Annotated in this window: 46 protein-coding genes (2 of these 46 running past the window's edge); 13 read left to right on the forward strand and 33 right to left on the reverse strand. The window is 34.5% G+C overall.

Annotated features, from left to right (window positions below; genetic code table 11):
* The 8 genes from O7776_RS15765 to O7776_RS15800 all read right to left on the reverse strand — a co-directional run.
* Positions 1-1244, reverse strand: the 5' portion of a protein-coding gene (locus tag O7776_RS15765) for an APC family permease (protein WP_274307913.1). 91 nt of this gene lie to the left of the window's left edge; 1244 of the gene's 1335 nt are visible here — the first part of the coding sequence; its start codon is at positions 1242-1244; its stop codon lies beyond the left edge, outside the window.
* 204 nt (positions 1245-1448) lie between these two features.
* Complete coding sequence (locus tag O7776_RS15770) at positions 1449-2018, reverse strand: TetR/AcrR family transcriptional regulator (RefSeq protein WP_241370109.1); 570 nt, start codon at positions 2016-2018, stop codon at positions 1449-1451.
* Between the two features lie 124 nt (positions 2019-2142).
* Positions 2143-2457, reverse strand: coding sequence for a DMT family transporter (locus tag O7776_RS15775; protein WP_241370108.1), 315 nt, complete (start codon positions 2455-2457; stop codon positions 2143-2145).
* Entirely contained in the window at positions 2458-2805 is a 348-nt protein-coding gene (locus tag O7776_RS15780; RefSeq protein ID WP_274307914.1) for a DMT family transporter, read from the reverse strand.
* 240 nt (positions 2806-3045) lie between these two features.
* Positions 3046-3348, reverse strand: coding sequence for an excinuclease (locus tag O7776_RS15785; RefSeq protein ID WP_274307915.1), 303 nt, complete (start codon positions 3346-3348; stop codon positions 3046-3048).
* Positions 3349-3611: 263 nt separating this feature from the next.
* Complete coding sequence (locus O7776_RS15790) at positions 3612-5054, reverse strand: M20 family metallopeptidase (RefSeq protein ID WP_274307916.1); 1443 nt, start codon at positions 5052-5054, stop codon at positions 3612-3614.
* Positions 5055-5059: 5 nt separating this feature from the next.
* Positions 5060-6364 carry an amidohydrolase gene (locus O7776_RS15795; RefSeq protein WP_420802127.1) on the reverse strand — a complete coding sequence of 435 codons (1305 nt, stop codon included), beginning with the start codon at positions 6362-6364 and terminating at the stop codon, positions 5060-5062.
* Positions 6365-6368: 4 nt separating this feature from the next.
* The gene (locus tag O7776_RS15800; protein ID WP_274307918.1) at positions 6369-7901 is read right to left on the reverse strand and encodes an AbgT family transporter; all 1533 of its coding nucleotides are present in this window, start codon (positions 7899-7901) and stop codon (positions 6369-6371) included.
* 101 nt (positions 7902-8002) lie between these two features.
* Between O7776_RS15800 and O7776_RS15805 the strand changes: the two genes are divergently transcribed.
* From O7776_RS15805 to O7776_RS15815, 3 genes are all read left to right on the forward strand, one after another.
* Positions 8003-9325 carry a helix-turn-helix domain-containing protein gene (locus tag O7776_RS15805; protein WP_274307919.1) on the forward strand — a complete coding sequence of 441 codons (1323 nt, stop codon included), beginning with the start codon at positions 8003-8005 and terminating at the stop codon, positions 9323-9325.
* Positions 9326-9676: 351 nt separating this feature from the next.
* Positions 9677-11758 carry a DUF2339 domain-containing protein gene (locus O7776_RS15810; protein WP_274307920.1) on the forward strand — a complete coding sequence of 694 codons (2082 nt, stop codon included), beginning with the start codon at positions 9677-9679 and terminating at the stop codon, positions 11756-11758.
* A gap of 188 nt (positions 11759-11946) precedes the next feature.
* Positions 11947-12741 carry a DUF2935 domain-containing protein gene (locus tag O7776_RS15815; RefSeq protein ID WP_274310526.1) on the forward strand — a complete coding sequence of 265 codons (795 nt, stop codon included), beginning with the start codon at positions 11947-11949 and terminating at the stop codon, positions 12739-12741.
* Positions 12742-12944: 203 nt separating this feature from the next.
* On the opposite strand, the gene O7776_RS15820 is transcribed toward O7776_RS15815, so the two are convergent.
* Together O7776_RS15820 and O7776_RS15825 are read right to left on the reverse strand one after the other, a co-directional pair.
* A complete protein-coding gene (locus O7776_RS15820; protein ID WP_274307921.1) occupies positions 12945-13217 on the reverse strand; it encodes a YqhV family protein in 273 nt (90 codons plus the stop codon).
* Positions 13218-13338: 121 nt separating this feature from the next.
* The gene (locus O7776_RS15825) at positions 13339-15930 is read right to left on the reverse strand and encodes a cation-translocating P-type ATPase (protein WP_274307922.1); all 2592 of its coding nucleotides are present in this window, start codon (positions 15928-15930) and stop codon (positions 13339-13341) included.
* 303 nt (positions 15931-16233) lie between these two features.
* On the opposite strand from O7776_RS15825, the gene O7776_RS15830 reads away from it, so the two are divergent.
* The 3 genes from O7776_RS15830 to O7776_RS15840 all read left to right on the forward strand — a co-directional run bounded on the left by O7776_RS15830 (position 16234) and on the right by O7776_RS15840 (position 19924).
* Positions 16234-18552 carry an ABC transporter permease gene (locus O7776_RS15830; RefSeq protein WP_274307923.1) on the forward strand — a complete coding sequence of 773 codons (2319 nt, stop codon included), beginning with the start codon at positions 16234-16236 and terminating at the stop codon, positions 18550-18552.
* Between the two features lie 4 nt (positions 18553-18556).
* Positions 18557-19315 (forward strand): ABC transporter ATP-binding protein, encoded by a 759-nt coding sequence (locus O7776_RS15835; protein ID WP_274307924.1) that lies wholly within the window; start codon positions 18557-18559, stop codon positions 19313-19315.
* Between the two features lie 81 nt (positions 19316-19396).
* Entirely contained in the window at positions 19397-19924 is a 528-nt protein-coding gene (locus tag O7776_RS15840; protein WP_274307925.1) for a DUF2179 domain-containing protein, read from the forward strand.
* Between the two features lie 222 nt (positions 19925-20146).
* On the opposite strand, the gene O7776_RS15845 is transcribed toward O7776_RS15840, so the two are convergent.
* From O7776_RS15845 to O7776_RS15895, 11 genes are all read right to left on the reverse strand, one after another.
* Positions 20147-21022 carry an ROK family protein gene (locus O7776_RS15845; RefSeq protein ID WP_274307926.1) on the reverse strand — a complete coding sequence of 292 codons (876 nt, stop codon included), beginning with the start codon at positions 21020-21022 and terminating at the stop codon, positions 20147-20149.
* 16 nt (positions 21023-21038) lie between these two features.
* Positions 21039-22055, reverse strand: coding sequence for an SIS domain-containing protein (locus tag O7776_RS15850; protein WP_274307927.1), 1017 nt, complete (start codon positions 22053-22055; stop codon positions 21039-21041).
* Between the two features lie 10 nt (positions 22056-22065).
* Positions 22066-23004, reverse strand: a complete 939-nt coding sequence (pfkB, locus tag O7776_RS15855) for a 1-phosphofructokinase (RefSeq protein WP_274307928.1) — start codon at positions 23002-23004, stop codon at positions 22066-22068.
* On the reverse strand, positions 23001-23843 hold the full coding sequence (locus tag O7776_RS15860) for a class II fructose-bisphosphate aldolase (protein WP_274307929.1): 843 nt from the start codon (positions 23841-23843) through the stop codon (positions 23001-23003). Before O7776_RS15860 ends, pfkB begins: the two co-directional genes overlap by 4 nt.
* A gap of 72 nt (positions 23844-23915) precedes the next feature.
* Entirely contained in the window at positions 23916-24647 is a 732-nt protein-coding gene (locus O7776_RS15865; RefSeq protein ID WP_274307930.1) for a GntR family transcriptional regulator, read from the reverse strand.
* Between the two features lie 128 nt (positions 24648-24775).
* A complete protein-coding gene (gene nagA / locus O7776_RS15870; RefSeq protein ID WP_274307931.1) occupies positions 24776-25957 on the reverse strand; it encodes an N-acetylglucosamine-6-phosphate deacetylase in 1182 nt (393 codons plus the stop codon).
* Positions 25958-25977: 20 nt separating this feature from the next.
* Entirely contained in the window at positions 25978-26628 is a 651-nt protein-coding gene (locus O7776_RS15875; RefSeq protein WP_274307932.1) for a YesL family protein, read from the reverse strand.
* A gap of 153 nt (positions 26629-26781) precedes the next feature.
* Complete coding sequence (locus O7776_RS15880) at positions 26782-28404, reverse strand: extracellular solute-binding protein (protein ID WP_274307933.1); 1623 nt, start codon at positions 28402-28404, stop codon at positions 26782-26784.
* An 18-nt stretch (positions 28405-28422) separates the two neighbouring features.
* Entirely contained in the window at positions 28423-29301 is an 879-nt protein-coding gene (locus tag O7776_RS15885) for a carbohydrate ABC transporter permease (RefSeq protein WP_274307934.1), read from the reverse strand.
* A 13-nt stretch (positions 29302-29314) separates the two neighbouring features.
* The gene (locus O7776_RS15890; RefSeq protein ID WP_241370082.1) at positions 29315-30307 is read right to left on the reverse strand and encodes an ABC transporter permease; all 993 of its coding nucleotides are present in this window, start codon (positions 30305-30307) and stop codon (positions 29315-29317) included.
* A gap of 15 nt (positions 30308-30322) precedes the next feature.
* Positions 30323-31477, reverse strand: coding sequence for a Gfo/Idh/MocA family protein (locus O7776_RS15895; protein ID WP_274307935.1), 1155 nt, complete (start codon positions 31475-31477; stop codon positions 30323-30325).
* Positions 31478-32099: 622 nt separating this feature from the next.
* Here O7776_RS15895 and O7776_RS15900 point away from each other — a divergent pair.
* Positions 32100-32843: a hypothetical protein gene (locus O7776_RS15900; protein ID WP_274307936.1), complete on the forward strand. Its 744-nt coding sequence runs from the start codon at positions 32100-32102 to the stop codon at positions 32841-32843.
* Between the two features lie 288 nt (positions 32844-33131).
* Here the strand turns inward: O7776_RS15900 and O7776_RS15905 are convergent, their stop codons facing one another.
* Positions 33132-34655, reverse strand: a complete 1524-nt coding sequence (locus O7776_RS15905; protein ID WP_274307937.1) for a sensor histidine kinase — start codon at positions 34653-34655, stop codon at positions 33132-33134.
* Between the two features lie 14 nt (positions 34656-34669).
* Positions 34670-35314 (reverse strand): response regulator transcription factor, encoded by a 645-nt coding sequence (locus tag O7776_RS15910; protein WP_274307938.1) that lies wholly within the window; start codon positions 35312-35314, stop codon positions 34670-34672.
* A gap of 259 nt (positions 35315-35573) precedes the next feature.
* On the opposite strand from O7776_RS15910, the gene O7776_RS15915 reads away from it, so the two are divergent.
* Positions 35574-36908, forward strand: coding sequence for a bifunctional diguanylate cyclase/phosphodiesterase (locus O7776_RS15915; protein ID WP_274307939.1), 1335 nt, complete (start codon positions 35574-35576; stop codon positions 36906-36908).
* 367 nt (positions 36909-37275) lie between these two features.
* Here O7776_RS15915 and O7776_RS15920 read toward each other — a convergent pair whose 3' ends face one another.
* The gene (locus O7776_RS15920) at positions 37276-37458 is read right to left on the reverse strand and encodes a hypothetical protein (RefSeq protein WP_274307940.1); all 183 of its coding nucleotides are present in this window, start codon (positions 37456-37458) and stop codon (positions 37276-37278) included.
* 916 nt (positions 37459-38374) lie between these two features.
* On the opposite strand from O7776_RS15920, the gene O7776_RS15925 reads away from it, so the two are divergent.
* A complete protein-coding gene (locus O7776_RS15925; RefSeq protein WP_274310527.1) occupies positions 38375-38677 on the forward strand; it encodes a YunC family protein in 303 nt (100 codons plus the stop codon).
* Between the two features lie 204 nt (positions 38678-38881).
* Here O7776_RS15925 and O7776_RS15930 read toward each other — a convergent pair whose 3' ends face one another.
* A complete protein-coding gene (locus tag O7776_RS15930) occupies positions 38882-39193 on the reverse strand; it encodes a hypothetical protein (protein WP_274307941.1) in 312 nt (103 codons plus the stop codon).
* Between the two features lie 442 nt (positions 39194-39635).
* Here O7776_RS15930 and O7776_RS15935 point away from each other — a divergent pair, with 442 nt between their 5' ends.
* Positions 39636-40109, forward strand: coding sequence for a DNA polymerase III subunit alpha (locus O7776_RS15935; RefSeq protein WP_274307942.1), 474 nt, complete (start codon positions 39636-39638; stop codon positions 40107-40109).
* Between the two features lie 108 nt (positions 40110-40217).
* Positions 40218-41465, forward strand: a complete 1248-nt coding sequence (locus O7776_RS15940; RefSeq protein ID WP_274307944.1) for an erythromycin esterase family protein — start codon at positions 40218-40220, stop codon at positions 41463-41465.
* A gap of 318 nt (positions 41466-41783) precedes the next feature.
* Here the strand turns inward: O7776_RS15940 and O7776_RS15945 are convergent, their stop codons facing one another.
* The 3 genes from O7776_RS15945 to O7776_RS15955 form a co-directional block, all read right to left on the reverse strand.
* The gene (locus tag O7776_RS15945; protein ID WP_274307945.1) at positions 41784-42806 is read right to left on the reverse strand and encodes an HNH endonuclease family protein; all 1023 of its coding nucleotides are present in this window, start codon (positions 42804-42806) and stop codon (positions 41784-41786) included.
* The gene (locus O7776_RS15950; protein WP_274307946.1) at positions 42790-44121 is read right to left on the reverse strand and encodes an ATP-binding protein; all 1332 of its coding nucleotides are present in this window, start codon (positions 44119-44121) and stop codon (positions 42790-42792) included. The genes O7776_RS15945 and O7776_RS15950 overlap by 17 nt, the downstream gene beginning before the upstream one ends.
* A 938-nt stretch (positions 44122-45059) precedes the next feature.
* On the reverse strand, positions 45060-46715 hold the full coding sequence (locus O7776_RS15955; RefSeq protein WP_274307947.1) for a zinc-ribbon domain-containing protein: 1656 nt from the start codon (positions 46713-46715) through the stop codon (positions 45060-45062).
* Positions 46716-47248: 533 nt separating this feature from the next.
* On the opposite strand from O7776_RS15955, the gene O7776_RS15960 reads away from it, so the two are divergent.
* Together O7776_RS15960 and O7776_RS15965 are read left to right on the forward strand one after the other, a co-directional pair.
* Complete coding sequence (locus O7776_RS15960) at positions 47249-48268, forward strand: GTP pyrophosphokinase (RefSeq protein WP_274307948.1); 1020 nt, start codon at positions 47249-47251, stop codon at positions 48266-48268.
* A 308-nt stretch (positions 48269-48576) separates the two neighbouring features.
* Positions 48577-49263: a hypothetical protein gene (locus O7776_RS15965; RefSeq protein WP_274307949.1), complete on the forward strand. Its 687-nt coding sequence runs from the start codon at positions 48577-48579 to the stop codon at positions 49261-49263.
* Between the two features lie 174 nt (positions 49264-49437).
* Here the strand turns inward: O7776_RS15965 and O7776_RS15970 are convergent, their stop codons facing one another.
* The 5 genes from O7776_RS15970 to O7776_RS15990 form a co-directional block, all read right to left on the reverse strand.
* Positions 49438-50154 carry a hypothetical protein gene (locus O7776_RS15970; protein ID WP_274307950.1) on the reverse strand — a complete coding sequence of 239 codons (717 nt, stop codon included), beginning with the start codon at positions 50152-50154 and terminating at the stop codon, positions 49438-49440.
* Positions 50155-50952: 798 nt separating this feature from the next.
* Positions 50953-51798, reverse strand: a complete 846-nt coding sequence (locus O7776_RS15975; RefSeq protein WP_274307951.1) for a tyrosine-type recombinase/integrase — start codon at positions 51796-51798, stop codon at positions 50953-50955.
* A gap of 432 nt (positions 51799-52230) precedes the next feature.
* Entirely contained in the window at positions 52231-54966 is a 2736-nt protein-coding gene (locus O7776_RS15980) for a nuclease domain-containing protein (RefSeq protein WP_274307952.1), read from the reverse strand.
* Between the two features lie 6 nt (positions 54967-54972).
* Entirely contained in the window at positions 54973-56850 is a 1878-nt protein-coding gene (locus O7776_RS15985; RefSeq protein WP_274307953.1) for a DUF8727 domain-containing protein, read from the reverse strand.
* 59 nt (positions 56851-56909) lie between these two features.
* Positions 56910-57671, reverse strand: partial view of a DUF262 domain-containing protein gene (locus O7776_RS15990; RefSeq protein ID WP_274307954.1) — the final stretch only. 1218 nt of this gene lie beyond the right edge of the window; only the last 762 of its 1980 coding nucleotides appear in the window; its start codon lies beyond the right edge, outside the window — the gene reads right to left on this strand; the stop codon is at positions 56910-56912.

Genomic DNA, 57671 nt, shown 5'->3' on the forward strand with positions numbered 1-57671 from the left:
GTTATTCCAAATACAACTGATATAATGTCTAACTTAAATAATAGGTAGATGATAAACAAAGATCCAAGACTCGGCATTAATAAATATTTAATCGTTGCGCCAAATGAGCGATTTTTATTTTTGATATAGTAATGAAATACAACCGATACATTAACAAATAAAAATGCTATTAAAGCGCCGAAATTAATAAATGAAGTTGCTAATGTTAGTGTCATAAAAAACGATAACAGAGAAATTGCAGCGATTAATAGTAAATTAAAGACGGGTGTTTTATATTTCGGACTTAAAGAGGCAAATACTTTTGGAAGCATGTTATCCCGCCCCATAGCGTACAGGACACGCGACGCACTTGCTTGTGATGCAAGACCCGATGCAAAACATCCGATTAATGTACCTGCTAAAAAGAATGAAACAAATAAATTACCGCCTACCATCGTTACTAACTCTACAGCTGCCGAATCCAAATTTGCAAAATTTCGATAATTTGGTTGGACAAGTGTTCCTAAATAAGAAACAACTACGAAAGTAAATGTTCCAATTGCAATGATTGTATAGATTGCTCTTGGAATTGTCTTTTTCGGTTCAATGACTTCTTCCGCTAACGTCGTAATTGAATCAAATCCTAAGTAAGAGAAACATAGGAGAGAGGCACCCGCCATAATCATAGACATATCAAATCCAGATCCCAACATTGGTGATAATGTAAATAAGGTAGAAGCCTCATTACTTGCTAATACATACCGAATACTTAAGAACGAAAAAATAAAAACAACTAAAAACGAGTAGATTAAGAGAAGTGTGTTTACCCAGGAAGCCATTTTTGTACCTTTAATATTAATAATTGTATTTAAAACAATTAACAATATAATCCAAAATCCATACGGTATTTGTGGCAAGATTGAATGTAAAAATATCGCTGCAACTAAATAGTTTACCATCGGTAATAATGCATAACTTGTTAAGAGTGCCCACCCTACTAGAAAACCTACTTTTGAATTGACAGCGCGATGTACATAGGAGTAAGCCGAACCTGAAATAGGGAATGCTTTAACCATTTGAGCATAACAATAACCAGTTAACGATAAAGCTAATGCAGTAAAAATGTACGCAAGTGGCACTCTACTATCTGTCACTTCTGATGCAATCCCAAATGTCGTGAAGATAGTAATTGGAGCCATTAATGATAAACCAAAAACAACAAGCTCTTTACCTGTTAATCTTCTAACTAAATTTACTTCTGACATAAAACCCCTCCAATCCATATGACTGATTATCATTCATTTTCAAAATAAAAAAATATGAATGACTGATTATCATTCATATTAACATATATTATTTGGTTTACAACTGTTTTTTTCTCGAAAAAACGTATTTTTTATATTTTAATACTACAGAAATTATATTGTAAAAGTATTTCCAATCAAAAAACAAATAGAAAAAAGTGCATTTTATTTCAATGCACTTTTCGTAAATTCAACTAATTCTTTATATTGGGCTTCAATTTCATCTTGTGAGGGTGAATCATATAAATATAATTGTTCTGCAGTGGATTCTATTAAGCCAATTAAAATTCGTGATGTACGCGAGCAATTTATATTCTCTCGGATTTCTCCTTTTTCACTCGATTGTTGTAAGAACGTACACATCCAATCATAAAATGGCGAATAAATAGATTCCCATTGCTTTAAATGCTCACTTTGTGCTAATCCAGCATACAACATTGCAAATATTTCCTTCTTGCTATCGGTAATACGAAAAACGGCACTTACTAAATCTTCAATTTTCTTGTCAAGATCATCTGCTAAATTGATACTTGAATGGATTTCTTTCATAATCTCTTCAACAGCAAATTTTGCAATTTCTGGCATGACAGAAAACTTCGATGGAAAATATAAATAAAAAGTACCTTGTGCTATACCGGCAGCTCGAACAATATCCGATATTTTCGTATTTTCCACACCTTTAATTGAAAATTGCTCAATTGTGGCTTCAATTATTTTTTGTTTTTTATCCAACATTGTATCACCTCAAATTGTTGAATGAAATTCATTCATTATAGACTTTATCATAACGAATTCTATCAAAAAGAACAATATTGAGTAATTCCATAAATAAGCAAAAAAATGTATTTTCTATGACTCATTACGAAACGTATTTGAGTCCAGAAACACCGACTACGATGACTAACACGGCAACAAATCGACCGATACTTTTAGATTCACCGAAAAATATCATATTAATAATGACGGCAGCGGTTGTTCCGATTCCGATCCATACAGCATAAGCAACACTCACCTGCAAATAGTCAAATGAGGCATATAAAAAATAAAAGGCACCGCCAAACCCTGAGACGAGTATCATTGCATTCATTAAATTTTTTGTTGTACTATATTTCTTCAGTCCAATTACGCCAATCGTCTCTAAAATGGCTGCAAGAATTACAAATAACCATCCCATTTAAGCTGCCTCCTTTTGTTGTTTCTGCTCAGATAAAGTATCTGCAATGTTTAACATCATCACACCAATTACAATGACACAAATGAACACAACTTTAATAGGCGTAAATGTATGGTTGAATATATAGACATCCATTAGCGCTGTCCCCACTGTTCCCGCCGCAGCAAAAACCGCATATACCGTTCCTGTTGGTAACCCTTCACAAGCCTTTGCTAAAAACCAAAAATCAACGACTATAATTGGAATAATGATCGCCCAATGCCACCATGTACTCGCTACATTGAAACCAAAAATCCATAACAACTCACACAAACTTGTCAAAATAACAAATATCCATGATTTATTCATCTTTTTCCTCCTCATAAATAAGAGAGTTTATTTACTACAACATAAATGAATGACGTTCATTCATAATTTAACATACAATAAAAAGAAAATCAATTACATTTCATCGCGCATCAGGTGTAACAACAAACAAGCCGCGCAACCTAATTCGTTGCGCGGCTTGTTTATGATTGTTAATTAATCCCGTTCAGTAAATCGCTTTCGAGCCCTTCATCCTTTTTATAGATAACCACATCGCACATCTTAGCCTTCAATATAATTTGCTTCAAGTAAATGTGCAATTTCCATCGTTTTCTCTAAAACGACTGGATGTGAAACCGCCACATAAATTTCACCTTCAAAAAAACGGAAAGGAATTTTCACATTTTCTAATTGCCACATAAAAAAGTGACCTTTAATCTTCATATGTACACCGTCTTGACTAGCACCAAAGGAATCATTGTACTCAAAATCTGATTTTGTCGAGAAGAAGCTTTGGCATTCTTCTAAGCTTAACGTTGGATTTCCTTGTTCATCAAGACGTGTAATTTTATATCGTGTGTTCATTAAACAAGCTCCTTTTAAATCCTTACTATCGCTTAATTATAATAGGTTAGATTTGATTAGGCAAAAGAAGAGGTAAATTTTTGTTTGGCTCTAATGATTAGGTCCGTTCAACTAATTATGAAAAGGGTACGTAGCTTCCATATAATAACGTCGGAGGTGCCATGCTGTTTATATACGCTATTTGATTATGTGCTTACCTATATAATAGAAGAAAAAAACACAAGCAACACGATATTCTCGTCCGCTTGCATTTGTTTCACTAATCACCCATACATATTCGGTTGTACATCTTTTGGTATCGGGTTGTGATATGCATTTTTTGTTTGTGCCTCAAGTTCTTGTTTCGCTTGAGCAATAGAGTCCTTATTAGTAAAGAGCTCCACTGCAGTAGCTGCCAGCACTTTGCCCGCATAAATCATACCTTTATGTCCTAAACTTGTTTTTCCTTGTGACACAAGCTGCCATGTATGAAGCGGCGTGCCTAACACAAAACACGTTGTGAAAAATTGCGCAGTTGGTACAACCCAGCTAACATCTGCCACATCAGTAGAACCTGCCATTGCCTCTTGGCTCTTTTCGTAAGGTAGTACTTCCTCGTAAAATGGCGAATCCAGCTGTTCTAATTGTAATTGGTCAGCTTGCGTACCTGCTAATCGCTTCATTTCTTCTTTTGCACTCATCAATTCTTGTTGAGTGATCGTACTAGCCATTTGCTTTGCATATGCGTATTCTTCATCACTATATTCAGGCAAACCAACATCTTGGAGCTTGTCAAAAATAATTTTATTTATTGTATCGTTTGGAATATAGTTGGAACAGGCTTTATCAAATTTAACCGTAACTTTTGTTTCAGTCATTAATGCAGCACCCTCTGCAATTTTCAAAATTCGCTTATAAATTTCATCTACTTCAGCGATTGTTTTTGAACGGATTAAATATAATACTTCTGCTTGTGATTGTACGACATTCGGGGACATGCCACCTGTATTCGTTACCGCATAATGAACTCTTGCTGTTGTCGGAATATGTTCACGTAAATAATTCACACCCACGTTCATTAACTCCACGGCATCGAGAGCACTGCGCCCTAAATGCGGGGAATTTGCTGCATGGGCCGCAATCCCTTCAAATTCAAAATAGACTTGATAATTTGCTAATGATGAAAAACTAAAGACGCCAGTAAAAGAATTTGGATGCCACGTTAAGGCAACATCTACATCATTAAACACACCTTCACGAACCATAAACGTTTTACCCGAACCGCCTTCTTCTGCTGGGCACCCGTAATAACGGATTGTCCCATCAATCTCTCCTGCAGCAATTAATCCCTTTAACACAGCAACAGCAGCAATGCCCGCTGTACCTAATAAGTTATGGCCGCAACCGTGCCCGTTAGCACCTTCCACAATGGCTTCGCGAAGTGGTGTTGCAGGTTTTTGGTTTAATCCTGGTAATGCATCATACTCCCCTAAAATACCGATAACTGGACCTTTTGTACCGTAGCTCGCTACAAAAGCTGTAGGGAGTCCACCTATTCCGAGTTCCACTTCAAATCCGATTTTTTCAAGGTAGCTTGTCAGTAGTTGCACAGATTCGTGCTCTTCAAAGCGTGTCTCAGCAATTTCCCAAATTTGATCCGCTAACGTAATAATTTCTTGTTCGTAATTGGTAAGTACTTCATTTATATTTTCAATTGTAATGTTCATGTCTTTTATAGCTCCTCATATATTTGAAAGACGGTATTTAACCAAATTTCAATGGCTGATAACATATCATCTTCTTCAATATCAAAGCGCTCATGATGATGTCCCGCTGCTAAATTTGTACCAATAATCGAATAACATGCCTGACCACCATTGTGCTGTACTTTTTGCATTAAAAATGTTGCATCTTCAGAGCCTGCTTTAAAGTTTCGATACTCAATGACTTCTTCTATCGTTGTTTTACGAGCAGCCTTAGCAAGAATATGTGCTAACTTTGTATCTGAAGGTACGCTAATTGCGTGTCCTACTTTCTCAATAGTTGCTTCTATATTATACATTGCTGCGGCACCATGAATAATATGCTCGACTTGTTCTTCGTAAAATGCATTAACTTCAGTTGTTTCTCCACGTATTTCAAGCTGCATTTCTGCTATCGAAGGAATAACATTGCGCCCTTCTCCTGCTCGGAGTATACCGACATTCACTCTTGAAACACCATCGCTATGTGGTGGCATACTATGCAATGCAAGAGTAGCCTGTGCACTCGCTAAAAGTGCATTTTTTCCTCTCTCGGGATATGCCCCTGCATGGGAAGCTAAACCGGTAAATGTTACATTATATTTTGTAGATGCTAAAAATCCATCTGTCCCTGCAACGAAAGTGCCCTTCGGAATACCAGTACCAATATGCATTGCAAGTATGTACTGCACATCATCTAACAAAGGTGATTCAACAATGGCATTGGCACCACGCACGCCTTCCTCTGCCGGTTGGAAAATGATCTTTATTTTCCCTATTAATTGATCCTTGTATTGCATCAGTTGCTGGGCAAAACCTAAGCCAATTGTTGCGTGGCTATCATGACCACAAGCATGCATAAAACCATTGTTTTTTGAACGAAAGCCCAGCTGCTGTGGGCTATGTGCTGAATCTTCTGACTCCGTTATAGGCAATGCATCGATATCTACGCGAAACGCAATAGTTGGCCCTTCTTTACCCGTATCAAGGGTAGCAATCACACCTGTATAACCGCCTACCATTTTCTCTAACCACTGCTGTGGCGCACCGTTTTGTTGTGCCAGTTCATAATACTCATCTAAAATTTTTTGCTCCGGAACGCCTAATCGCTCACCTACAGCGACTTCTTTCCCAACTTTTACATCGTATCCCCACTCGTGCAAAAATTTCGCAATAATTGATGATGTACGAAATTCCAACCAACCTACCTCTGGATATTGGTGGAAGTCACGACGCCATGCACTCAATGTTTGTAAATAATCTTTATCTAGTTGAATAGATTTCAAGTCAAACACCTCTTTATTTTAATAAGTAACCTACGCCTGGGCCAATCGGAATATTAAACAATACAAATACAAGTATTAAAATTATCCATGCAAGTAAAAAGACTATTGTATATGGAATCATTAATGACATCAATGTGCCGATACCCGCACGTTTGTTATATACTTGCATAAACCCTAGGATAATAGCGAAATAGGTGTTTAACGGTGTTACCATATTTGTTGAAGACTCACCTACACGGTATGCTAATTGAATAAACGCTGGATGATAACCAAGCACCATAAATGTCGGTACAAAAATCGGTGCGACTAATGACCATAATGCCGAGCCACTAATAATAAATAAGCTCAGTATCGCTACAAGCAATACAAATAAAATGATCGCAAAGACATTTGTTAAATTAATCATCGTTAAAAATTCTGCTAAATGTACGGCCATCCAAGTTGCAATATTTGTCCAGTTGAAATAACCGATGAATTGAGAAATCATAAAAATTAATACAATATAGCCGGATAAATCTTTAATTGCTAATGCCATAATTTCTGGTACATCCGCTGCTTTTTTAATCATTTTAATCGAAATACCGTATGTAATTCCTGTAAGTAAGAAGAACATAAAGATAATTGGAATGATGCCCGATAAAAATGGTGAACGTAAAATTGTTCCATCATCATTTAATAACGGTGAATTCGGGACAAACATGGATACTGTAATTGCGCCAATATAGAGCAATGCAACAATACCTGTATTGCGTAATGCACGGTTTTCTAATGCTGTTAACGCTGTGGAGTCTGCTACTTTCTCTCCCGTATACTTTCCTAAGCGCGGCTCAACAAATTTTTCTGTTACAAAAGCACCTAAAAATGCTAATAAAAATGTAGAAGCACTCATGAAAAACCAGTTATCTAAAGGTGAAACAACCATATCTGGAATAATCGATTTTGCAATTTCAGTTGTAATACCTGATAGTAACGCATCTGTACCTGCAATTAAAACATTTGCAGTAAAACCGATTCCAGCTCCAGCTAGCCCTGCAGCCAACCCTGCTAATGGGTGACGCCCTAATGATAAAAATACTAGGGCTGCTAACGGCGGAATAACAACAAACGCAGCATCCGATGCAACATTTCCTAATATACCGATTAAAACTACCATAAATGTTACAATACGTTTTGGTGTTTTCGTGATAGCCTTAGTCATTAATGCAGAAAACAATCCTACTCGTTCAGCTAAGCCAATACCTAACATCATCGTTAATACTAACCCTAACGGCGCAAAACCTGTGAAGTTAGTCAAGGTATTTGCTAATATATATCTAATACCATCTTTTGACAATAAATTTTGGACAACAACTTCTTCACCCGTACTTGGATGAATGACTGCTGCTTGCAAAGTACCTAAAATGGCTGAAACTGCGACTAAAATACATGTTAAGTAGAAAAACAACATAAATGGATGTGGTAATTTATTCCCAACCTTTTCAATTCCATTCAGGAATTTATTAAACATACCATCATTCTTTATTTCTAAATTTTCGTTTGTGTTCATGAATATCCCCCTTGTTTACGGACACATTTTTACAATGTCTTTAAATCAATTTATACTAAACTGAAAATTTATACAATAGGGAAAATAGGAGGAATTTAAAATTGTACAAAATATTAATCTTTTCTACGGAGTATTCTTACGTTTGGATGGAGAAAATTAAGCAGCTAAAATTTGATAATGTGGCATTTGATTTTTATTTTTATCACTCATTAACTGAACTAGAAAATTTATTTGTGGAGCATGCAAATAAGTATGATGGCATTGCATTTAGCGGTCAGATACCCTATTTACATATTCAAAGTAAGCTTCCTAACGAGGCTAATTTTATACCCCGAACGTTTTTTGATATTTTACAAAGGGATTTTTATTATAAAATGGCTGAAATTCAGTATAAAGACCCGAGTTTTTCTTGGAAGGAATCTGTTATTGATTTTATCTACAATGAAAATAATTATTTGGACTTAAAAAATTGGCTACCACAGGAAGATTTCCCATATATTTTAAGTGATACAATCGACATATTCGGTCATCCAGATGCTTATGATATTGTAAGTAATCGCCATCTATCGCTGTGGCGAGAAAAGAAAGTACGCTATTCCTTTACGCGCTTAACGAATCTACATCACTATTTAAAAGATGATAATATTGAGCCGATCTTAGTCGTACCAACTAAATATAGTATGTCCATTACGTTAACGAAGCTAATAAAGGAAATTGAACTAGTACAGTTAACAAATAGCCAAGTCGTAACGGGTCACCTTATTTTCTCAGCAGCTCAAAATGATGCACATGAAATTGAATATCGCCAAATCGCATTATATAAAGCGATTTTAGATTTTAATCGTGAACTCGGTATTCCATTAATCACCTTTAAAAGCGCGATTCATTATGAAATTATTACGAATTACATCGATTTGTTAACAATCACAAGCAACTTGAAGTCTTGTTCTCTTACAAATTTCCTGCAAAAGGAGCTTCCTTTCAAGGTGAAAATTGGATGGGGTATCGGAAAAACATTAGATGAATCACGCTTACAAGCAGAAAAAGCAACGACATTTTGTCAAGGTGCATTCACGCAAAGCTATGTGCTGACAAAGGAAAATCAAGCCATTGGTCCACTAGATGGTCAAAGCCAACTTGCGACGACAACGAGTGATACCGTATTAAATGAAGTGGCAGAACAGACACATCTTGCGCTATTTCAACTCCAAAAAATTAGCGCTGTGTTGGAGAAATTAAAGACAGATGAAGTCATTGCGGAAGATTTAGCAGCCCATTTATCAATCTCTATCAGAACGGCAAATCGTATGTTAAATAGATTACATGAAACAGGTTACGCAACTGTATTAGAAAAGAAACTTTTGCACGTAAAAGGCCGTCCGCCTAAAGTTTATAAGATATCTTTGCATAAAGAGATGGATTAATCTGTATTGGGTGCACAAACAATTTTATTCCAATAACCTATTGTTATACCTTTGGGTACGCACGATGAATAGCCAACTATCCTAATTTTTTTGCGGATAGTTGGCTATTTTGCACATGTTGCTTGGATACTTTTTGATCAAGGTATGTAGTTATGTAAAAGTTCCGGCTGTTGATGAATCGGTAATTTTGGCAAACCTATCAATAACATTAATTTGATATTTACACTATATCTTCATTTATTTAGCACATACAAAAGAGGGAATTTTCATAAGACGCTTTACATACGTTGAACTAAAATGGAAAATTACATTATTCAAGTGACATTACTTTCATTGAAAGAGGTGAATTGTATGGAAAAAGACTCAAAGTTGCTAGAACGGATTGATACACTTGAACGAGAACTTCACACATTACGTACAGAAGTGCAGCATTTAAAAGAGCATGTAAGGTTCGAGCAAATTGTACCTATTAAAAAAGAGGTAGCAAAAATTATCGTTTCTCCAAAACAGCCCGTCCAAAAAGAAACAACTATAGTCCAAGAAAAAGGCGCTCCTAAAAAGGAAAAACGCTCACTTGAAGAAACATTTACAAGGGCATTGCCAAGAATTTTTATGGTCATTTTAGTGCTCGGTGTTCTGTGGGGCTTGAAGCTTGTGAGTGATTACGGCTTTTTATCAGACAGTATAAAAATAATCGGTGGTTTTGCCTTATCAATTGGTCTCGGTATATGTGCGTTTATGATGGAGAAAAGGCAAAAAGGATCACGTATTGTCGCCTTATCACTCTATGGTGGTGCATTTATTGTGGGGATTTTAGTGACCGCAGCTGGTGCCATTTTATATGACGTCCTTAATCTATACGTTGCACTTATTATCGCACTTGTCTACATTGCGTATGGGGTTTGGATTAGTTACGTAAAAGGAAATGAAGCATTAACCACTCTCGTTATATTTACCTCTTTATTACTACCGTATTTACTCGAATATATGAAATTTAGCGCACTAATTATCGGTGTTTTCATCGTGTTGCTGTTCACGTTTGTGCAGGTTGTTATTTGGAAGCATACACAACGCAAAGCACTCTATATCGGGATGGCTTTTTCGATTTTGGCATTTGGAATCGTTTTTATATTCCATAGCGAGCAAAACGTCTTTTTCGCACTCGCAATTGTTACGTTATATAGCGTCTTTTTAGGAAGCTTTTTACGCTTATATTCTAGTAAAAGTAAGAAAAATGCTAGTATGCTATTTAGCTTTACGATCATTATTTTATCACTAATAAACGCGATGCTTTTACAAAAAGAGGTCGCCCTGCTTCTGGTGCTCGTTCTCTTACTTGGGATTTTAGCGAGTTCTTTATACATCGTATTTAAACGTGAGGTCCGCCTATTAATCGACATGTTCGGTACATTATTTATCATCACAATTCTAAACTTTATTGCACAGCTCAATATTTCAAGTGAGGTCATGTTACTTTTAATGATTATTGTGTCATTTGCAGGGTTGCTCCTTGCATTGAAACATACGATCGTGTTCATGAAATATTTGCAAGGAGTTACGTTTTCGATCCTTTCATTTTTCGTTCTTGTGTTTTATACAGTTCAGCCATTTTTCTCTATAGAGCATTTGACTTTTGTGCTCGTCACTATCATGCTCTTTGTATTATACCGGATACTTCGCCACTATGAGCATACACCGATTGAAGACAAAAAATGGCTGATCGGTTTAGAGGATGTTTACCCATGTCTCTTATATGTGGTCGCCCTTCTTTACATTTGGAAAATGGATTGGACATATATGCCACTTCAATTTACTTCATACTTCCTATTTAGTGCGATTGCAATTGGTCTTGCACTGATTCTTATCGGAAATCGTACAAAAATTGGTCGGTTGCTTCCCGTCTTTTCTACGGGGATTTACGGATTTGCAGCACTCGTTTTAATGTCAACAGTTTGGATTGATGAACGTGCAATTACAGTCGCACTCATCACCCGCATTTTATATATTGCGATTTATTGGTTTGTTATTGCAGATTTATGGAGGAATGGTAGAATTCACAAAAATTACGAACCTCTCTCCGTTCGTTATACAGAGCAATTCACGTTTGTCGGAATGATTATTTCGATTATTTGGCTCTTTAATGTTACACACTTTATGAATTTTAATGAGTTAATTAATTGGAGCACAGCTGTAATTTTTAATACTGTTTCGATTTTTATTATTGCTTGTTTAGCGCTCTTTTTAGCAGCAAAACGAAGCTACCGACAGCTAAAATTAACCGGCATTATCCTACTATTTTTTGGGATAATTAAAATGATTTTCTTCGATTTATCCGAACTTGATATTCTTATCCGTTCAATTTTATTTATTTTAATCGGTGCAATCGGGCTTGTGATTTCAAATAAGCTTTTAGGAAAAGGAAAAGCCGATTAAGTGCATGTTTGTTTTAAAGTAGCCTTGACGATTTTGTTAGGGCTATTTTTTGATAGGAACATACTCTAGCCGTGTTGCATATCCTTTTGCCGTATCGCTATTCACTTCTTTATAACATTTTTTTACTTGAGCATGAATCTAGAATCCTTCGAATACACTATGCAATGATTACTAATATTTGAGGAGGGATAGTAATTCCTACATTTGTGACGCAATCCTTAGAGGAAATACGATTTTGGTCTCGAATAATGAAGGAACATGCTTTCTTTTTAAGTCTTGGGTTCACCGCTGATCAAACAGAGCTCATAAATGAAGCCAAATATTTTATCCCTGTATTTGAACAAATTGAAGAGCAAGCGTATCAATATAACGAACAAACAGATCCCCAAGTCATTAAGCAATTTAACATGCAGGTGTACCAAGCGACCACGTATATTTGGGCTTATAAACGAAAAGTACTCGGATTAATTTTAAGCTGTAAAATCGTTAGTAACAATATGCCGTTATTAGTCGATCATACAAGTCGGGAAGCCTATTACTTTGCGAAACGATTAAAAGAATTAAACGAAGGCAAATTAATTCCTTTACCCGAAGCCATTATTAAAGAAAATGTGTTCTTCCTAAAAATTATGGCCGATCATTCGAAATTCATCGGTCACTTAATGGATCCTTCTGAGCGAAAATTAGTCGATCAAGCACGTGAATTTAGCAATGATTTCGACCAACTACTATTCCAAGCGCAAGATTTAGATCATATGCGTCCTCAATCTGAAACCCCATCACTTTTAGACCAATTTCTTGACCAAAATCGCGTTTCTGTTGTGGCATTGCGTGATTTCAAAAAAACGGCGAGAGAATTAATTGAAGCTTGTCGCATAAAAAGTAATATTCCAGCACTTCTCGCAGACCATGTATACCGCGAAGCCGACCATTTCCTTCATATTATCGATGCATTTGAAGACCACCTTACTTCCCTAAAATAAATAATTGCCCATATCCAATAGAACAAAACATTGAGTCAATTTCCACTTTAACACCTAATAAAAAGGCATTCGTGCTAAAACGGAATGCCTTTTTAAGTTTGTCTGGTGGGCAGCTGGTCCGCCTATTATGTCACTAGGCATGAAAATCTTTCTTAAATGAGCTATATTTCCTAAATATATGAAAAATTAAAAGTTTAGCATACTCACTCAGCTCTCAAACTAAAAAGAATAAGAAAAATCCCACAAAATAGACTAATTATTCTTATCAAAGAAATTTTTTCAGCTAGACCAAATAATGCTATTCCTGTAGTTACAATTAAAACAACTGGGCCCACTAAGGCAAGTAAAGTATTGATATAAAAGGCCTTTTCTAAATCATTGAATTTATACATTAATGCAGCGGCCGTTATATCTATACTACCTGAAAAGATTCTTAGTAAAATGATTAACAGAAGTGCCGTTTCAATAACTTCCACATCCCCCGCTATTATTCACACCTAACATATGCAATGCCAATAATTCTTTAGTTTTTGAAAGACTTTAGGTAAGGTTAAGAACCTGCTCGCTTAATTTAGCGATGCCTATTTAAATAATTAACTAACTAGCCCTAAAAAATAGTTTCTCAAGCTGAATAATAATTAGCGGAATCAATGATAACCCATAAATCATTAGGTATTGAAAGTTGTTCAAATCTGCTACTTCAAAAAATCCTGTAATTAGTACGAAGTTAAGTAATGAAAATCCGATTAAAAAAGCAATCCAAACAACTAAATTGGAGAAGATTCCTAGTTTAAAAATAGATTCTTCCGAGCGGCAATTAAATCCGTGTATGAGCCTTGATAAACATAATGTTGCAAATGCCATCGTTGTCGCTACTCCTGTATCACCAGACGATAGCCCAATTTGGAATGCTATGATAGTGACTGCTGCAATAATCGCCCCTTCAAATCCTACTTGGGAAACAAATTTTTTATTTAACAGCGGCTCATTTATGTTTCGTGGCCGTTCCTTCATGAGCTTTTTATTATGAGGCTCTAAACCAATGGCAATCGCTGGTAAACTATCTGTTAATAAATTTATAAACAATAGATGAATAGGTAGAAATGGAGCTGGTAACGCAAGAAGTGTTGCATATAAAACCACAATAATCGCTCCAGCGTTCCCAGATAATAGAAATTTAATAGCATTTTTAATATTTGCGTAAATACTTCGACCATTTGAGATGGATTTAACGATGGTTAAAAAATTATCATCGGTTAAAATCATAGCTGAAGCATCTTTTGCCACTTCTGTTCCTGATTTGCCCATTGCTACACCAATTTCAGCTTGTTTTAATGCTGGTGCATCATTTACACCATCTCCCGTCATCGCAACAACATGTCCTTTTTCTTGCCAAGCCTTTACAATGCGGATTTTATGTTCCGGTGTGACACGTGCATAAACAGAGATCTTTTCTACCTGAGCCATCAGTTCTCTATCAGAGAGATTTTCAATTTCCTTCCCTTCAATTGCTTCAGTAGGGTCTTTTAAAATACCAAGTTGCTCTGCTATCGCTACTGCAGTAATTTTATGATCCCCTGTAATCATGACAGGTTTGATGCCCGCCTTGATACAATCAGCAACTGCTTGTGCAGATTCTTCACGAGGAGGATCCATCATGGCTATTAAACCGACAAATGTTAAATCTTGCTCATCTTTTTCACTTATATTAGAAGAAAATACATCTTTATACGTAATTGCAATTACCCTTAACCCAGCATTTGAAAAGGTTTGATTTACCTGATTAATTCTTTCTAATTGTTGATTCGTAATAACTGAACTATTACTTGAATGGATTCGACTAATACGTGGGAGAAGCACATCCACTGCTCCTTTTGTAATCATCACGTAATGACTCCCCATTCGATTAACTGTACTCATTAATTTCCGAGTGGAATCAAAAGGTATTTCACCAACACGGTGATGGAGACCACGTATCACTTGCTCATTCAAGTGATATTCGCGACCTAATTTTACAAGGGCTAATTCTGTTGGATCACCTATTTGTTTATCCTCGAATATAACGGAGTCATTGCAGAGCATTGCCAAATCGAGCAATTTTTTATGTTGCGGATTGACCAGTTGCAACTGGTCATAAGAAAAAATCTGCTCTCCTGTATACACCTGTTGAACAGTCATTTTATTTTGTGTAAGTGTCCCGGTTTTATCTGAACAGATTATTGACACACTCCCTAAACTTTCTACTGCATGTAATTTACGAATAATGGCATTTTCTTTTGCCATATTTTGAGTCCCCACAGCAAGAACAATTGTCACAATCGAACTTAGTGCTTCTGGAATCGCCGCAACAGCTAATGAAACAGCGAACATAAAGGAATCAACTAACTCACGACCTCGAATAAGATCCAGTCCAAATATAATGAGACAAATTATGATAATGCCAAGTGCAAGACGTTTTCCAAAACGGTCAAGACTGACTTGTAATGGCGTTTTTTTCTCTTGTGCATTCTCGAGTAAATTCGCAATTTTCCCAATCTCTGTGCTCATTCCGATAGAAGTAACAATCGCTTTTCCTCTGCCACTCGTTACAAAACTACCAGAGAAAACCATATTCTTCTTATCTCCAAGTGCAATATCTGTTTCGTGAATTATATTTGCGTTTTTATCAATCGCTAATGATTCACCTGTTAATGAACTTTCGTTTAATTGCAGACTATAACTTTCAATCACCCTACCATCTGCACTAATAAAATCCCCAGCTTCTAAAATGAGCAGGTCCCCAACGATAACATCTCTTGATGGTACTTCAATAACTTCTCCACCACGCTTTACTTTTGAGACGGGTGCCGACATTGCTTTTAAACTGTTTAACGACTTTTCGGCTTTTACATGCTGAACCGTTCCCAAAATTGCATTTAAAACAATCACTACTATAATGACTAGAGAACTTCCCACATCTCCAAGAAATATAGAAATAATTGCAGCAGCAATTAAAATGATGACTAAAAAATCTTGAAATTGCTCCAATAAAACTTGAATAACATTTTTCGGTTTACCTTCTTTCAGTTCGTTATAACCATACTTTTTATGTCGATAACGAACTTCGTAATCTGTTAATCCATGTTGCGTTACGTCTAACTTTTTCATTACCTCTTGTACGGATGCTCGGTAATATTCTTGTAAATTCACGAGAAACCTCCTTCAAGTTTATTGAGTGTTGCAAAATAGCGAAGGTCCTTACAAGTGAGAACTCTCACAAGACCACTGTATGAGAGTTTATTTGTTAAAATGAATATATTTAGCAAGAAAAAATCATAAAACAAATATTGGCTTACATCTTACCTCCGTAAAAAAATGTTAATCCCCATTTAGAAAATCTAAAAGTCCCCTTGAATTGCACTAAAAAAATATTTGTGTACCCTGTTGCGCTATTAGTTTAAAAAAATGAAACTTTTGGAAATTTCCTCCTGTATATATAAAAGGAGGTGATTTATGTATTTCAAAATAATCCGTAATGACATGTTAAAGAGTAAATTAATTACGCTGACAACTGTGTTATTTGTTGCTTCGGCAGCTATGCTTGTTTCTCTCGCTGCGATACTTATGGTCAATTTATCAGGTGCGCTTGATACCCTAATGACTAAAGCGAAAACACCTCATTTTATGCAGATGCATTCAGGAGAAATTGATACTTCGAGGCTTATTACTTTCGCAGAGCAACATCACAATGTTGACGAATTTCAAATAGCTGAATTTCTTAACATTGATGGGGCTCAGATAATTTTAGGGGATCGTTCACTTGCAGGGAATGTTCAGGATAATGGCTTCAGTACTCAAAATAAAAAGTTTGATTATGTACTTGACCTTGATGGAAACGTCATACATGTAGCTGATGGCGAGCTGTATGTGCCAATCAATTACATGCGGGACGAAACAACGAAGATTGGTGACAAGGCAATCATAGGCGGAAAGGAATTGACCGTTGCTGGATTTCTTCGTGATTCACAGATGAATTCCACCCTATCTGCCTCAAAAAGATTTCTTGTTAGTGAACGAGATTACGAGAAATTAAAAAATGTTGGTAGTCTAGAGTATTTAATTGAATTCAGATTGAAGGATTTATCAAAGCTGAGTGCATTTGAAACGGCTTATGCCTCTGCAGGGCTAGAAGCAAATGGACCAACCGTTACTTATAAACTCTTTAAAATAATGAACGCACTATCAGATGGCATGATGATTGCCGTCATACTTCTTATCAGTACGCTAGTCGTTAGCATCTCATTTATGTGTATACGCTTTACACTTTTAGCAAAGATCGAAGACGACTACCACGAAATTGGCGTTATGAAGGCTATTGGATTGCGTGTCTCGGATATCCAAAAGATTTATCTTACTAAGTACGTAGTAATCGCCTTAGTAGGGAGTGTCCTCGGCTTTTTACTATCTCTCTTCTTTAAAGGCATGCTTCTTGAAAATATACGCCTCTATATGGGGGAAAGTGAAAACTCCTCTATTGCCACAGCTTTAGGGCTGCTCGGTATTTCACTTGTATTCTTTTTAATTATCGCCTATGTAAAAGGTGTACTAAAACGATTTCGAAAAATATCCGTCGCGGAGGCCATTCGCTTTGGCTTTTCACAAGAAAAAAGTGTGGGTACAAAGCGTTTTATGTTAAGCAAAAATAGGTTCCTTAACACAAATGTTTTTTTAGGTATTAAGGATGTTCTTGCAAGAAAAAGGCTTTATGCTACGATGCTGTCAGTGTTCGTGATTGCATCATTTATTATCATTGTTCCTCTAAATCTGTACAACACGATTTCCTCCAAGAGTTTCATTGGATATATGGGGATTGGTAACTACGATATGCGAATAGACATTCAGCAAACAAACAATATTTCCGAAAAAGCTGATGCAATTTCTAAGAAGATAAGTAATGATCCTACCATTAAGAATTATGCTGTTTATACAACAAAGCTTTTTAAAGTGAAAATGGCAGATGGATCGGAAGAAAATATAAAAATTGAACTTGGTAACCATTTAACATTCCCTATTGAATATTCAACCGGTAGAGAGCCTAAATCAGAAAATGAAATTGCCCTTTCGACGATGAACGCAGATGAGTTGAACAAAAAAGTTGGGGATGTCATGACACTTATGATTGCTGGTAAGAACAAAGAGCTAGTAGTAAGCGGCATCTATTCGGACATTACGAACGGTGGGAAAACTGCAAAGGCCACATTTGCTGACAATTCAGCAGACATCGTGTGGAGCATTATCTGCGCTGAGATTTCAAATTCAACTTTACTAGCAAAAAAGGTTTCGGAGTACAAGGATAGTTTTAACTTCGCTAAAGTGTCAAATGTGGATGAATATGTACTGCAAACATTTGGTTCTACAATTAGCTCAGTAAAGCTCGCATCCAAAGCTGCAATAGTCATTGCGCTAAATATAACAGTGTTAGTAACTCTGCTATTTATGAAACTTCTTGTCGCAAAGGATCGATATTCGATTGCTGTCATGAAATCATTAGGCTTCAAAAACGCCGATATAAAAGTGCAATATGTTTCAAGATCGATATTAGTTGTACTAGTCGGTATTATTCTAGGAACACTTCTAGCAAACACTCTCGGAGAGATACTTGCAGGTTTAGTGATTTCCTCATTTGGAGCGTCTTCGTTTACGTTCGAAATTGATTTACTGAAGGCATACCTATTTGTTCCACTGCTAATGATGTGCATAGTACTTATCGCGACAGTCCTTGGTACTTCTGACGCTGGACGAATAAAAATTTCTGAAAATATAAAGGGGTAAGTATATGAATACAATTGTGAGCGCTGAACATATAGTAAAATCCTTTGGTGAGGGCAATGAAATACGGAATGTTTTAGACGAAGTATCCGTTGAAATAAATAAAAGCGAGTTTGTCGCGATAATGGGTCCATCAGGATCAGGAAAATCCACATTAATGTTTGCACTAAGCGGAACAGATTTCGTTAATAGTGGAAAAGTCATTTTTGACAACAAAGATTTATCTGAGATAAACGAGGAAAAACTTTCTGATATACGTCGATTAAAAATGGGCTTTGTTTTTCAACATCCTACATTACTCAAGAACCTGAATATTCTAGATAACATTATTCTTCCAGCAATCCATGGCGATCGAAAAAATGCCGAAAAAATTATAAAGAAGGCACGTGTGCTTATGAAAAAAGTCGGTATTTCTGAGCTTGAAGCACGTGATATTACACAGGTTTCAGGAGGTCAACTTCAACGTGCAGGTATTTGCCGAGCACTAATGAATAATCCAAAAATCATTTTCGGTGATGAGCCTACCGGTGCGCTTAATTCTAAATCTGCCGAGGAGATAATGGACCTATTTTCTGAAATCAACGCAGAAGGTACGACCATCATGCTCGTGACTCACGATGCAAAGGTTGCAGCGCGAACAGAGCGAGTTCTATTTATGCGGGATGGAAAAATTGTGAATGAAATGAAGCTACCGAAGTTTGATGGAACTAATATTGATGAGAGAGTTGAAAAAATAATCGTTAAAATGCGGGAAATTGGGGTATAAAGACTATATAAATAAAATAATGCACCCAATGCAAAAATTTCACCCTTGTGTGCATACTCTCTAGAAAAGGATTCGATTCTATTGAAAGAAATTTTACTCATATTACTACTTCAACTTATATATGTCCCGTTATTTACGCTTCGTACGATATTCCTTGTTAAGAATATTACGATGCTCGCAGCACTCATTGGAATTGTAGAAATGCTAATTTATGTGTTTGGTCTTTCGCTCGTATTCAGTGGGGATCAAGGATTTCTCGCAATGGTCGTTTATGCAGTCGGGTTTGGTCTTGGAATTATTATCGGAACGCGCATCGAGCAAAAGCTTGCGATTGGCTATATTTACGTAACGATTAATACGCAAAGTCGTAATGAGCAATTGATCAAGGTAATTCGCGAAGAAGGTTTTGCAGTCACAACTTATATTGGCGAAGGACGCGACAGTCAACGTTTTAAATACGAAATCTTAACGAAACGTAACCGTGAGAAAGAATTATTTATGCTTGTCGAACACCATGAACCGAGTGCCTTTATTATTTCCTATGAGCCAAAGTCATTCAAAGGTGGATTTTTAGTCAAACGTATGAAGCAACATAAGAAACATCAATAGCAAGTACTCCCTAAACTTAGTGTCAGCCATTGCACTAAGTTTTTTCTTTTGAATCTTGATGCCATTGTTGGTTTTGCCACTGTTTCAGTAGGTGCAAATATTGGAATCATGAGTGCTTACAAAAGAAGAGCTCTACACAGTCTTTGCCATGTAAAGCCCTTCCTCTATTTTAATATCGTAATTAATTCTTATAATTGTTCATACAACTGATGCATTACAGTATTATTTTGCTGCTGCACCAAAAAGTCCTGCTTCCCCTTTATTAAGACTACTTTCAATAATTTGTTCCTTCTCTGCAAAAGGTGTTTCAGCAAAACTTTGTTGTAATAGTAATTTTAGTTGTTCTATCACTTTAGGGTGATGATTGAAAAAACCGCCCCCCAAAACGATACAATGTGGGTCGAGCAATAGAATCATTTGGTGCAATTGTTTTACCATTGCTTGAATTAATGGCTCTAAAATTGTCCCAACTATCGCATTACCTTGATAGTAAAGTTCCATCATTTCTTTCAGTGTAATTTCAGGATTCCCCAGTAAATCCCTTCCTACTTTCTCAATTGTCGGCCCAGCTACCGTTTGTTCTAAAGTACGCCCTTCACTATCTAAAATATGAAAACCTATTTCGCCAGCTAATCCAGTTCCTCTAAGAAACTCACCATTTACGATCGTACAGCAAGAAATACCTGTACTCAATGTTACATAAACCATAGTTTCCTTAGAAAATGACCTAGCACAATACTCTCCCCAGGTAGCCATGTATACATCGTTATCCATTTTAACTTCGGCTTTATGAAACACCTCTGCTAAACAATCACAAATAGGAAAGTTAGCCCAAGGGATGTTATTTTGGTAAACGGCTATGCCTTTTTCGATATCTACAATACCCGGTAAACCGATACTTACTTTGGAAATTTCATCAAATGAAATAGCCTTTTCTGTACAAAGTTGTTCAAAACTTTTCACTAAACTTTGATATAACGCCTCTCGACTGGAAGTATCACTAGGAACCTCTAGTTTAGACATTAATTGTTGCTCTTTATTAAAAATAGCTGTTGCTAATTTTGTTCCACCAACATCTGCTACTAATGTATAACTCATCCGTTCACCGCCTATTTTAAGATAGGTTTACAACCTGTGTTAAGTTACGTGGTTTATCAGGATCAAAACCTTTAAAGATCGCACGTTGGTATGCTAGTAGTTGGAAATATGGTACTACCTCCACTAGGCGATTTAAGTCATCCAAATTATCCGAAAGCTTAATAATTACATCTGCTTCTAATTGCTCAGATGCAACACCGATTACAACAACAATTCCACCAAGCTTTTGAATATCTTTAATTAATGCTTGATCGAAGTTTTGTGTTTCCTTTTGAGTAAATAAGATAATCACAGTTTCATTATCTACAATAGAAATTGGACCATGTCGGAATTCTAAATTAGAATAACTTTCACATTCCGTTTGCGTCATTTCCTTAAGCTTTAATGTTGCTTCTTTAGCCAGGCCATTATATGCTCCTGACCCTAAAAAGATAAAACGTGTTTTGTTTTTGTCCTCTGTTACTTGCTTTAATGGCTCTCCATTTTCTAAAGCTACTTTTACAAGTGCTGGAATTTTTTCTAATTGGTCCATTAAATCTGACCGCTCGCTTTTCTTTGCTGCATACAATTGTAGGGCATAGAGCATATTCGAAAATGATTGAGTCATGACAACACTTTTTTCTGAAATATGATCTAGTGCGATCACTTCATCTGCTGCATTAGCCATTGGTGTATTCCCGTTACATGTTACAGCCATTGATCGTATATTTTTATCACCCTTCAAATGCTCTAACGCCATAATAATTTCTGAAGTTGTTCCTGAGCGTGAAATACCGATTAGATTATATTTTTTATTAGGTAAAATATGTGTATCTTTGTGTAAAAACAATTCAGATGCAGGTACTGCCACAGCAATTTTCCCAGTTGCAGATTGATAATAACGTGCCGCTGCAATTGCTAAATAAAATGATGTTCCGCATCCTGTAAACAGTGTAATGTCAACTTCTATATCATTAAATGTCTGCGCTTGAACAATCTCTCTCGTTTTTTCTAACTTTTCTGCTTGAGTCATAATCTCATTATATGTGTACATAATCATGCTCCTATTTCTCTTTAATATTTGTAACTTGTAGCTCTTTTAGTAAGCGTTCAACTGATTCCTTTTGTACTTTCGCAATTTCTTTCTCTCCAGCATTCACGGAACCACAAGCAACCGCCCATCTGTACGCTTCTTCATCGCTGGCGCCTTGAGATAGTTTAAAGATTAATCCCGCTAAAAAAGCATCACCGCTACCAACTGTATTTACTACATTTATTTTTGGGGCATTTACTTGATAAATACCCGTAGAATTAATAAATAAAGCACCTTTTTCCCCTAATGAAAAACATACATGCTCAATCCCTAAATCTCGTAGCTTTTCACCAGCTTGAATAAGATCTTCTTGCTTCTCTACTGGCTTTCCAATCAATTGACTAATTTCGTCTTCATTCGGCTTAATGGCAAATGGAATTGCTTCAATACCTTGCTTTAATGCCTCTCCACTCGTATCAAGGGCGACACGAACACCTTTTTGTTTTAAGTGATGAATAATCGTTGCATACGCATTTGATGGTAGCCCTTTCGGTAGGCTGCCAGAAAGTACTAAATATTCCGAACTTTCCGCTTGAACTTCAACCCATCGCAACATTTCTTTCCATTCATGCGGCTGTATTGTCGGACCCTCTTCTAAAAGTTCAGTCATTTCCTTTGTTTGGTAGTCTGTCACAGTTAGACAAATCCGACTTTCGCCTTCTATTTGTATAAAACTTGTTGGCAGTCTCTGTTCTTGAAGAGATACTTTAATTTTTTCTCCATTTAATCCACCAATAAATCCACCGATTAATACATCTCCATCAAGTGCTTTAATAACACGTGCAACATTTATCCCTTTTCCGCCACCTTGTTGAAATTTCTGCATTACACGATTTGTTTGACCCATTACGAAAGAATTCATTTCATAAACTTGGTCAATCGCAGCATTTAATGTAACAGTTGTTATCATTTTTGTAACATCACAATCTTTTGTTCTACTAACTTAATAATTGCTTCACGTGCTGGAAGGAAATACTTTCTTGGATCGTTCTCATTTGGATTTTCTATGAAGAATGCTCTTAGTTGTTCAGCAAATAAATCTTTTAGTTCTGTTGAGAAATTGACCTTTGCAATTCCATAATTCAAAGACTTACGTACACTCTCTTCTGATACACCAGAAGCTCCGTGCATTACTAATGGAACATTTGTCACACGATGAATTTGTTCTAATAATTCAAATTGAAGTTTCGGTTCTTGTTTATATTTCCCATGTGCTGTACCAAATGCCGGGGCAAATGATTGGATTCCTGTTTCCTTAACAAAACGTTCAGCTAAATGCGGGTCTGTGAAGAAGGCATTTTTTTCATCAACAACTAGGTCATCTTCTACACCACCAATTGTTCCTAGCTCTGCTTCTACAGGTACATTTATTGCACTCGCAACCTCTACTACCTTTTTAACAAGGTTTATATTTTCTTCAAAAGGTAATTTTGAACCGTCAATCATCACAGACGTATAACCTGCTCGTAAACATTCCATAACGACTTTTAATGATTCACCATGATCCAAATGTAAGGCTACTGGTACTTTTGCTTGTTCAGCTGCCGCCTTGGCAAGTGCTATCATATACGGCATTCCAACATATTGATACGTACTAGAGGTCGTTTGTAAAATAACTGGTGCCCCTTCTTTTTCTGCTCCTGCAATAATCGCTTTAATAATTTCTAAATTATGCGCTCCAAAAGCACCAATGGCATAATTATTTTGGTAAGCATCCGCTAACATTTCTTTCGTCGTTACTAATGGCATAATAAGCTTCCTCCAAGTTTGGGTTGTTGGTATAACTAAAGTTAAAAAAATTTACAGGACATCTCAATGAATTCAATTTAGTTCAGTATAGAATCTACAACGGTCGCCTCTCACGATCGAAATGCAAAATTCCACTGGTTTTCCTAATGTATCAAATGCGGTACGTTCTAATAATAAAGCTGGTTTGCCTGTTTCTGTTTTCAGGAAACGAGCCTCTTCTTCCTTAATAAGGACTGGCTCAAATGCTTCCTTTGCTCTCACAACACTAATGTTAAATCGTTGTGCTAATAAGCTATACAAAGAGGAGGAACTAACCTCTTGTAATAATTCACTATCATTAATAATACTTTTCGGTAAAAAAGAAGATTCCAATACAATTGGTTCATTATCTGCAAAGCGCAGTCGTTTTATTTCAATGACCTGCTCATCTTCCTGTAATTCAAGGGCATTTTTTACTTTAGTCGACGGATATAGTTCCTGAATGACGAGTACTTCATCTCGTGGGTTTAACCCCTTTTCCTGTAACACTCGGCTAAAACTATAAAAGCCACTGAGTGATTGTTCGAATCTTGGTTTAGAAACGAACGTGCCTTTTCCTTGAATTCTGTATAATTTCCCCTCTTGTACTAAGTCCTCAATTGCTTTTTTTACTGTATTACGGCTAACATGGAATATTTCCATCAGTTGATTTTCAGAGTCAATTTTATCCTCTGGCTTCCACTCACCCGATTGAATTTTAGTAGATAACCTTTGTTTCAACTGATGATACAATGGTATTACACTAGCTTGATCTAATGGTTTCATCTTTTAATCATCCTTTTTTAGGGTATTTTAACCATTATACCCTTTTCCTTTCTTCGGTACGAAATTCCTCACTTCTAAAACATTGATTCGTAATTGATTACTATTGCTTCCTATTGATGGGTCCATTCCTACACTTTTTCAAAAGCGATATTACCTGAGCAGAAGGTTTTTTCAATTTCTCCATCGGCATTCAGCCAAACAATTTCTGCATCTTTCCCTACAGCAAGTGAGCCTTTTTGGTCAGCTATCCCTAAATGAGTTGCTTGATTTAAAGAAACGAGATGTGTTTGTTCTATCATGGATAGATGTAACCATTCCTCTACATTTTTCCTGGCTTCATTCATATTTAAAACACTCCCCGCTAAAGAGCCTGTTTTCCGTTGTATACAGTGGTTGTCGAATACTTCTACTTCTTCTCCACCTAATGTATAAATCCCATCTGGCATTCCTTTTGCACGCATACCATCTGTAATGACAAGCATTCGCGTCAATCCTTTTAATTTGTGAACCATTATTAATAAATCTTTGTGGAAATGGATATTATCTGGAATAATTTCCACATAAACTTCTTCATCTAACAGAACTGCACCTACCACACCTGGATCACGGTGATGGATTCCTCTCATTCCATTGAACAAATGAGTAGCATGTGTGACACCAGCCTTTATGGCACGATTCGTCATGTCATAATCAGCATCAGAATGTCCAATCGAAGCAATGACATTTTTATCCGTTAAAGTCTGAAGAAATTCAAAGTTGATATCTTCTTCGGGTGCAAAAGTGACAAGTTTAATGTCTCGATTGGACTTTTCGTATAAATAATTAAATTGAGTAGCATCCGGCTTTAGTATCGCTCCCTCTGGCTGTGCACCTTTTTTTGAACGGTTAATAAACGGACCTTCAAGATGGATACCGATCATTTCAGACACAGCTTCGGGCTGCTCCTTTTTATATAAAGCTAATGCGTCGATAGCTGCTTCTATTTCTACCATTGGACAAGACATCGTCGTCGCTAAAAATGCTGTTACACCTTCACTTGCCAAGTATTTAGCGATTTTTTCATAACTTTCTATGTCGCCATCCATAAAATCATATCCAACTGCACCATGGACATGGATATCAATCATCCCTGGAATAATATACCCTTGCTGCTGACAATCAATAATTTCTTCAGACCCTGCTAGCAATGGGAAATTGTCCATGAAATCAATTATTGTAATCTTTTTATCTGTAATTTGTAAAAAACCATTTGTTATAATTCGATCTTCCATTACAATATTTGCATGAATGATATATGTTGTCTTATTCATCTTGTCACCTCTTCATCGGTTCAATGTGTTTGTGTTGTAACTTCTAATCGACTTTCTGCCTCTGCCTTCTTTTTGAAAATATTAGACGACATCCAAGTTAAAAATAAAGCTGTTACACTTATACCGAAAAACGGCAATAAGCCAGGTATCCAAGTAAAAATAAGATAGAGGATCGTAAGCCCCACTATTGATCCAATCATTTGGAGTGGATATGCAATACTAAATAAAATCGACACGGCAAAGTAACGGAAGTAAGGTAACTCATAGTGAGCGTAAATTTGGAATATGTTTAGCACCATTACGCCATATATAATACTAATCGTTATAAATATTGTAAGAGAAATTAAACCCATCATACCCTGGAATGTTGAAATGATTTGAAAGTTAATCGTTAAAAAGTAACCAACAGCAATTATTATAATTCCAATTTTATTTGATGGAATAAACTCAACTTTATATGTATCCCAGTATGTTTTTACAAGTTGTTTTAAACGGTCTTCTCCTTGCAATCTTTTACGTAAAGTAGTAAACATCGCAACTGACGCCGGTGTTACTCCAAATAGTACAAGTCCAAGTAATGTTAAACCAATCCACATTAGCTGCAATACAGCCAGTAAAGTAATCAATTCAACAATCGAGTATAACTTCCCTTTCCACCCTTCAAATGTCATGTACTTTGCCTCCTTACAATTGAAATTACATGCACGACCTATAGAGTCGTGCATGTCTCATTCACATTCCGTATTAATATAACTTGCTTCATTGGGAGGTCCCCACTTTTGGTGATCAACCATCCATTGATTTACTGATAGAGTGGTATTGCATTATTCTTTTGTACGGTCATATGCACCTTGAGCAATTTCCATATAGTCTTCTAAGCCCATTTTTTCGAGTGTTTTCTTGTAGTCATCCCACTTATCGAAACTTGTTTTTCCTGTAATGAAGCCCGCTATACTTTCGTCGATATACGTATTGATATCTGTTAAAATTGCCGACACCTTATCATTTTCCTCAACAGTATAGTTTAGACCTGGAATAATATCTTCTTGTTTTAGTGCGTATGGTTTTACTTGCGCTGCATTCTTCACAGAATTTTCTTTTGATTCTGCACCTTGGAAGAATTTCTGTGTAACGATACCTGGATAATAACCACCTGGCCATGTTAAATATTCACTGATCGCTTGGTCCATTGTTTTACCCTCTGGATTGTTCGTAATCGTATCTAAATATTTGACGTTTCCTTCCGCATCTTCTTCATACGTTACGCCTTCAAAGCCCATAAAGAACATTTTATTTCCTTCGTCCCCATATAAGTGGTCAATCCAGCGTACCATTGCTTCAGGATTTTCCGCTTTATCTGTAAGAACGAACATCCCTAAGTTACCAAGACCATTTGACACCGCAGTATATTGACGATCACCATTCGGTCCTTCTAACACTTGTGCCCCTACATAATCGTCTAATTTAAAGACCTCTTTCGGATCTATATCGCTTAGCATACCGAAATTCCCTTTAGTAGCTTCAGCAGCAAAGGTGTGTATTTCTACGGTAAACACATCCTTGTTAATTAACCCTTCAGTATAAAGCTTATTTACATATTGAAGCATTTGCTTGTATTCATCTGTTGTTGGCACGAAACGGAACTCTTCTGTTCCTTCTTTAAAGTCTAAATTCGGATTCATTGTCCCTTGCTTATTTAATCCGAAAGAACCTTTTAGGGAATCCATTAGGTATTTAATACCATAGCCTGTTCCCCAACCTTGCTCGTCCTGTATGCCGTTCCCATTCGGGTCTTGTTCTTTAAATGCTTTCAACACTTCATATAATTCGTCCGTCGTTTCAGGAGATTTTAAGCCCAATTTATCAAGCCATGTTTGGTTAATCCAAGGCATTCCTAAATGTAGAGAATCAAATCCTGGGTCAAAAATTGCTGGGAAGCCATATATTTTGCCGTCCGCCATTTTGATACCTTGTTTAACACTCGGATATTTTTCTAAGATTGCTTGGAAATTTGGTGCATATTTATCAATATAATCATCTAGTGCTAAAAACACGCCTTGTTGACCGTATTTAATTAAATCTGTTTTTGAAAATGCAGATGCAAAGAAAACCTCTGGATAATCTCCTGCAGCTAACAACAAGTTCCTTTTCTCTGCCAATGCATCTGTTTGTACAGTTGTCCAATTCATATGAATGTTAGACATTTTCTCAAATTCTTGCCATAACATTAAATTATCCCAATCTTGTGATGAGAAAAATTTTGCTGCAAAGGCATCCACTTCAATCTTTTCATTCACGATTGGCATGCCTGTTTCATTGACCTTATCAGCATTGGCACTAGGCTCATATTCACTACCACTTTCTTTATCCGAGCATGCTCCTAATAGGCTTGCCGCTAACATCATACTTGCTACTGCACCATATACTCGTCTCTTTTTTACTGTCATTATAATCTCTCCTATTCTTTAACCTTTTAGTGAACCAATCATGACACCTTTTACAAAATATTTTTGTAAGAACGGATAAAGCATAAGCATTGGGAGGTTGGCTACAATTAAAACAGCATATTTCAAACCTTCAATGCTAAGTTTTTGAGAAAGTAAGCTTTCTGAAGTCGATTTGATCATATCGTCTACTTGCCCTTGAATTAAGATTTGTCTCAGTATAAGTTGGAGTGGAAATTTGCTTTGGTCTTGCAAGTAAATTAATGCTTGGAAATACGAGTTCCAATGTCCTACTGCATAAAATAGAACCATTACAGCCATAACTGGCATTGATAGAGGTAATACGACACTCCACAAAATTCGGAAATGACCAGCACCATCGATCGTTGCAGATTCCTCTAGTTCATGTGGGATAGATTGGAAGAATGTACGCATAATAATAATGTTCCATACGGCAACCGCATTTGGAATAATCATTACCCAGAACGTATTAATCATCCCTAAATCACGAATAAGTAAATAGGTTGGGATTAACCCTCCACTGAAAAACATCGTGAATACCATAAATGCCATAATAACGCCTTTTCCTTTTAACTCTCTTCTTGATAGAGGATAGGCTGCACAAATGGTCATAACAATGTTCAATAGCGTACCGAAAAATGTGTATTTTAAGGTATTAATAAAACCGTTTATAATGTCTTTATTTTGAAATACTTTTTCATATGCCTCTACAGTAAATTCTTTTGGCCATAGCCACATATCACCTGAAAGAACATACTCTGGATTACTAAGTGATGCACTTAGTACAAATATCAACGGATAAAGCACTACAAGCGCAACAATTGCTAAGAAAATGTAATTAAATACCGTAAACGCTCGATCGCCTCTTGTTTCTTTCACATTTACCACCCCTTTACCATAAACTTGTGTCACTAACTTTTTTAGCTATCTTATTCACCATAATGAGAAGGACAAAGTTTATGATTGAGTTGAATAAACCTACTGCTGCTGAAAAGCTGTACTGTGCTTCTAAAATCCCACTGCGATAAACAAATGTTGAAATAACATCTGATGTCGAAATGTTCAAGTCATTTTGCATTAAAAATACCTTTTCAAAGCCTACTGCCATAACTGAACCCATATTCAAAATAAATAATATGACAATCGTTGGCATAATCGCAGGAATATTGATATGAATAATACGCTTGAATTTAGAAGCACCATCAATCATAGCCGCTTCATGCTGTGCTGGATCAACTGCTGCTAATGCGGCTATGTAAATAATCGAACTCCAGCCCATTGTTTGCCATACGTCTGATAATACATAAATCGATTTAAACCATGCAGGTTCTGTAATAAAGTCAATCGGGTTACCACCAAACAACATGATTACTTGGTTAATCATTCCATCTGGTTTTAAGAACAATAGCAACATACCTACAACTACTACTGTTGATAAAAAGTGCGGTGCATAGATCACCGTCTGTACAAACTTTTTATAACGTAAACTTTTTACCTCGTTTAATAATAAAGCAATAATAATTGGCACAGGGAATGCTACTAGTAATGTAAATACTCCGATGCCAACCGTATTTTTTATTAGTCTCCAAAAATAATAACTATCAAAGAAACGTTCAAAGTGCTTAAAACCTACCCATGGACTATCAGCAATTCCCTTTGTTGCGATGAAATCTTTGAAAGCGATTTGTAAACCGTAAAGTGGATAGTAATGAAACACTACAAAATAAAGAATGACAGGAACTAACAATAAGTAGAGCTCCCAATTTTTCCTAAGCGATTTTTTCCACTCTGCCCAGTGATTTTTCTTTTCTCTTTGCTTTTTATTGGAGATTTTTGTTTCTTTTGCAGAGCTTTCTTCCAAAGTTGGTTTATTCGCAAGCGTCATACTTACACCTCCTATTTATTTATGTGAAAGAATAGTAGACTCTTGAGAAATTTCAACAACTTTCCCTCCACTACGGAGTGAATCTGCTGCAGCACAACCAACCGCAACACTCATACGACCTGCAAATGGAGTAGTTAATGGCTCTTTATTGTAAAGAATGAGCTCCACAAAGTCTTGCGCAATTTTAGGATCTGCCCCGCCATGACTACCTTCTTCTGGTTTCATTTCATAGACAACATCGCTTAGCTCTTCCCAAGAGTTTGATTTACGTGTTTTTAAGTAGATTTTATTGTTAACATCATCATTTTCGATACGACCTTTTGTACCGATAAATGTATAGTTTCTCGAATAATCTGGCGTGAAGTGACATTGTAAATACGAAGCTTTAATACCGCCCTCTAGTTCCATAATAAGCATGTTGTTGTCTTCAACATCAATCTCTTCACGGAACGCACATTCTGTAAACGTATGAGGAACATATTCTGGACATGTATTCTTTTGGTCACATGTAGGACATGTTAACGTATTTGGTTTATCGCCACCGTAATAATCTAAGCTCCCAAACGCAGAAACCTTTGTCGCATACTTACCAGAAATCCAGTGAATAACATCTAAATCATGTGACCCCTTTTGTAGTAAAAGAGATGTCGTATTTTTTGAGTTACCATGCCAGTCATGATAGTAGAAATATCCGCCAAACCCAACGAAGTGACGTACCCAAATAGCTTTTAAATCCCCAATAGCACCTGAATCGATTAAACCTTTCATCGTTTGATACATGCTCATATAGCGCATGTTGAAACCGACCATTAAGTGCTTACCTGAACTCTTCCAAGCATCTAGAATTCTATCGCAGCCCTCTACTGTAATAGCTAAAGGCTTTTCAGCATATACATGCTTCCCTGCTTTTAAACAAGCAATTATATGTTCTTCGTGTAGGTAGTCTGGCGATAGAACAGCAATAGCATCAATATCGTCTCTCTTTAATAATTCCTGATAATCTTTCGTTAAAAATAAAGGAGTTTCGAATTTTTCCTGAAATTTATCTAAGCGCTCTTGAGAAATATCTGCCAAAGCAACAATCTCTGATTCCCCATCAGGCTTATGCCAATATAGGGCTAACCCACCTCTTAGTCCAGCTCCTATTACTCCAATACGTACTTTCTTCATTATTTCTCCCCCTTTTTATACACATCTATATCTCTTTAAGAAAACGGTTACAAATTTGTAACCGCTCATCACACCAGTAACATCACAACCACACATTAACACGTTGTAGGTACAAGTTAGGATAAACAATTTAACGAAAATTGCGATAATTACGTTTTTATTAATATATAATTCTGCCTCTAACCATGTCAATATAAATAATAAGTGCAATTTTGCAGAAAATATCATACTTTTCGATCATATATTTAGTTATCCCATTGGCAAATTCAATATTTAAAGTATTCCAATTGCAACTTGACCCATTCACTATAAAATCCATAATTAACTAAAAAAAAAAAATATTTTTTTAGTTGTTTTTTCTGCTCAAGTTTTCAAATCACCAATTCCGTAGTTGCCGACTTTGCATGTTCGATTACTTTATTTAGATTTTGCTTTAATTTCTCGAATAGGCTTTCTTCCATTAACTAATAAAACATGGAATCTCACTAGGGTTTTTACAAAATAGTTCAAATTAGAAGAGTTTTCCGAAAATATAGGGAAAACCCCTATTGATAATCGCCATATAATAGCGAGATAATGTGAACGTGAAATGAAAATAACATGACGGGTGTGAGTGTACATAGTGATGAACCGTATTGGTGACATTCAACCACTAATTCAAGATTATCGATCCAAAATCAGCGCTAATGAATCTGAATTAACAATTAAGATTTTAGATGACTATGAAGAACTCTTACAGTTGTTCAATCAAAAAAATGAGATGATTAATCGAATTTGGGATTTCCATGAAAATAAAAAGTATCAATTGGCTCAAGAAACTTTGGATCCACTTGAACAAATTTTATATAGCTCTTTATTAGGAATCCGTACGTTAGACCAGGAAGCCCAATCAGACTCTGCAAAAAATTATTTAGCTTCACTAAAAAAAGAAATTGAAAAACAATTAAACTATTTAAAAAAAGCTTCTATTAGTGTATATCCCTTATGTATGCAGGATTTGGGACCTTACGGGGCTATTAAATCTTACTATGAACTATTTAAAGATGGTAAGAACATAACAATTGACATTGACTTTAAAGGAACGCTAAAAAGGCAGCCCCATAAAGTAGAGATTCATATATTTCGATTCATCCAACATTTGATTCAAATTATTGACAACCTTAATACTGTTGTCTCATTAAGTGTCACTATTAATGAAAAGGATGGTCGAATCGTTATCACATTTGTAGGAGAGGCTTTAGTAGAACGACTAAACCACTCTTCTAACTATCAACTATTTAAAGAATTAGTCGACAGCATAGAAGACGTTGAGATTCTAGAGAAAAATGAAAGTACATTTAATCTAGTTCTACAAACAATTAGATAACACTAACAAAAAATCGACGCGTTCCTAAAGAGCTGCGTTACTGCCTATCCAATAAAAATAAAAACTCCTTTGTAGAAGACTTAGAACGATGTCTTCTACAAAAGAGTAATGTCTTACGATAATAATCAATTACGCCTAGGCTAACCCTTGTCCAGATTTTTTCCGAGCTTAGGCCCTGCACGATGCAGGTTAGTTAGCCGTTGTCGCATGGATGCGACGGACTTAGGCTAACACCCTAAATTAACTCCTCTAAAAATCTGTGACATCCGCCGGGGGCTTTAACTTGCTTCAGCAAGTTAAAGGTTCAACTTTTTCATCCACATTTCTCGGGACAAAAATTTCGATCGTCGTTCCCTCATTTGCTTTAGAATGAAACTGCGCAGAACCACCTACCCCTTCTGCTCGCTCCTTTATACTATATAAACCAATACCTTTTCGCTGTGCGTTTTTTAAATAATCCTCTACGCAAAATCCGATGCCATTATCTTTAATTGTCAAATTTACTGAATCCTCACCCATATTAAGAGATACATAGACTTCGCTTGCTTTCGCGTATTTTGCTGTATTATTTAGTGCTTCTTGGCAAATTCGATAAAGAGCTGTTTCAATTTCTTGCTTTAACCTCCCAACTCCCCTTTTTATTTCAAATTGAATTGAGATATTATGAATCTGTTTGTATGTTTCAAGATAGGACCTCATAGCTGGAATAAACCCTAAATCATCTAATGCACTTGGCCTTAATGAACGTGCAATTTCTTTTACTTCCTTCATTGCCTCTTGTGTCATCATCTTTATAGTTTGAACGCTTTCTTCATTCTTTTCTACGGATTGATCTTTATTTACAGTATTTAAAGTAACTAAAATACTAAATAGGGATTGACCGAGACTATCATGTAACTCTCTAGATACACGCTTTCTTTCCTCTTCATGTGCTTCAAACACTTGTCTGGATAAGTTTTTTTCAGCCTCATATAACTTCAGCTCTGCATCCATTTGTTGCTTTTCCGCATTTTCTTTGTCAGTTAAAATCTGCTGAATCTCAGGGAAATAGATCGCACGATAAATATAAATGTATGCAATAAATTTGAAACAATGCCCTAATAAATTTTCAATCGCGTACACATGCGTATAAAGGGTAAAAAAGAGCTCCCCCACCATCATGATAAATAAGGCAAAAATCATGCGGAGCAAATCGATAGTTGGTTGTGACTCTTTTATATATCTTGTTAATAAAATAATAAATGTAATAAAAATAGTTGTACTTATTACATACTCAAGCGAAACCTTAAGACCTGTAACCCCTTGTTCATTAAGTAGGACCGGAAGTTGTTCTGGTATTGTAAGAATAATCGTTGTACAAATACTCACAATTAGGACGGTTACACAGAGACCCCAACCACGTTTAATAAATAGCATTTGGTTTGGTCTAAAGACAAACAGAGCAACGCCAATACTTTCTATTAATCGTGCTACAATCCAAAACCATGTGGCACGGGTAGCAGAAAACTCATCGTTAATAAAGGGCATTCCCTTATAAGTAAAAGTATGAGCTAAATCAAAACAGCCTACCGCTAGAAAAACTAACCCAATAAAATATTGGGATTTAAGTCGATGGGTAGAGTAAGTTATCCATGCCTGTACAAATAAAGAAAAAGAAACAAATATACTAAATAACTCAAGCATTGTATGTAGTAATAAAAAATGATCATCTACATCTGCAGATATGTGTGCCATTTGAAATCGGAACAGCAAAAGTAATGCAAAGATTGAAAAAATTATAAAGTTAATTTCTTGTTTCTTTAAAGCTGCCATCTGCTTGTGCTCCCTTAATCAAAATCTAAATAGCCATTTTTTACTGCAAATTCCACTAAATCTGGACGTGTTTTTAGTTGTAATTTATCCATAATTTTCGATCTATGGGATTCTATCGTCTTTATTGAAAGAAACAACATCTCCCCTATTTCCCGATTGGTATAACCCTTAGCCAAATAAGATAATACCTCTTGTTCGCGGCCCGTTAATTTTTGCAAGTTACTCTCATTATCAACTGATTTTTTCATATATTCTTCTAATAAAAGTTTTGTAGCATTAGGATATAAATAAGCTTCTCCGCGGTAAACTGTCCGAATCGCTTCTAATAAATCATTTTCATGATAACTTTTTAATAAGTAGCTAGAAGCCCCCGCCTGCAATGCGTGGAATAGATATTCCTTACCTTCATGCATCGTCAAAACGATGATCTTCACCTTATTATTCGCTTCATTTATTTGTTTTGTTGCTACAAGACCGCTCTTCTTTGGCATATTTAAATCCATGATGATTACATCAGGGGTTATTTCTAATGCTTTATGAACGGCTTCTTCTCCGTTCTCTGCTTCATCTATTACCTTCATATCCGTTTGACTATTAATCATATGTTTAATTCCCGAGCGTACAATGGCATGATCGTCGGCAAGCAATACTGAAATCATACTTGCACCTCCTAAATTAGAATCTCTAAAATACTATACCATATTTATCATATATATTGGTTAAACATAGGTATTTTTGAATAAATTTACATAATAAGGTAAATACCCACACAATTTAGGGAATGAACTAGTAAAGTATAGGGATTTTTATATTTAACGCATAGGGCTTTCCCTTATAGTGATAGTTGTTATTAATTGTAATAATAGTAAATAAGAATACTCCGACAAATTCATAACTTTTTTGAAAAGAGGGAAATTGATGATCACAGTTCAGAAATCCTTATTTGAGAATCAAACAACTATTATCCATATGATTTCATCCGGTATGCCATTAATTAAAATACTAAATTTTATTGTGAATAGCATTGAAAATTCGTGCGATCCTTTTAGTCTGTATGGGGCCATCATGTTGTACAATCCCACACTAGATCAATTAGGGGAAACCGTGAGTTCCTCTCTCCCTACAAACTTTATAAATTCTATGGAACCAGTAGAAGTCAGTCCTTATGGAGGTTCATGTGGAGCTGCTGCCTATTTAAAACAACCGGTTATCGTATCAGATATTGAAAATAATCCTATTTTGGAAAAACAACGAAATAATGCAATTGTACATGGATTTCGTGCTTGTTTTTCAACACCTCTTCTCTCTTCAAAAAATGAATTATTAGGAACAATTGCAATTTATAGTAGAGAGTTAGGAAATCCAGTTGAAAAAACGTTACATGCCGTCGATTTTTATAGCAAACTAGCCTCTATGGCCATAGAGATTTCAAATAACAGTAATTGTACTCCCCTTTATTCATTTGAAATAGATAATCGTTTAAAAGAAAAAAACGAAAAAGTATTAACTGAATTATATACAGCCTTAGAAAATGAAGAATTTGAGGTATATTTTCAACCCTTCTTTGGTGTAAACGAACAATTACTAGCTGTCGAAGCACTTATTCGTTGGAATCATCCTCATTTAGGATTATTGTCACCAGCCTCTTTTCTACCTGTTGCTGAGGAAACAGGATTTATTCTTAACATAGAAAAATGGGTTTTAACTCAATCTATTTATAAATTGAAAAAGTTACATCAATATGGTTGGCCTGATTTAAGCCTTTCTGTTAATATTTCTGCCCAACAATTTGACAATCCTCGTTTTCCCGAAATGGTGGCAGAGCTTTTAGAAAGGATGTCGCTCCAACCAAAAAATCTAACTCTTGAAGTAACTGAACGGTTTCTTATTCACCAAGAAAATGTCGATACAGTCAATCGCCTAAGGGCAACTGGAATAAAATTATCCATAGATGATTTTGGCACTTCTTATTCTTCCTTAAAGTATTTGAAAGAATTAAAAATTGATGAAATAAAGATTGATCGTAGCTTTATATCAAACTTAGAAATGGATGAGACTAGTCAAAAAATAGTTAAAATGATGATAACGCTCGGTCATCAACTGAACTTAAATATTGTCGCTGAAGGTGTTGAAACAGAAAAGCAACTACAATTATTAAAGAAGATGAAATGCGATTCATTCCAAGGGTTTTTATTTAGTAAACCGATTTCGTTTGATCACTTGAAAAAAGTCTTTCTTTCAACAATGAAATGAAACATGGAGTATTATCCATTGTCGAACTTGGACACATGTATAAACGCAAAAAAGCTCGCCACTACTGCGATAAACAGTAATGACGGGCTTAAAATTATTCACGTGTACGCTCAATATAAATGAGTACATACTCTAATAATTAACTTGTTGCGTAATTTTCAACATTATCATGTGGTGAAGTAAATACTCCATCTGCTACTGCTTTACGTATTAGATCGTACGCATTGCGATTTACTAATATTACATTCAATAAAAATTTGTAATGATGCCCGCTTTACGTCTTGAAACTTTAATAGCTCAAGTACCTTCGTCAATTAACCCTTGTGCTCCGGTTCGTGATCTGTGTGACCTGGGGAAATAATCGTAATCATTTGCTACTACCATCCTGTGCAGTTGATTTACCAAAATAATAACCAAATACCATCGTTAAAATGGATAGTGTATACTCTACCGGAATTCTTCCAGAAACCGCTAAATAAGCAAATACGAAAGCAAATAACAATGTAATGATTTTCCGCACTTCTATAAGTGCTATTAGTTTGATTCTCATTCCACTATTCTCCTCCCAATCGATCTAATCGTTTATCCGCCGAGCTAACAGACCCTTCAACCTTTGCTACCCGTTCCGATACAGCGCGTTCTTTTTGATCAACTTGAAAGGCTACTATCAATGATTCAACACTGCCGTTAATCGTACCCAATTTTCCTATGTTACTTGAAGTTTCAGGATGGTCATCATACCCTTATAAATAATTTTTCAATTTAAAAAGCACTCATTATATAAGAAAAAAGCTGTTTATTGAACGAAAACGCATTTTTTAAAGTGGAAAATAGACAGTAACACTCTGAGAAAATAAACAATCACTTATTGTTCAATGCATGAAAAAGCCGTCGTTACAGGCTAAATCAAATTTAAAAAGCATTTGTAAAAAAATTTGCCTTACCTATTTTTTAGTATATTCGTGATATGGTGAATTTGATATACAACTTATTTAAAAATAAGCGCTATCAGATGCAAAAAAAGGCGTTTGTCACTTATTTATATTTAAGTCGTATATCGATTTAGACAAATAGCAAAAAACTGATTTGAAAAATGCGCAAATTTTTTTACTCAGTAGCAAAATCAAGCGTTAGTAAGAAATAAGATATGCCAGTGTGCTATTTTTTATATCTCGGGCTTTCATGATAAGGATCAAAAAAATTTAAAATTCGGTGTACTTTGAAATTATAAAAAGTGCATAACGCTTATATATCAAGGATTTCGACACTTTACGAAACGTATTTGTTTCATATGTATAGGGATGGCGGGAGTTTTGACCGAAATCTCCAAGAACGTTGTTATATCAACGTTTAGCAGCTCATCTTAATTAGTTTGATTAAAATTGAAACAAACCACATAATTTCGTCCAAAACAAGTACCTATTTCTAATTGATTCATATGATTTATATAAAAGGGGGAGAAGGTTATCGTATATACTGAAACAATTGATCTTCAAGGTTATTTATTTACAGCTGTTACCGTTCATTTACCTAAAACAACATTGCTAACGATTTCGAATGAACGTGGATACATTATGTGTGGTGCATTGGATGTCGGACTGTTAAATGAAAAATTAGCCGATCGCAAAATCATTGCCGGTCGTGCGGTTGGTGTAAGAACAATCGATGACTTATTAAAAGCGCAATTAGAATCTATCACATACGAAGCGAAAGCGTGCGGCATCGAAGAAGGTATGACTGGCGAAGAAGCGTTATTAAAAATGATTTAAATTGGATTCATAGCCAAATACGTAATTTCAGGGAAAATGAGATCCATCCCTAACAAGCTTTTACCAGCAAATTTTCCTGTGCAAAAGATGACTGGCATCTAGATACAATATTCTTTCTTGCAAAAAACCGCTCTTTCAATTTCTCGAAAAAGCGGTCTATATATTTTTCATTGCCTATTTCTAGGTACAATCACATTTGTATATTTAAATCGCTTTATTATAATAAGAAGCTTTGTTCCCTTTACTTCTCTTTACGGCTAGAAGCTCTTCTAATTTCTGAATATATTCATGATTTGTTGATATTCTTGTAAGGCTTGTTAATAAATATGGTCTCAATCCGGAATTGATTTTTTGGCATCGCGCAAGATTAATTAAATACTTGGCCATCTTAAAAGACTTCAAGTGCGTATGTCCATTTTTAAACTCCTTCTTCGTATTGACGACCATAAATTCTTGCTTTCGCCCTTTATTAAAAGGAATAATAATAAACTCATCTTTTTTGAAAATTTGATTCATATTATCCTCATCCTTTTCTCGAATATACTCATAAACGGTCTTTCACTTACAGAGAAATACCAATCACTCCGCTTTCCTACACGCCCCTCTCGCCTCATTTGTTTTATTGGTCTTACTTCTCCTTACTCTATTTATCGATTACTATATTCCAAATTCAATGAAATAAGCACCTTTTTTAATATAATTAACAATTCAATCACGTTTTTACATCGTTTTAATATAGAATATTGCGAACTTAAAGGCAAGGGTAGGACAATTGCTGCTATTTCTTCAAAAAAAGAAAGGTGTCTGCCAAGTTATAAGGGTTTAGAGGGTGGAATTAACTCCGAAAGTTGTGCTAGTCAAATTCGGCATATCTAAATTTTAAAAAAAGACTAAGAAAACCCTTTTTAGGTTAGAATACTCATAATTTATAAATCAGTGTAAAAAGGATGATTATTAAATGAGTGTTATAGTACTAGAAAACAAAAGGATTATTCTAAAAGGGATTAATAGATATGAGTTAAATTCTGATGGGATATATTATAGAAATGATACGGAAGAGGAAAGATTTCTTTTCATATTTCTTATTAATAGCAATGAACTTTGGAGTGAGTATTATTTCAAATTTTTATATATTGAGATGGATGATGGCAATTTGTATAAATATTTTTCTGATAAAAAATTATATGATGTAATGCAGAAAATGGCTAAATATTTTGAAGAAAAGGGCATTGGTAGTGAGGTAGAAAATTGTTTTTATGATTATCATTCTGATAGTTACGATTGTGAAGATTTAGAAGATATACTAGAAGAAGATGAGCATTTAGGACAAGCTGTTGAAAGTTATGTAAAAATTAGAGATACGTTCAAATTCGTTAATGAAGATATTTCAGTTATAGCGAATAGAATAGATAATGCTTTTGGAATTATATAAGCGGTACAACCCACCCACTCTTTAAAGAGGTATTTCCAAAATTTGTTTTATAACAATACATTAATTTGTTAATAATAATGAAACATCCATTTTCAAAAGGAGTTTCTCATGACAAAAAAATTAATTCAGGCTATTTCCGAACATTCCCTGCCATTAAGTGATGCAAGTTTAAATAAAATTGTGGAGGCAATTGGAGACGCAAAAATTGTGATGATAGGCGAAGCGTCCCACGGAACATCAGAATTTTATAAAATTCGTGCTGAGCTCTCAAAAAAGTTAATTGAACAAAAAGGATTTCAACTGATTGCAGTAGAAGGAGATTGGCCATCCGCTCAAACAGTGAACCGATATGTAAAGGGCTACAGTGTGGAAGGTGAAACCATAAAAGATGTTTTAATGAAAGCTTTCCATCGTTGGCCAACATGGATGTGGGCAAATGAAGAAGTCGCAACCTTTACTGAATGGCTAAAAGAGATCAATAGAAATCGCGAACAAAAAGTAGGCTTTTATGGCATAGATTTATATAGCCTATTCGAATCAATTGATGAAGTATTAAAATTCTTATCGAATAAGCCTCAATATCAGGTTGATTTAGAGCATGCAAAAAAGGCTTTTACTTGCTTTGAACCGTACAATCGTATGCCAGAGCATTACGCCCTTTCCACAGCTCAATTTTCTGATGAATGTATTAGCGAAGTAGCTTCCTTATTACACTCATTACGTAATCATGAAGAACTTTATTCGAGTAGGCAGGAAGAAGATTTAAATGTCGTGATGAATGCACTCGTAGCCAAAAATGCAGAAGCGTACTACCGAAAGATGATGTCAGATGAAAAATCGTGGAATACGCGCGATTATCATATGGTGGAAGCGATTCATGAATTACGCAAATATTACGGAGAAGAAACAAAGATCATCGTTTGGGAGCATAACACACATATTGGTGATGCTTCTGAAACATCAATGAAAAATGAGCAAATGATAAATGTCGGTCAAGTTATTCGAGAGCAATGTGGGAAGGAAAACACCTATGCAATTGGTTTTGGCACGTATGAAGGCACTGTGATTGCTGCAGATAGTTGGGGGGACCCTTTTAAAATCATAAAAGTTCCACCAGCAATACTAAGCAAATGGGAAGGCCAACTCCATGCAGCAAGTCCAGAAGATAAAGTATTATTATTTAATGATGAAAATAGAGAGTTATTTAATGATTGGATTGGTCACCGTGCGATTGGCGTTGTGTATAATCCCGCGTTCGAAGCCTACGGAAATTACGTTCCTTCCAGAGTTGGTAGCAGGTACGATGCATTTATTTACATCGATCAAACGAACGCTTTAAATCCTTTACAACAATGACAATAAAGTAAGCAACACCTCAGAAGTACCGTCTACTTTTGGGGCGTTTCGTTGCGATCATCCAAGTGTTCAACCTTCACCTTTTTATAGTATTTATATATATTTAATAAAAGTACCAGTACTAGGCACAGTCACATAGAAAAGGGATATTGCCTAAGAGTTCAACTCCTGTTTAAAATCCCTAGTCTTTAAAATGTTGATATGACTGCATTTACAGCCAATTTTTATGAAGATGGCGGGGGTATGCCCTGTCGTCGCGGAATGCAGTTATATCAAGGGTTTATAGCCATCCTGACCATTTTGAACATGTTTTTGACCTTAAATACTTGAATTATTTACGGGGACATTTTGCAAGTATGATTTATATTGCGGGTATTTTTCAATTAAATGACTTAAAGCTATAATTAAATTTTCATCTTTAGCCTTTATTCTCAGATACTTTAACAGTGTGTCAATATCTATTGAGTCATTTACTGAATATAATTCAAATAAATTTTTAGCTTTTTTATCTAACGAATTAAACACTGCATCGGATTCATATCTATTCCTTAATTTAAGCAATGTTATAAAATTTTCGTGTTTTATAGTACCATCATTTATTAAAGAAATTTTTTGATTGAAAAAGTCTACATCAAAACTTATAGCATTACTAATTTCTTCTTTATAAGGCATAGTAATAGGATATTGTGGTGTTACATCACCTTTACCTTCATGTGCTTTATTACAAGCTATACAAGAAGAAATCAAATTATATGGATTCATTGAAAGTAAAGGGAACTTCGATTTCGGAAAAAAGTGCTCAATATTATTATTTGAATTAACTACTACTGTATCTAAATCGCAATAAGGACATACAGACAGCTCGTTTTCTTTTTTAAAATTCTCATGGAAAGATGAACGGTTATAATTAGACATATTTAACATTCTCCATATGTTCATGTCTACAAATAACTTATTGTAATAAAAATCAACAAATAAAATTTTAACTTCATTTGGTAAAGTTTCTTCAATAATATTATAATTCTTCAATTCTATATTTTTATTTTGATAAATATATATTTTAACAATCCTCTTTATATTACTTTTATCCTGTGTAACTAATAGTTCCTTTATATTTCCCTTCAATTTAATGCCATTTGATTTTAATTCCATTATATAATCAATCAAATCTTTTTTATCAGAAGATAATATTGCATATGTATTTGTATTCTGCCAAAAATCAGTATTATAGTTGACTGTTTTTCCAGACAATTCTAATAAAATTTTAAGAATTTTTGTTATTACGTTAGTTTTAAAAGCGTTTAAAAAAATATAATTAACATCGTTAGTTACTTTCCACATTATTTTTCCTCAACATTTCGTTAAATACTTTGAATCTCATATAAGATTCGCCTAAATAATCGAAAATCTCTTTTAATTCATCAACTGTACCATTTGCAACTTTTTCAGATACGATTGCTTCTGTGTAATTGTTATTATATGTGTTAGTAAAAAATATACTATTTATTTCCGCTTCGCTTGCTAAAAACGTTTTTGTACTTTGTGGTAAATTTCTAAATGTACCATTTTGAACTGTAATAATATTTTCTGGAAATAAAGTATTTATAAAAGTATAGTTATGTGTCGAAATAAGAAAATGCACATTATATTTCTTAAAAAAATAATTTAAGATAGTAATTATTTGTTTTGTCCACGCAGGATTTAAATGTAACTCTGGTTCCTCGATTACAATTATAGAATTGTCTTCGATTTCTGTAAGAATTGATAATATGCGAACAAAAAACATTTTTTCACCCGAACTCATATTTCTCAGGTTGACATGTACTCCATTTTTAATAAAACTTAAATCATTTAAATAGAGTTCCCCATTGGCTTGTTTATGCATTAATAGGTCAAAGGTTATTCCATTAATTTCTACCCATCCTTCTGCATCCATATACTCTGATATAACTGAATCGCCACTATAATCCAAATCATACACACGTACTTTATTTTCAAAAGTCAAATTAAATATTTCAAAAACATTTACTAAAGATTCCTTATCTTCTTTAAAGATTTCAATAAAATTTGCTATCCCATTTGAAATAGAATTAAAACTATAATGATTTGCTCCATATATTTTAGATATGTCGTAAATGCTTACTCTTTTTTCACCAATATAAGTTCTCGGTCTTTCAAAAGGATATTCGCCGTGGAAGGAGAATACACTACCTATTATTTTTGAAGGCAAAAATCGTTTAATTTGATCATAAGTTACTACATCTCCATACTTAAAATCTTCTTTATTAAATTTTCCCTTTTTAAAAGGATCTGTTTCTAATAATAATGAATAACCTATTACATCTTTAATAGCAATATAGATACTTTCTTCATATTTTTGAATTAATACTCTATGTTTTTTTCCTTCTACAGTAATACTGTAGAATAGAAAAAAATTAGAAAATATTCTATTGTGGTATCTCTCTAAATTATGAAATATGTTAGTAATCATACTTAAAAGTGTTGTTTTTCCTTGTCCATTTTCACCAACTAATACTGTGAAATTATTGCTATAGTAATCTTTATAGTAACTTGGGTAACTCCCAGAGGGTTTAAAAACTATGCTCTGGTTCTCAATAATTTTGTAGTTCTCAACCTGAAGAAACAATAATTCCATAATAACTCACTCCAATCATCTAAATTTTACCATATTTTTCAACTGTAAAGTTTTTTATGTATAAGAAATACAATTTCTCTTCTACTAATTTTGCTATATAGACGGCCTTATTTTTAATTTCTTGAAAGTTGCCGAATACTATATATATGTTTTTAGATTTTCTTATTAAAGCTTTTAACTTCACCTTCTTTTAAATTTAATAAATATGCACTGGATATAGGAAATTCTATTGTAAAATTTGCCTTAAACCTTTTATATATTCATAGTACATACCATCGAATTGAGGGTATTTTTTAAAATTATCAACTTGATCCACCCAATGAGTTTGATTAATACCTACTTTTGTTTCTAAGAATATTTCCATCTCCCTCTTGGTAACCAGTATAAATTGTTAGTAGAAACAGATTGTTTTTTTCTTTGTAAACCCTACAATTAAATTTCGCTATCATATACTTTCTCTCCTTTATAAATAAAAAGAGCAGTACCATTATTTATAGTCAAAAAAAAGAAGCTTTTTCTAAAAAAGCTTTTCCTGACCATAGTAATAGCACTGCTCTTGAAGTGATCACAGCTACCACCAAAAAATGAATCCACCTCACTCAAAGGAAGGCTCTCAGTCGTTCCTATAGCTCCACAGATAGCTTTTGTGGCTTACATGAAATTCAACTTATAATTGATTTTTAACCTTGTACCTATACTCATTTCAAATAAAAAACGAGATAAACACTTAGTTTATCCCACCTCTTTACTACTCTTATTCAATTGCTTCAGAAACAGTTGAGCTTACTATGTGTACTCATTGAAACACACTTGACCAATTGTTAATTTAGCTTCGTAGGAACGCTCATAGTCACTTTTCCGACCTTTCATAAGCCTTATTACAAATTTCAACTTCAAAAGGTTATGTTTACTACAAATTTAATATTTGCTCGTGATAATTAATCACCAAATACCATCTTGTCATAATCAGCCCTATACATCCATTTAAAGCCACCTGCTACATTACGCTTTCCTTTACAACAGCTAGAAATATGACCATAAGATTTGATATTATTTTTCAAACCTGCTTCTGTAATTGAATTGTATTCGTCAAGTAACTCTAGACTATCGTTTAATTTCACAACACTTTTTCTAGAAGATGATTTATTAGGAAGAGTTTTAGGTAATTCTCCACTTAGCAAATATTCTTCGTAATCTGATTTATACAACCATTTAAAGCCATACGCTTCTTCATTAAAACCTAGTAAACACTTATTAATTTTATGTTTTTTATTAGTAACATCATAATAAGTAGTAGCTGAACTAATAGAATCCCATTCTTTAATAAACTTCATTTTTAAACTTAACTGGATTATTTTTCTCTTATGTTTTGGTGAAGTATTAAAATCACATTTATTAATTTCACTCCATTTTTTAAGATATCGACGAACCATTTCACGGTGTATTTTTAATTCTACCGCAATAAGCTCAATATCCTTTATACCATCATTCCACAGTAACAAACATTGGTGACTCAGAGATGTTTGCGCTACATTTTCAACTTCCATCCAATCTACAGTACTTAAATCGAAAAAAGTAGTTAAAGGACTATTTACAATGTTCATCTTTATACAATCTAAGTCACTTTCTCTAGAATCAATCACTATATAATGTTGAATGTTATTTTTTAACGCTAGTATTTGTTTTTCTGCATCATTATTTATTTCTTCTTCTAAATTTCTCCCGCCTTGTGTTCTAAAACCACCATTAAAATGTTGCCCTCCGTGTGTTTCAATTATCATATTCAACGAAGGTATATAAAAATCAAAACGTTTATTCTCAGACCAATCAAATGGCTTTCCATGCTCAAACTGAACGTTTAACTGTTTTAAAACTTCTCTCATAACTCTCTCAGGATACTTAATTCCACCTGAACACATGGAACAAGATAAACCATAGATATTTACATCTGCGATTTTTTTGTTTTTGATATGTTCATCACAATTCGAACATCTCCAATCAACTTTATGTTTGCTAAATTGCATATATTTTTGCCCGTCATTTTTATTGAATAGTAAGTTTGCTAATTGAGGATTGGTAGTAGCCATATCGTTAAACCCAACTAATATAGCTCTATTGGTACAGTATATGCATTCTCCACCATTAGCTCTGTGCTTTATCGTTTGGGGGTAACTATGACCTTTTTTACACCTCCACCAAACGCTTTCGTTACTCTTAGGAGTATACATGTCAGGTGTCTTCTCATTTTTCTCATAATCCCATTCTTCTGAAATAGTTGGGAACTCTATTAAAAAATTCTTTCTTTTAGAAGCATATCTACCTGAACAATAGGGGCAGTCTGAATTGTTGCCTGCTCTATGTCCTATTGCAACAACCCATTGATGCTCAGTAGGATAAACCTTACAACACCAATATGCGCTTTTGTTGCTCCATTTAGTGACCTCATAAACAATCAATCCTAATTCTTCGTTTTTTTCAAAATCCCATTCAATAAATAGCTCAGGTCGTACCTTTAATATTGCATTATCTTTTGTAATCTTATTTTCATCTAATTTAGTACCATTTCGTATATTTACGAATTCATATTCACTCATGAAAATCACTCCTCATAAAAGATTATTTATAACTCTAACTTTAATTATATATAAAAAAACAAAACTACCTACCTCATAAAATAAAAAAATACACCTAGTAGTAACTAGATGCATTTAGGTAAAAGTTACTCTCCTAGTACAACAAAAAAAGAGTAGCTCTCAAAAAGTATTAAAAACTGTTAATTATGGAGGTTAATTTTAATTCTACAAAATCATCATTGTAGAAGAAAACTCTATCATTTCATCGATATACTTATTTACTTCAATCTCTCGAACAACCATATTAGCCCCAATGAATCACGACTTATTTTCACCTTTGCTGCTACTACGCAGTATAAATTACTTAATCAATCAACAGATACATTCTTAGGAAACTGTCAGCTAAAAAGAAAGACTACTTTAAGCTGAATAGAAATAGTCAATCGCTGTCGTATCGTCTAAATTAACAACTTCATTTTTACACTCGTGACAAAACCAATATATTCCTTTAATATAATTCCATACCAAATAAATTACTAGTGGAGGACAATTAATTGAGTATTAAAGTATCTAGTACCGCTTCAAACTTAGATATCATAAAAATCGAAACAGAATTTTCACAACGACTACCTATTTACCAACGCCTTGAAAATGAAGGTGTTTATGTGCTAGAACAAGCTTTAGATATCTCAGATTTAAAGGTACATCACATCATTTCGAGAATAAAAGAAAAAAAGTCATTCTTAGATAAGATTGATAGAAAAAAAACTACAAATCCTTTCGAAGATATCACAGATATAGTTGGCATAAGATTAGTCTGCCTATTTCTATCAGATATCAATAAAATAGAAGAAATAATCTCTACCAATTTTGATGTAATCACAAAAGACAACAAGGTTAATGATACAAACAATTCAAACACTTTTGGTTATATGTCTGCTCATTACATAGTCAAAATCAAATCAGAATACACAGGTTTAAGGTACGATTCTATTAAAGATACTCCTTTTGAAGTACAAGTTAGAACAATCTCAATGGATGCTTGGGCAAACATCTCACACTTTTTAGAGTATAAGAGTGATAATGATATTCCACCTGAGCTTAAGCGTGATTTTAATGCACTTAGTGGTCTTTTCTATGTTGCTGATACACACTTCGAAATGTTTTATAGGGAGCGTCAAGTAAATACTCAACAAATTAACGAAGATATTGAAGGGATAATAAGTAAAAGTAATCAGTATGATGATAGAAAAATAAATTTAGATAGTCTAAGCATTTACTTAAAAAGTAAATTCCCAACTAGAACCCACGGCAACAGTAATGATATCTCAATATTAGTCGACGAGCTAGTAACCAACGGATATAATACAATTCAAGTACTAGATAAAAACATCGATAGGGGGTTAGAAGCTTTTAATAAATTTGAATCTGATAGGTATTCTAAAACCCCATTTATGGATGTAGGTGTTGTTAGAATTTTATTATCACTTATAGATAAAGATATTAGACACTATTTATATCCAGAGGATGATGCTAACATATATACGCCATATGAAAAATATATTAATGATTAAATAACTTTTTGAACATTGCTTAGACGTCTGTTTTAAAAAGTAGCAGGAAGTCATAAATGAAATAACTTATATCAAGATAAGCTTGTTTAATATCATCATGACTTGCTTTAAAATGTTTCCTAAAAGTTTTCCATTGGCTCTTAGTGAGTAGCAATCTAATTGCGTTCTCATTACGAGCCTTTTTAGCTTCATTGATAAACAACAGGTTATTCTTGGTATACATTCATTTTTTACCAACACATTACACTATATGTTATAATTCCCTGAAAATATATCAAAATATCATAATTAAATTCAAAGGAGGACTTATGCACAAACTTTTAACAATTCTATTAATAATATTTTTTCTTCTACTAATTTCAATTAAATTTTGGTTAATCAATATTCCTGAGTTCATTCCAATTGGTTCGGAAATTGGTGAAATTGTCGAAAATACTGCAATTAGTTATATAGCGGCATATATTTTTTACTTATTGCAAGTGTGGTATCCGAATCGCTTAAAAGAAAAAAAAGCCCGCCTAAAATTTATTTCACCCCTAAAAAATATTAAAGGTGACTTAAAATCAATTCTAAAAATCTTTTTTGATTTAGAAAAACAAAAAGGCCAAAAAATAACTTACAAAGATATTGAGCATATAAACTTACTTGCCAAAAAAGCTCCTATTTCATTTGCAGTTGGGGTTAATAGTTTAAAGAAAGCCGACTATGTTGAGTTCATACAACTTGTGCATACTCAAATAAAAAGTCATATAAGTAAAATTGAAAATTGGAACGATTTTGATTTCCAACTAAAAGATTTACTTGAAAAAATAGATAACTCAAAAGTCTTCAGTTACACAAAAGATGTTAATGTAACTCTTAAAACTCTCCTCCCTAGTGGAATTGAACTTAGCCCAATTGCAATGGCTGATTCGCTAAATGACTTATATAGCTACTATACAGAATTAAATGACTATATTATTGATAATGAAAACAAGATTAAGAAAAACATATAATAAACTGCTATTCATTAAATTTTATTTTTTATAAATGACCAAAGAGCATATGTACCAAATCCCCCTAAGCTTTTTGGTCATTATTTTCTATACTTTTATTTACATTCACTTCATCACATTCAGCAAACATAATAGCTGTTGGCAATTGTTTCTCTTTAGTGATTTCCATTGATTTCACTTCATACTAGGGCTCTCAATAATGTTTAATGCTTGATTGCGAATTTCTTTAGCTACTTCTGAATCACGTAGCATAAAGCCTATCAATAAGATTGCTCTAGGTGAGAAGATTGTTGCTCCACGCTTAGAGATTCCTAGCTCACTTAAAAAGGTGCTATCTGAACCCTTTAGAACTTCTGTAGAAAATTCTCGATAAGTAGTCATTTTCATACCATTGTTCTCAAGTTCTTCTTTGTTGCGTTCCATAGTCTTATCCTTCTGTTCAATTGGTTTAATCGTGTATTCGTTAATATCTTGCTTCTTAGAAGAACCTTCAATATAGTTTCCACAATTAACGAATATCACGTTCTTAGATACAGCTTCTTTGATTTTGCTCTTAGCTGTTCGTTCTGAGCATTGGAGCAACTCTGCCCAACGTGTATAAGGACACTTAAAGAAGCCTTTATCTTTGTTTGCCCATCGAGCAACACATACATAGATATAAAGCATATCTACATCTTTTGTCTTTGTGATAACTTCATACAGAACTTGCGTATGGTTCTCTCGATTTTCAGGCATATGGAAAGTTAACTGCTCTTTGCTCGAACTATCTTTCCAATCCGAATTATCAACAACTAAAAGTGTTTTTTCTAATATCTCCTCCATTGCACTATTAAGCTTTGCAACAATGGTACTTCGCTTAGAGCCATATACACCTTCTAGCTGTTGAATCAAAACATCTCTATTTGTAGAAAATGTCTTGTTCATATTCAGTTGTGAATTAATCAGTACGTACAGATATAAACCATTAACCGAGAGATGTGTCTCTGTATTTTCAGTTATCAATCTATTCTGTAACTTTACAAAAATCTTATTATTAATTTTTGTTCACCCTCTCTTGTTCTTTCTTTAATAAAGTTCTTTCTTTAAACAGGGTAATAATGGTGTCATGAAGATACTCATATGTAGGTTGATGATTGATAATGGAGAAGCTAAATGAACCCAGATTTGCACAAGTGTTTCATTAAGTAAATTGTTATTGATTAACAATAAAAAGACACCCTTAAACTAATGTTTAAAAGTGTCTGTCATTTGAAATGATTTGGTTTCCGTTCTTGTGTTCTTAGACCAAATTCTCAAAACAACAGATTACTCCTAGCATAGTCAAGTCCATAAAAAAGTTCATATCTAATAAGCCTGTTATGATACATAAAAGGCAAATTTAAATAAACCCATAGAAAAGGACTTCAAAAACCTATTTGACTGTACTAGGCACATGCTCTATTAAAAGAGTGTCTGTTTGCTGTGAGTGCCTAAAAAATACCCTATACTATTAATTTTATGTCATTTCGCTACTTTTGAACGTGTTTTTTGGAAAATAGTTTTAAAATATTAATTTTATTTTTCTTTAAACCTACATCAACATATTTCTAGTTAATATTAAGCTTGAGTTAAGGACAAAGGCTTGGTGCAATAATGGCTGCCTACATCATAGAATAAACCTGAATCTAAGACATAGACAGCCATAATAATTTACAGATACTCCCTTAAGTCCTTTGCTACTTCTTCAACATCTAAGTCCAAATACTGTGTAGTGACAGCTAAATCTGAATGACCAAGAGCTTTTGAAATTAATGCTACGCTAGCTCCATTGTCATGTAAGTTTTTTGCATAGGCTCTTCTAATAGCATGAGCATTAATATTCTCTAACCCAAACCGCTTAGCATACTTGCTCAGTTGCTTTGAGATAGCATTATTAGATGATTTACTTGTATTCATTGGTGAACCATTTTGAGTAATAAACACATTACTATTATCTGTTTTATAGTATTCTCGAATCCCATCATTCAATCTGAGGAGCATTTTCAACATATCTGCAAGCTCCTTCGTTATCGGTAACTTCAAGAACTTATGGTTCTTCAACGATGAGCCATCTAGATTCAAACAGAGGTTTTCAAAGTCTATATGATGCTCTCTAAGCTCTCCTAGCGTTCGAATATGAATACCTGTCTTATACATCAACTTGACCGCGCAAGCGTCTCTAAATCCTATGAATGTTGTCTTATCAATCAATTGTAGCAAGTGGTCTATATCTGTTTCTTTTGCTCCCTTTTTAACCTCTTTATCAACCTTTATTTGAATGTTGCTCCAAAAGCGTTCTTTGAGCCACCCATTGTTATGAAACTTGCTAAGAACCGCTTTTGTTGATTTCAAACGAATTAATTTAGTACGTTGGCTTACAGCTATTGAACCTAAGTAGTTATAGATACTATCAATAATGATTTCTTCAACATACTCAATGCCATTAATATCTACAAATTGTTTAAAGATATATTCGTAGCTGTCAATAGTGCGCGGTCTATTCCCTGCTACACGCATTTGATTAAAAATTGAATTCGTTGCTTCTGCTATCGGCTTCCCCTTAAGCTTCTTCTGTTTGAATCATGTCTACGGCTTCACTTCCAACAGCAAATATGCCATGCTTTCTCTTTCGAATGGACATAAAAAACCTCCTAATATTGTCATTAGAAGGTCTACGAATAAGCTCAAATATGTCAATTTTCCATAGGGATAAGAAAAGGGATATTGTCCAAGAGTTCAACTTCCGTTCAATATCCCTTGTCTGTTAAATCGTTGATATGACTACGTTTGTAGCCACTTTATGTATGGAGACGGCGGGTGTTCTATCTATCAAACCAGAAAACCTTATTATATCAACGTTTACAAGGCTTTTCTGATCATCGAAAATTGCTCTTACAAAGGAATTAATAAGGTTTTAGAAATTTGCTTACGGAGACTTTATTAAATTTACTATCTACCATCACCGCAACATGGGCATACAACAAACCAACGTTGTTGATGGCTCACTTGTAAGTGATAATTTAAAGCGTGCTTTACTATTAAATGCTCACGGTTTTGGCGGCAATGTACTTTCACCCAAAATTCGCGACAGCTTTTACAAGTAAAATGATATTTCGGATATCCACCCACTGTTACTAGTTGACGCACGGATATATCAACTTGTTCCCCACAGCTCCAGCACGTATGATAAGCCTTAAACTGATATTCTAAAATCATGCGGAACCAATTTTTAAACACATGAAGCTGCGATGGTAGCATATAAATAGAACCAAATTTATGAGCAGTCCTTTGAGATAGTTCCATTTCAAAAAGCTGTTCATTATAAAAGACATGATACGGATTAAACTGATCTTCTAAATTATTTGATACTTGTTCATCACAATGTATGACAGCGGAATGAAGTATCGGTAGCATCCACTTGCTATCAATTGCTTGCATTTGACCGTACTTCTCTATAGCTACTCTTTCAACATCCATTTTCCATGTTTCAGTCCCTTGGAGGCTGTAGTCACGATATTTTGCATCCAAAATGACTAACCCTTTTGGCGTATTTCGATAAACATAGCGGAATACAAAATCTGGAGTTACATATTTGCCATTTTGTAAATCAATTCTCGGCTCATAATATAATTCTATATTCCAATCACCATGTATCAAAACTGTAGAAAACCCCACTAATAATTGTCCTTTTAACAAATAATTATCTAATATTTCAGTGACAGAACCGTCTTTTAAAGTCCATCTAAGCTGTTGCGTAGCAAGCGCCAATATTTTATATAAAACCCATACTTCATAAATTTGCTCTACTTTGGCCGTTTTAACTAAGTGAGTTGAACCATGAGCAAATAACGATGCCGATAGTTCATAATCAATGGCCTTAATCGCATTCCAGGCACTACGGTAATTTGGTTCATGTAAAAATAATGGTGTAGGATAACTTTTTAACCGTTTCGTTAATGTTACGTTTTTAAATAACGATATATTTAAGCAATCATCGATAGTTTCTTTTAGAAGCTCATAACCTTTAACTTGCTGCTGAGCATGCTTTTTTCTTTTCTCCAGCTCGATTAATTGGTGTAACTGATTTAAACGCATTTCAGCTTCTTCCATTTTTTCAGCCGCACCTAACTCAGTAATTTTCAGTGGTAGCTTTTCATTTAAAAACTCCTGTAAGTCTGGTCGCATCGATGATACCGTTACTTGCTCTCCTTCAACCATTACCTCTGTTATACGTTGAAACTGAAAAGCGTAATTATTAAAATCCTCATTATACGGATTAATCCATGATACTGGATCAGAGCCATTTGGAATAGGTATTACATATCCTTTTATAACAATCGTTGTTGGCAATTCACGAAGCAATCTTTCATGGTGGAATGCCTCATACATTAACGCATGAGAATGTACATGAGAAGAATTTAAACTAATTGTACCAAAGTAGCTGTTAAAATAGCTCTGTATAAATTGTCCATTATTAGCTACCCAACTATAAGAGAGTGTTCTGAATTTCTCACTTCTATTATCATACGAGAAATTTAATACAATTCCGTCCTTAGATTGCTCATGCTTAAATGCCGGTACCTCTGAACAGTGAATCATTAATTCTACAAATCTAAGCCCAAAATTCGGGAGATTTCGCATAGAATAGTCTGCTATTGAATTGACGTATTCTCTAACATCCATTTCCATACTTGAATACTCATCTACTTCTTTTTGGAGTAAATGCCTAATTTTATTAGCTTTTTCTACATCCGCTAAATTTGTAATTGATCCTAATATTCTTTGCAAATATAAATCACTATTATTAAAAAGATATTGTTGCTCATTTTCAATTTGGCGAAGATCCCCAGCTAATACTTGTTGTTTCGTATAATTGCTTAAATCAATTAATAGCTGCTTCATTAATTCATTTTCATATGTCACCGTCGTTTCCTTCATAACCCGATGCCGATACGTTGGTTGACCAGGTGACATATATTCTTCAAGTTCAGCTCGTAAATCAAAGCGGCTCGTTTCTGATTTTTTTTTCTTAACAGAAGCTAGTTTCAAAATTTTATGAGGCTGTGCATTTATATTTTTAATTGCTTGGTGTAACTTTGTTATTTGAAGCTTAAGCTGCATATAAGTTTGTCTTTGACGAATTGCTATTTGAGCAGGATTTTTTTCATCTCTTACTAGCTCTTCACGAATACGATAAAGATCGGCAATCATTTCTTCATAATCACTTATTTTCAATGCCGATGGAACAAAATGAATATGAATCTTTTTGATTAATTGATTGTCACGGATAACAGAAACTGCTATTGTACCTGCATTCATAATACCTATTGTAATTTGTTTATTTTCAAATTGGTAATACCTCCCCTTTTTATTTAGTGAGAATGTGGTTTGCTGATACCATATATTATTTTCTTTATCATAAGTTAACAGTAAATCCTTTTCTCCATCTACTTCATGAATAATAACCTTATCCGTTGGTAAAAGCGATTCATCAAAACTTAATGCTACCTGTCTTAATCTATCGCCTTGAGCTTCACGATAATGAGTCGGGATGACCCATTCATCTTCTTTTTTAGGCTGTATTTCCGAACCAACATCAATCTTTTTAATTGGTAACATCCCGAATTCATTTGGTCGTTGTTTATGATCATAGTCCAACGCTACCATTAATAACCTAGCTTTCATATACTATCAGCTCCAATACGATAAAAGACTAGTTTCTTTCATTCGGGATTGCATGTGTTCTAGCTTTTTAAATGCTTGGCTATCTTCACCTAACTCTGATTTAATTTGTTCTATCAGTCCTCGTATTTGTGCATCCTCAAACGTATTATGAATACGTGGGAAAAACTTCATTACAACTAAATCATCAAGCTGCTGCTTCGTTTTTATCTCGAAATCATGTGCAGCATTATAATATTGATGCACATGCTTTTCCACGCGGTCATTATAGGTAATATTGAGATTCGTTAATTCTTGTTGAATTTTATTCAATCCAGAACGAAGTGCCGAAGATATATTTTTTGTTGATTCAGATGAAAATGCAGCTGGTTGAAGAGGATAACGTCCAATCGTTTTTTGACTATCAATAATTTCCTTTTTGCTTTGCTTCATCACAGGGATAATAAGACTACGGTCAACAATTTTTGGACTGATTGCTTGTACAGCACCATCCACATTCATCGTTCCTATAATTCTTATATTTGATGGAATCTCAAGCTGAGGCAAATATCGCTGCATATTTGTATAACGTGAAGCCATTTCAAAGTGCATCATCGAATCAATATCCCCATCAGCTATCGCTTCTTCAATAGACTTATTACTTTTTAAAACTTTTTGTATGAACCATCGAATTTCCGAGAGGTTTTGTTCGTACTCGAAATCACTATAAAGGCGTAACCTTTCATCTGGAACTTCACGAATACTTAAAATATCTGCTAAGTAATATTCTATTTGGGCTAAATTCATTTCATCTAAACAAATAAAATATAACTTATCCGGATTATTTTTAGCTTTAATCAGGCAATCTAAAAAAGGTGTTGATACGAACAGTTTACGAATAGGATTGTAGAAACCAAGTAAATCTTGTTTATCTGTCCAGCTTGGTTGTACAGGAATAATTTCATAATTTGCATCAATCACATCAGCAAGTTGTTTTATAATTGTTGTTTTCCCTGTGCCAGAAGGTCCCATTAGCACAATCATTTGTCCCGTTGTTAACGACAGCAATAATTGACGTAAAAAACGACTCTCGTAATAATAACCACGCAATGCCAACTGTTCCTGAACAAGTTTAATTAGTTCACTCTGTTTATTTGGTAAATCAAATTTAGGTAACTCACTTTTTCTATCTTCAATTTTTATTGACTCTATTGAAAAACCAAGTTCATTCAGTTTGGCAATTTTTTTATTTACTTTTTTAGACTCTTGTAATACTTCCTCTTCTTTTTGCAGATGTTCTTCTTGTTTTTTATTTAAATTATCTTCTTCGGCTTCTAGTTTTTTAAATTGGATTTCTAATTTTTTATTTTCTTGTTCTGTTAACTTTTTTATAGATTCACGCTCTTGTACAGCAACATTTCGAACAATATTTGTTAACTCATCAAATTCTCTATTTGAACGGTCATAATAAGCTGGTCTCGTCAATGCAACAATAGGTAAATCCATTCCCGTTTTCTCAATCAAACTAAGTATCTCGTCAGAGTTTTCCGAAACTAAAACATCTATATGAGTTGTAGAAAAGATTTTACCTTCTTTTATTTTACTTTCATTACTTAATTTAACTTTCGCGATAACAAGTGTGCCATCTTCTAACCTTTTTGCTCCTGACGGTAAAGAACAATAAACACCGTTATTTAAGCTTATATCTATAAAAATATGCACGTCTAAACTCATCGTAGTATAAGGATTTATGAGCTTTTCAATAAAGTAAAAAGGTTTTTCATCTACTGGATTCCTAATATACCCCATTACCCAAAATGACTCTAAATTCATTGTCTTTAGTACATATTGTTGTTTTCTATCAAGAGTCAAATCCATAAATTGTTGCATAGTTAACTTTTCTTGCACTTTAATTCCTCCATCAATAAGTGACTATAAAATAAAATTTATTTTAAATAATACACTTGTTATTTAATTTCCACTTCTACATCCCATGTATCAGCAGTAAAACCAGCATCAATATACAGTTTCTTACAAGTCGTATATATACTCTTTGCACTAAAATTCACTTCTACATAATGGCCATTTGGTAGTTGCTTGACGCTACGCATATCTGGATTCTTTTCAACTGAAATTAACAATGATCTTGTATTCAAAAGCTCCTGATAATAGGCAGGGTTGTTTTTGTAAATGTACATCATAGTTTGTTCTAAAACTTCTCTCCAAACTTTCACCTTAATAGTCTCGTCGCCAATGAACAACAAGCGCGGTGAACTGCCAGTCACATCATTATCTTTAATACTAGCTACTCCAAAATAAGGCCAAACAAAAATGAATTTTTCAAATAATCTTTCCGTTCTTTCGATTATTGCCTGCTCGTTCCAAGAGTTATATTTAACAATATCCTTATTCAATTCAAAATTGCTCTTACTATAATATTTTTTCTTTGTTGAAAAAGATTCATTCGACAACTCTGAATTGTATCCACTCAGTGTTAAATTCCCAATAACATGAAGATATTTTGCATGAACCTCTTCATATTCACTTCCCAATTCCTCTTTCCAAAATTCAGTTAAAGTTTGCGGCATAATATGTTCAATAGTTGCCTTCGTTAAATCGACCTTCTCTTTATGACCATAACTTTCTTCAAGAACACTTAAAATAAACTTACATTTTTCTCTCTTGTCTCCGCCCCCATACAACGATGAATGCTTTAATTCATGAAGAAC

This window comes from Solibacillus daqui, from assembly GCF_028747805.1.
GTDB classification, from domain to species: Bacteria; Bacillota; Bacilli; order Bacillales_A; family Planococcaceae; genus Solibacillus; species Solibacillus daqui.

Coding starts and splice junctions, on each gene's coding strand:
- O7776_RS15770 (WP_241370109.1), bottom strand. CDS start 2,018: ATGTTGGATAAAAAACAAAAAATAATTGAAGCCACAATTGAGCAATTT.
- O7776_RS15775 (WP_241370108.1), bottom strand. CDS start 2,457: ATGGGATGGTTATTTGTAATTCTTGCAGCCATTTTAGAGACGATTGGC.
- O7776_RS15780 (WP_274307914.1), bottom strand. CDS start 2,805: ATGAATAAATCATGGATATTTGTTATTTTGACAAGTTTGTGTGAGTTG.
- O7776_RS15785 (WP_274307915.1), bottom strand. CDS start 3,348: ATGAACACACGATATAAAATTACACGTCTTGATGAACAAGGAAATCCA.
- O7776_RS15790 (WP_274307916.1), bottom strand. CDS start 5,054: ATGAACATTACAATTGAAAATATAAATGAAGTACTTACCAATTACGAA.
- O7776_RS15800 (WP_274307918.1), bottom strand. CDS start 7,901: ATGAACACAAACGAAAATTTAGAAATAAAGAATGATGGTATGTTTAAT.
- O7776_RS15810 (WP_274307920.1), top strand. CDS start 9,677: ATGGAAAAAGACTCAAAGTTGCTAGAACGGATTGATACACTTGAACGA.
- O7776_RS15830 (WP_274307923.1), top strand. CDS start 16,234: ATGTATTTCAAAATAATCCGTAATGACATGTTAAAGAGTAAATTAATT.
- O7776_RS15835 (WP_274307924.1), top strand. CDS start 18,557: ATGAATACAATTGTGAGCGCTGAACATATAGTAAAATCCTTTGGTGAG.
- O7776_RS15845 (WP_274307926.1), bottom strand. CDS start 21,022: ATGAGTTATACATTAGTAGCAGATGTTGGTGGAACAAAATTAGCAACA.
- O7776_RS15850 (WP_274307927.1), bottom strand. CDS start 22,055: ATGTACACATATAATGAGATTATGACTCAAGCAGAAAAGTTAGAAAAA.
- pfkB (WP_274307928.1), bottom strand. CDS start 23,004: ATGATAACAACTGTTACATTAAATGCTGCGATTGACCAAGTTTATGAA.
- O7776_RS15860 (WP_274307929.1), bottom strand. CDS start 23,843: ATGCCATTAGTAACGACGAAAGAAATGTTAGCGGATGCTTACCAAAAT.
- O7776_RS15865 (WP_274307930.1), bottom strand. CDS start 24,647: ATGAAACCATTAGATCAAGCTAGTGTAATACCATTGTATCATCAGTTG.
- nagA (WP_274307931.1), bottom strand. CDS start 25,957: ATGAATAAGACAACATATATCATTCATGCAAATATTGTAATGGAAGAT.
- O7776_RS15875 (WP_274307932.1), bottom strand. CDS start 26,628: ATGACATTTGAAGGGTGGAAAGGGAAGTTATACTCGATTGTTGAATTG.
- O7776_RS15880 (WP_274307933.1), bottom strand. CDS start 28,404: ATGACAGTAAAAAAGAGACGAGTATATGGTGCAGTAGCAAGTATGATG.
- O7776_RS15890 (WP_241370082.1), bottom strand. CDS start 30,307: ATGACGCTTGCGAATAAACCAACTTTGGAAGAAAGCTCTGCAAAAGAA.
- O7776_RS15895 (WP_274307935.1), bottom strand. CDS start 31,477: ATGAAGAAAGTACGTATTGGAGTAATAGGAGCTGGACTAAGAGGTGGG.
- O7776_RS15905 (WP_274307937.1), bottom strand. CDS start 34,655: ATGGCAGCTTTAAAGAAACAAGAAATTAACTTTATAATTTTTTCAATC.
- O7776_RS15910 (WP_274307938.1), bottom strand. CDS start 35,314: ATGATTTCAGTATTGCTTGCCGACGATCATGCCATTGTACGCTCGGGA.
- O7776_RS15915 (WP_274307939.1), top strand. CDS start 35,574: ATGATCACAGTTCAGAAATCCTTATTTGAGAATCAAACAACTATTATC.
- O7776_RS15920 (WP_274307940.1), bottom strand. CDS start 37,458: ATGAGAATCAAACTAATAGCACTTATAGAAGTGCGGAAAATCATTACA.
- O7776_RS15930 (WP_274307941.1), bottom strand. CDS start 39,193: ATGAATCAAATTTTCAAAAAAGATGAGTTTATTATTATTCCTTTTAAT.
- O7776_RS15935 (WP_274307942.1), top strand. CDS start 39,636: ATGAGTGTTATAGTACTAGAAAACAAAAGGATTATTCTAAAAGGGATT.
- O7776_RS15940 (WP_274307944.1), top strand. CDS start 40,218: ATGACAAAAAAATTAATTCAGGCTATTTCCGAACATTCCCTGCCATTA.
- O7776_RS15945 (WP_274307945.1), bottom strand. CDS start 42,806: ATGTGGAAAGTAACTAACGATGTTAATTATATTTTTTTAAACGCTTTT.
- O7776_RS15950 (WP_274307946.1), bottom strand. CDS start 44,121: ATGGAATTATTGTTTCTTCAGGTTGAGAACTACAAAATTATTGAGAAC.
- O7776_RS15955 (WP_274307947.1), bottom strand. CDS start 46,715: ATGAGTGAATATGAATTCGTAAATATACGAAATGGTACTAAATTAGAT.
- O7776_RS15965 (WP_274307949.1), top strand. CDS start 48,577: ATGCACAAACTTTTAACAATTCTATTAATAATATTTTTTCTTCTACTA.
- O7776_RS15975 (WP_274307951.1), bottom strand. CDS start 51,798: ATGCGTGTAGCAGGGAATAGACCGCGCACTATTGACAGCTACGAATAT.
- O7776_RS15980 (WP_274307952.1), bottom strand. CDS start 54,966: ATGAAAGCTAGGTTATTAATGGTAGCGTTGGACTATGATCATAAACAA.